This is a genomic window from Pseudomonas sp. G166, assembly GCF_037027455.2.
Classification (GTDB): Bacteria; Pseudomonadota; Gammaproteobacteria; order Pseudomonadales; family Pseudomonadaceae; genus Aquipseudomonas.
Window position 1 is genome coordinate 6475143 of record NZ_CP146985.1, and the last position, 57671, is coordinate 6532813.

The following is a 57671-nucleotide window of genomic DNA, read 5'->3' on the forward strand; positions in this document are numbered from 1 at the left end:
GCTCAAAAAACTATCACTTGAAGCATACCGGCCCTCAGCAACTAGCGATAAAGCTTCAAGGGGCCTTACAGCCAAAGGATTCGATTTCTTAGGCTGCTTCGTCTCGGCAGGACTGGTCCAGCCATCTACAACTACCAGGGAGCGATTCAAGGAGCGGATCAAATCCGATTTAGACGCATCTATACGCATGATGAAATTCAGTATTGAAGCTGGAGATATATCCCCAAAAGGATCCTATTCTGGGGCGTTACAGAATATCGACCGAGTAATCCTGGGTTGGGGAAAGGCCTTTTCCTTTTGCAGTAATGGCCAGTGGGTAAAAGGTTTGGATGACTACATCACAGCTGCATTGACGCAGTATGAGATGGAGAAAGCGAATCTCTTCCAAAAAGCAAATGGCACGGCCCAGCGTAGGATGTTGGGGGTAAGGCTGCTTGCAGCGGTCCACTCGGAGACTAGAGAAACAGAGTGAACGCTTGTGGCCGATTTCTGCCTTTCGCGAAGGGCCGCAGCCGACGCGAAGCTGCCTCTTGATTTTGATATTGGTCATGCTTTCCCTACCGTGGACAATCGAAGCGGCATCATGCGTGCGTCCTGTGGGTACAACAACCGGTGTGCCTGCTCAGTCGTCACTATGCCGTCTTGCGCAGCTTTATATGTCATCTTCCTACTATTGCGTCATTATCGCTTCCTATGATATTCATGCGGTCTAAGCCTTTGATCTTTTATGTATTATTTAAGTATTAAAATAAAATATATTGGAGGTAGCTAGAACATGAGTAACGATGATGGAGCGACTTACTACAAGTATCGTGGGTGCTTCAATAGGACTTGGGACATAATTACCAATCGGGAATTGTATTTCTCGCTACCTCAGAACCTGAACGATCCTCTAGATGCATCTATTGATATTCAGTCTGAATATGAGCGCGCGAAATTACATGTCTATGAGACAGATACGCATCCCGAAGGGCGTCGATCATTTCTAGTTACTATGCTTGACAGTATTAGAAAGGGGGTGGATGAGAATGGCAAGGATATATATTTAAACCGAGCCCTCTATCTATTCATGCAGACTATAGGTGTACTTTCACTGTCGAAAACTTCCCATGATGCGCTGCTTTGGTCCCATTACGCAGACGGCCATCGAGGAGTATGCCTCGGATTCAATTCGGAAATTCTGCAGATCGATGGTGTCACTGGTATGGGGGACGTGAAGTACCTAGCTAATCCGCCCTATATGGAAAAATTTTTGGAGCTAACTGATGAGTTCGGTGAGTTCTGCCGGCCTTGGGACGGATTGCATTTTACTGAGGAGCAAGGGAAGAAATTTTATAACAAACAGGTTGACGCAATGCTTGAGATAGGACTGTACACAAAATCCGAGGATTGGAGGTATGAGAAAGAGTTTAGGTTGACGTCGGCCCCCGGAAACCGCTCATTTCCGAGCACCGCATTAGTGGAGATTATTATTGGCGCTAAAACATCGCAGGCTGACGAGGGGAAAGTTAGAGAGCTACTTTCCAGCCCTGACTACGCTCATGTGAGGCTGAAGAAAGCCTTTAACATCCCCGGCACGTTTAGTTTTGGCTCTCGGTTGATAGATTTACAGGAACTGGAAAATCAAAAATAGTATTTGTTTATTTTTTGTAGGTGACTGTAGTAAAAGGCAAGGGTACTGGTTTGCGATGGCGATGGCGATGCCGCTGTATGCGCTGCTGACGTGTCTGAAAGCGAAGCACCGAAGCTTGCTAGCACCACCGCCTGATTGAACGAGGGATATGGGAAGCCACTGCTTCCTTCAGCGCTATGAGTGTCCGCTTTTGGCCGATTGTGTTGAAAAAGTCGGTCCTTCCAGACTGCCCGCATACTGACTGCTGAAAACGCCTTTTTTGCACGCAGCTATGCGAAATCTGAGCCCGGAATCCTCTGCTCAAAGTAAAGATTTCAATCTCAAGCGCGTACTTTTCTGCCGTGGAAACCATGGCCGACTTTTTCAACAGAATCGGCCGTTTTCTGCCCCTTACCCGCCATACTTAGATTCGATCATCTAATCTAGGTGCTAACCGGCCCCACGGATGGCGAACTCTCATGGGTGGTAAAGCCCCAAAACGGTAAACGCACTCTGTACAGTAGAGTCACATCAGCCGTTTACGACGGTTGCGCCACCGAGCGGGAGCAAGCTCTCTCGCCACAAACTGCGAGGCTTGGGCACTGAGCCCAGCCCTGATGCTAAAAAAAACCCATAAAAAAGGGCACCCGACTCCATCGGCGTGCCCTTTCTTATTACCACTTCTCCCCCAACCGAGGGACGCGCAGCAATTACGGATTAACGCTGTCCTTCAACGACTTGCCCGGTTTGAAGGCAACGGTGTTGCTGGCCTTGATTTTCACAGGCTCACCGGTTTGTGGGTTTTTGCCGGTGCGGGCGCCGCGGTGGCGCTGCAGGAAGGTGCCGAAGCCGACCAGGGTGACGCTGTCCTTGCGGTGCAGGGCGCCGGTGATTTCTTCGAGAACGGCGTTGAGGACGCGGTTGGCTTGTTCTTTGGTGAGGTCTGCTTTTTCCGCGATGGCGGCGGCGAGGTCTGGTTTACGCATGAATGAAGCCCCTTTTGACGGTTTTTTTGTTGTTATGTCTGAGCTGTTCTCTTCGGAACAGCCCCTAAGGCGCCGCAGGCTCTACTCTGCGGCAGACGGGAGTGAGGATGGCACGGGGCCGCAAGCGGCGCCAGTGTCCGGGCGACCTTTGAGGCACCAAAAGTAGGGTTTTTGCGACAGAACGACCAGTATTTATGCCAGCAGGGCCGGAAGCTCTTTGTTCAGCGCCAGTTTTTCCATCACCGCTGCACCGGTCAGGGCGTAGCCCAGCAGGTTGCCTTGGGCGTCGCGACACAGCGCCTTGATGTCGGCGCCCTGCCCTTCGACGCTCCACACGCCTTCGCGGCCGCGTGGCGGTGGCGAGACCACCAGTGGACACACCGGGGTTTTCACGGTGATCGGCATGGCGCCATAGCTCACGGTGGTCGGGTTGCCGGCCAGGGTTTGCGCCAGGGCGCGGGCGCAGCTCATCAGGGGCATGACGTAGAGCAGGTTCAAGCCGTCGACCTCGGCGCAATCGCCCAAGGCGTAGATGTTGGCATGGGAGGTTTTCAGCTGGCGGTCGACTACCACACCGCGATTGACCACCAGGCCGGCAGCAGCGGCCAGATCAATGCGCGGGCGCAGGCCGATGGCCGAGACCACCAGGTCGCAAGCGATCACTTGGCCGTCGGACAGGTGCGCCTCCAACCCGTCGGCCACCCGTTGCAGGCGGTTGAGCACCGGCCCCAGGTGGAACCGCGCGCCGAGGCTTTCCAGCCCGGCCTGCACGGCAGCGGCCGCCGCCGGGTGCAGCAGCGTCGGCATGACTTGCTCGCATGGCGCTACCAGTTGCACTTCGTAGCCGCCCAGGATCAGGTCGTTGGCGAATTCGCAGCCAATCAGGCCGGCGCCGAGCAGCAACACCCGGCGCTTACCGGCGGCCGCTGCGCGAAAGCGTGCGTAGTCTTCCAGGTCGTTGATGGGGAAAACCAGGTCCGAGGCATCGCCCTGCACCGGCACGCGCACGGTTTCAGCGCCCCAGGCCAGGATCAGGTCGCGGTAGTTCACCGTTTCTTCGCCGATCCACAAGCGCTTGTGGCCCGGGTCGATGCCGCTGATGCGGGTGTGGGTGCGCACTTCGGCCTTCAGTTGCTCGGCCATGGCCCCGGGCTCGGCCATGCTCAGGCCGTCGGCGTCCTTGTTTTTGCCAAAGCCTGTGGAGAGCATGGGTTTGGAGTATGAGCGGCCATCATCGGCGCTGATCAGCAGCAACGGGGTTTCGCTGTCGAGTTTGCGAAACTCCCGGGCCAGGTTGTAACCGGCCAGCCCGGTCCCGACGATGACGACAGGTGCGCTCATGCTGCTCTCCATAGGGTGCTCTCCATGCAGGTAGGAAACGATCAGTTGATTTCGATCATTTCGAAATCCATTTTGCCGACGCCGCAGTCCGGGCACAGCCAGTCTGCCGGTACGTCTTCCCAGCGGGTGCCAGGTGCGATGCCATCATCCGGCCAACCATCGGCTTCGTTGTAGATCAGCCCGCAGACGATACATTGCCACTTCTTCATTCAGGTACTTCCTCAGGGGTCAGGCATTTGCCGGTATGCTCGGCTCGCTCAAGGCGCTTTTCCGGCTCAGGGCGTTTTGTACTGATCGGTCGTCGCAGATGCAAGCATGATCGCGCGTGCCAGCGGCCAGGGCCGTTAAAATCGACGACCGACATGGTAAGCTCGCGGCCTCATTTGCTGCCAATCAAGACCTCTGTGCCGCATACAAATTCGATATTTCCTACACTCCAATGGCTGCCTCAGCCCCTGCTGTCGCCCCGCCCCGATGCCTGTGCGCTCGACTGGCTGTTCGACGAAGGTTCGTTGACTCGGCGCCTGACGCGCCTGTCGAACGATCACTTCAGCGTGACGCCGTTGTTCGAAGGCTGGCAGCCGTTGCGCGCCGACGAATGCACCGCGCTGGACCTGGCCGAGGGCAGCGAGGGCTGGGTTCGCGAAGTGTATTTGCGCGGCCACGGCCAGCCTTGGGTGTTCGCCCGCAGTGTGGCGGCGCGCAGTGCGTTGCAAGGCGATGGCTTGCAGATGGATGAATTGGGTAGCCGCTCCCTGGGGGAGCTGCTGTTTTGCGACCAGGCGTTCCAACGCCGGGCTATCGAGGTTTGCCATTACCCCGAGGCATGGCTGCCGGCAGACGTACGCGCCCGTGAGCTGTGGGGTCGCCGTTCGCGCTTCGATCGCGGTGCGTTGAGCGTGCTGGTGGCGGAAGTTTTCCTACCCCGTCTGTGGTCCGTCGCCCGCGCCTATTCGGAGAATTGCTGATGTACGTGCAACTGCTCAAATCCTTGAACCGCCTGAACCCGCGGGCCTGGGACTTCGTGCAACTGACTCGCATGGATAAGCCCATCGGCATTTACCTGCTGCTGTGGCCGACCCTGTGGGCCTTGTGGATTGCCGGTGAAGGTTCGCCGTCTGTCGCCAACGTGGTGATTTTCGTCCTCGGCGTGGTGCTGACTCGCGCTGGCGGTTGTGTGATCAACGACTGGGCCGATCGCAAGGTGGATGGCCACGTCAAACGCACCGAACAGCGCCCGCTGGTAAGCGGCAAGATCAGTTCGAAAGAGGCACTGGTGTTCTTCGCCGTGCTGATGAGCGTGAGTTTCCTGTTGGTGCTGTGCACCAACGCGCCGACCATCCTGCTGTCTCTCGGCGGGCTGGCGCTGGCGTTCAGTTACCCGTTCATGAAGCGCTACACCTACTACCCGCAAGTGGTGCTGGGGGCGGCGTTTTCCTGGGGGATGCCGATGGCGTTCACCGCCGAGACCGGCCATTTGCCGGCGGCTGCGTGGCTGCTGTACATCGCCAACCTGCTGTGGACGGTAGGCTACGACACTTATTACGCAATGACCGACCGGGACGATGACTTGCGGATCGGGGTGAAGTCCACGGCGATCCTGTTTGGCGATGCCGACCGGGTGATCATCCTGACGCTGCAAGGCCTGGCCCTGGCTTGCCTGCTATTGGCCGGGTCGAAATTCCACCTGGGCGGCTGGTTCCACCTGGGGCTGGTGGCCGCTGCCGCGTGCTTCGCCTGGGAGTTCTGGTACACCCGTGGCCGCGACCGGATGCGCTGCTTCCAGGCGTTTTTGCACAACCATTGGGCCGGTTTGGCGATTTTTGTGGGGATTGTGCTGGATTACGCGTTGCGCTGAGGCCCATCGGTCTCCAAGCCGCTACTTTGTGGCGAGGGGATTTATCCCCTCGCCACAGAGGATCTGTCGCTTAACGTGGTGAAAACCTGTTAATCAGGCTTGGCGACCTTCCAGGCGCCGCCCATCAAGCCGTCACCGTTCTTTTCTCCGGCTTTTGTGTCCTTCACAAAGGTGTATAGCGGCTTGCCATCGTAAGCCCACTGCTTCGTACCGTCGTCACGGTTGATCACCGTCCATTCGTCCATCGGCTTGTCGCCGCTTTCAGCCTTGAGCGGTGGCCAGTTGGCTGCGCATTTGTCGTTGCACATCGACTTGCCGCCCGAGTCTTTGCCAAACGTATACAGCGTCATGCCTTTGTGATCGGTGAACATACCGTCTTTTACCATTGCAGGCTCAGCAGCGAATGCCGACGCCGGTAGCGCCAAGGCAACGGCAATTCCCAGAACCTTGATGGATTGGGTGAAGTAATTCATGGAAACCTTCTTTTGTGGTTGTCAGGATTCGGACTAAAAAGCGTAGCCTAGGATCCCCTTCACTGCCGGGCGATGAAATAACTGTCACACGACTGCAATAATTCCGTTATCTAATGCGGCGCAAGACAGTTAAATGACAAGAGGATTACCCCATGGTTGGCAGGAGCATTCTGATCGTCGACGACGAGGCGCCCATCCGCGAGATGATTGCCGTCGCGTTGGAGATGGCCGGCTATGACTGCATGGAAGCAGAGAACTCTCAACAGGCCCACGCCATCATTGTCGACCGCAAGCCCGACCTGATTCTGCTGGACTGGATGCTGCCTGGCACCTCGGGCATCGAACTGGCGCGGCGCCTCAAGCGCGATGAGCTGACCGGGGATATTCCGATCATCATGCTCACCGCCAAGGGCGAAGAGGACAACAAGATCCAGGGCCTGGAAGTGGGCGCGGATGACTACATCACCAAGCCGTTTTCTCCCCGCGAACTGGTTGCGCGCCTGAAGGCCGTGCTGCGCCGCGCCGGGCCAACCGATGGCGAAGCGCCGATTGAAGTCGGTGGCCTGCTGCTGGACCCCATCAGCCACCGCGTGACCATCGACGGCAAACCCGCCGAGATGGGCCCGACCGAATACCGCCTGCTGCAATTTTTCATGACCCACCAGGAGCGCGCCTACACTCGCGGGCAACTGCTGGATCAGGTCTGGGGCGGCAACGTCTATGTCGAGGAGCGCACCGTGGATGTGCACATCCGCCGCCTGCGCAAGGCCCTCGGCGATGCCTACGAGAATCTGGTACAAACCGTGCGCGGCACCGGCTATCGTTTCTCCACCAAGGCCTGACCCGAGCCCTTACCGCCCGACAAGCTGACAAGGACGCGTGTTCAATTGAATCAAAACTGGCATGGCACCCTGATTCGCCACATGTTGCTGCTGGTGACCGGCTGTCTGGTGATCGGCTTGATCAGCGGCTATTACGGCTGGAGCCTGGCCGCAGGGCTGGGGCTTTACCTGGCCTGGACCCTCAAGCAATTGCTGCGCCTGCACGAATGGCTACGCCTGCACCAACCCGATGAAGCGCCGCCCGACGGCTATGGCCTGTGGGGTGAGGTGTTCGACAGCATCTACCACCTGCAACGACGCGACCAGCGCGTTCGCGGGCGCCTGCAAGCGGTAATCGACCGGGTCCAGGAATCCACGGCTGCGCTGAAAGACGCCGTGATCATGCTCGACAGCGATGGCAACCTGGAATGGTGGAACCGCGCCGCCGAGACCCTGCTGGGCCTCAAGACGCCACAGGACAGCGGCCAGCCGGTGACGAACCTGGTGCGCCATCCGCGCTTCAAGGAATATTTCGAACAGGGTAATTACGCCGAGCCGCTGGAGATTCCCTCCCCGACCAATGATCGGCTGCGCATCCAGCTGTACATCACGCGCTATGGCAACAATGAACACTTGATGCTGGTGCGGGACGTGACGCGTATCCATCAACTGGAACAGATGCGCAAGGACTTCATCGCCAACGTTTCCCACGAACTGCGCACGCCATTGACGGTGATCTGCGGTTACCTGGAAACCCTGCTCGACAACGTCGAGGAGGTGAACCCGCGCTGGACCCGGGCCTTGCAGCAAATGCACCAGCAAAGCGGGCGCATGCAGACCTTGCTCAACGACTTGCTGCTGCTGGCGAAGCTGGAAGCCACCGATTACCCGTCGGACAACCAACCGGTGCCCATCGACGATCTGCTGCAAACCATCACCGAAGATGCCCAGGAACTGTCCGGCCCCAAGCAACAGACCATCACGCTGGAAGCCGACCCATCCGTGCAGCTCAAAGGCAGCGAGGCGGAACTGCGCAGTGCGTTTTCCAACCTGGTGTTCAACGCGGTCAAGTACACGCCGGAGAAAGGCCAGATCCGCGTTCGCTGGTGGGGCGATGAGCAAGGCGCGCATTTGAGCGTGCAGGATTCAGGCATCGGCATCGACAGCAAACACCTGCCGCGCCTGACCGAACGCTTCTACCGCGTCGACTCCAGCCGCAACTCCAACACTGGCGGTACCGGTTTGGGCCTGGCGATCGTGAAGCACGTTTTGTTACGTCACCGCGGACGCATGGAAATCAGCAGCGTGCCTGGCCACGGCAGCACGTTTACCTGCCATTTCGCCCCGGCGCAGGTGGTTCGCGCACGCCTGGCCAGCCCCGCCGATTGATACCGGCTGGCACTCCCCCCTAGGCAACCGCCGAGTCAGCCGCTACATTGGCTGACTTGTGCCTGCCTTTTCAGGTACTCATTTCTAACCTTTACGAATATACGGAACCCGCAAAACTCCATCATGGACCCTTCCCCTGGCTTGTCCCTCGTTACACTCTTCGCCGAATTCGGCATGATTCTTTTTGCTCTGATCCTGGTTTTGCTCAACGGTTTTTTCGTTGCGGCCGAATTCGCCATGGTCAAGCTGCGCTCGACCCGGGTCGAGGCCATCGCTGAGAAAAACGGCTGGCGCGGGCACATCCTGCGCACCGTTCACAGCCAGCTCGACGCTTACCTGTCGGCCTGCCAGCTGGGTATCACGCTCGCCTCCCTGGGCCTGGGCTGGGTCGGTGAACCGGCGTTCGCCCACATCCTCGAACCGCTGTTGGGCGCAGTCGGCGTCCAATCGCCGGAAGTGATCAAGGGCGTGTCGTTCTTCACCGCGTTCTTCATCATTTCGTACCTGCACATCGTGGTCGGTGAGCTGGCGCCCAAATCCTGGGCAATCCGCAAACCCGAGCTGCTGTCGCTGTGGACCGCCGTGCCGCTGTATCTGTTCTACTGGGCCATGTACCCGGCGATCTACCTGCTCAACGCCAGCGCCAACGCCATCCTGCGCATCGCCGGCCAGGGCGAGCCCGGCCCGCATCACGAGCATCATTACAGCCGTGAAGAACTGAAGCTGATCCTGCACTCCAGCCGTGGCCAGGACCCCAGCGACCAAGGCATGCGCGTGCTGGCCTCGGCCGTGGAGATGGGCGAGCTGGAAGTGGTGGACTGGGCCAATTCCCGGGAAGACCTGGTGACGCTGGAGTTCAATGCGCCGCTCAAGGAGATCCTGGCGATGTTCCGTCGCCACAAGTTCAGCCGTTATCCGGTGTATGACAGCGAGCGCCAGGAGTTCGTCGGCCTGTTGCACATCAAGGACCTGCTGCTGGAGCTGGCGGCCCTGGATCACATTCCCGAGTCGTTCAACCTGGCCGAACTGACCCGGCCGCTGGAGCGCGTGTCGCGGCACATGCCGCTGTCGCAGTTGCTGGAGCAGTTCCGCAAGGGCGGTTCGCACTTCGCCCTCGTCGAGGAAGCCGACGGCAACATCATCGGTTACCTGACCATGGAAGACGTGCTGGAAGTGCTGGTGGGCGACATCCAGGACGAACACCGCAAGGCCGAGCGCGGCATCCTGGCCTACCAACCGGGCAAGCTGCTGGTACGCGGCGACACGCCGCTGTTCAAGGTCGAGCGCCTGCTGGGTATCGACCTGGACCATGTCGAAGCCGAGACCCTCGCCGGGCTGGTCTATGAAACCCTCAAGCGGGTGCCGGAAGAGGAAGAAGTGCTGGAAGTCGAAGGCCTGCGGATCATCATCAAGAAGATGAAAGGGCCGAAGATTATTCTGGCGAAGGTGTTGATGCTCGATTGAGGCGTTGATTCCAGATCAGCGTCGCTCCCACAAGCGTGGTACGTCGACCACACTCGTTATGTGCTTCGGCGCAAATCAATGTGGGAGCGAGCTTGCTCGCGATGGCGTCAGCCCAAACAACACTTTACTGCTTGCCCAACGCAAAGTTGGGCAACTCCCCCACCGGTTGATTGAACTGGTAGGGAATCGACACCAGCCCCAACCCGGTATTGCGCTGCACCACAAAATGCAGGTGCGGGCCGGAACTGTTGCCGGTATTGCCCGACAACGCCAGCGGCGTGCCCACCACTACCCTTTGTCCTTCGCGCACACTCACCGAGCCTTTCTGCAAGTGCAGGTAGACGCCCATGGTCCCGTCATCGTGCAGCACCCGCACGAAGTTGCCCGAGGGGTCATCCCCACGGCCGGTCTGCGCATTTTCGGTCTTGATCACCACGCCGCCGCGCGCCGCGATGATCGGCGTGCCTTCGGGCATGGCGATGTCCATGGCGTAGCGGTTTTTCGGCCCGTAGTGGCTGTACTGGCCGTTGGCACCCTGGCTCAGGCGGAACGGCCCTCCTTGCCATGGCAGCGGGTAACGATAGGCCTGTGCCGAGCCTGCAGGGTCGCCCAGGGAGTATTCGAACCTCGGGGTGTATACCAGCGGCCTGCCGGGCTGCGTGGCCGTGAGCAGCGCCAGGCGCAGATTGCTGCGCGCCGGCAGTACCCGACGAATCGGCCGGCTTGGCGCGCCGCTCACATTACGCAGCCCGGCAAAACTCAACTCGATCTCCACCGGCGCGTACAGGTCGTTGCGCACGAACACCGCGTCCGCGCCCTTTTGCTTCTTGATATCGAGAAAGACCTGCCGCTCCAGGCGCTCGACCATGCGGTCGCGGAACACGAACACCTGGGCGCCCCGACTGGGACGGTCACTGTAGGACACCACGCCATTGGCGTCGGTGGATTTATAGATCGTCATGGCCATGGCCGAAGTGGAGGCCAGGACCAGACCGCAGGCGAACAGCAGGGGCGCGAGCATGGGCAAAGGTTCTGTCGAAAAGTGAAGGCCTGCACAGCAGCCTAGCAGCTGGGATGGACCAGCGTAGTCGACGGATGTTTCAAAATGGGTGGGCAGATGGTGCTTTGCTGGGGCTGCTGGCCCCATCGCGAGCCAGCTAGCTCCCACATTTGATCGGCGTGAACCCTGAATTCAGGTTCGACTCAGATCCCCTGTGGGAGCGAGCTTGCTCGCGATAGCGGACTGGCAGGCGCCGCCGTATCAGGCACCCGGTACGAAGTGTTTCTGCGCCGTGCCGCGGGCGATCAGGCGGGAGATGTAGTCGAGTTTCTGCGGGTCTTTGTCGACGAAGCGGAACGTCAGTTGCAGCCATTCGCTGTCGGGCGTCTGCTCGTGGGCGACGATGGCGTGCAGGTAGCCATTGAGACGGGCGGTTTCGGCGTTGTCGCCCTGTTCCATGTCCAGCACTGCGCCTTCGAGCACTTGTGGCAAGGTATCGGTGCGCTTGACCACCAGCAGCGCTTCCTTGAGGCTCAGGGCCTTGATCACGCATTGCTGGGTGCCGCTGGACAGGCGCAATTGGCCCTGGCCACGGTTGGCGGCTGGTGCGGAGGCAGCCGGAGCCTTGACGGGCGGGCTGTTGAGCAAGCCACGGGCCGGGGCCGCAGCGGCGGGTGCAGGCGCTGCGGCAGCGGCCGGCTTGGCGAAGGGGTTCGCCGCAGGTGCCGAAGCGACAGCGGCAACCGGAGCCGCCTTACCACCGGTCAAGGCGCTGAGGGAATCATTGCCGAACGCCGAATTCATTTTGGTCGGGGCACTGTTCATCAAGGTGTCGAGCTTGCCAACCTTGTGCAGCGCCTGCTTGACCTTGCCCAGCAACTGTTCGTTGGTGAACGGTTTGCTGACATAGCCGGAAACGCCGGCCTGAATCGCCTGGACAACGTTTTCCTTGTCGCCGCGGCTGGTGACCATCACGAACGGCATGCCCTTGAGGGAGTCTTGCTGGCGGCACCAGGTCAGCAGTTCCAGGCCAGACATTTCCGGCATTTCCCAATCGCACAGCACCAGGTCGAAAGCTTCACGGGCCAGTATGGACTGGGCTTTCTTGCCATTCACGGCATCTTCGATGCGGATGCCCGGGAAGTAGTTGCGCAGGCACTTCTTCACCAGGTCACGAATGAACGAAGCATCGTCCACGACCAACACACTGACCTTACTCATCCAGATACACCTCTAAAAAATCCCGGCAAGCATACCGCTTTTGCTGATGGCATATTGCCAAAAACCTTCAGTCACGCCGGTACTTTTCGTTCGCGGGGTGCTGCTGTCGATTAAAAAAAATCCAAAAAAAAGCCCGACCAGAAGGCCGGGCGCTTTTCTTGGCAATCTTACTTATCGTCAGTTTCGCCCGGAACATTAGCAGTTTCGGACAGGGTGCCCTCAACTTCTTCCTTCATGCGCTTGAGCCCCAAGTGCCGCACATCGGTGCCGCGCACCAGATAGATCACAAGTTCCGAGATGTTGCGCGCATGATCGCCGATACGCTCCAGGGAACGCAGCACCCAGATGATGCTCAGTACCCGGGAAATAGACCGCGGGTCTTCCATCATGTAGGTCGCCAGCTCGCGCAGGGCGGTCTTGTATTCGCGGTCGATGATCTTGTCGTACTGGGCCACCGACAACGCCAGGTCGGCGTCGAAACGAGCAAAGGCGTCCAGCGCATCGCGCACCATGTTGCGCACCTGGTCGCCAATGTGGCGAACTTCGACGTAACCGCGCGGCGCTTCACCCTCTTCGCACAACTGGATGGCCCGGCGGGCGATTTTGGTGGCTTCGTCGCCGATCCGCTCCAGGTCGATCACCGACTTGGAGATGCTGATGATCAGGCGCAGGTCGGAGGCGGCCGGCTGACGACGGGCCAGGATGCGCAGGCATTCCTCGTCGATGTTGCGCTCCATCTGGTTGATCTGGTCGTCGATCTCGCGCACTTGCTGCGCCAGGCCAGAATCGGCCTCGATCAGCGCGGTCACCGCATCGTTGACCTGCTTTTCCACCAGCCCGCCCATGGCCAGCAGGTGACTACGCACCTCCTCCAGCTCGGCGTTGAACTGGGCGGAAATGTGGTGAGTAAGGCCTTCCTTCGAAATCATCTTGTTCGCTCCGCGAAAGTTGCAAGCTTCAAGCTGCAAGCTTCAAGCAGTTAAATGTTGATCCGGATCGCACCGCCTCTGTCTTGCGGCTTGCAGCGACCTCGACTAGCCGTAGCGACCGGTGATGTAATCCTCGGTCTGTTTCTTGGCCGGATTGGTGAACAGGGTATCGGTGTCGCCGAACTCCACCAGTTTGCCCATGTACATGAACGCGGTGTAGTCCGAAACCCGCGCCGCCTGTTGCATGTTGTGGGTCACGATGACGATGGTGAACTTGGACTTGAGCTCGTAGATCAGCTCTTCGACTTTCAGCGTCGAGATCGGGTCCAGAGCTGAGCAAGGTTCGTCGAGCAGCAATACTTCCGGCTCCACGGCGATGGTGCGGGCGATCACCAGACGCTGCTGCTGACCACCGGACAAGCCCAGTGCCGATTCATGCAGGCGATCCTTGACTTCGTCCCACAGCGCCGCGCCCTTGAGGGCCCACTCCACCGCTTCGTCGAGGATGCGCTTCTTGTTGATGCCCTGGATGCGCAGGCCGTAGACCACGTTCTCGTAAATGGTTTTCGGGAACGGGTTGGGCTTCTGGAACACCATGCCCACGCGACGACGCAGCTCGGCCACGTCTTCGCCCTTGCGGTAGATGTTGTTGCCGTAGAGGTTGATTTCACCCTCGACGCGGCAGCCGTCCACCAAGTCGTTCATGCGGTTGAACGTGCGCAACAAGGTCGACTTGCCGCAACCCGACGGGCCGATGAATGCGGTAACGCGCTGCTTCGGGATGTTCAGGCTGACGTCATACAGCGCCTGCTTCTGGCCATAGAACAGACTCAGGCCAGGCACTTCGATGGCGACAGTTTCCTGGGCCAGGTCCAGGCTCTGCTTGTCGCGGCCCAGGGCCGACATATTGATGCCGCGTGCTTGTACTTCGTGTTGCATGGGAGGCTCCCTGTGCTAACAAATTCGGTTCGGAACGCCTTTGTGGCTGCTCCATAAAATTCCAGTGAACATCGATCAGTGTGGGAGCCAGCGTGCTCGCGAAGGGGGCATCAAGGCCGCCAAAAAGCTTCGCGAGCAAGCTCGCTCCCACAGGATCCGGACCATCAGCTATCCAGTGCCTTGTACTTCTCGCGCAGGTGGTTGCGAATCCACACCGCCGACAGGTTCAGCGTAGCGATCACCAGCACCAGTAGCAGCGCCGTGGCATACACCAGCGGTCGCGCCGCTTCGACGTTCGGGCTCTGGAAGCCCACGTCATAGATGTGGAAGCCCAAGTGCATGATCTTCTGGTCCAGGTGCAGGTACGGGTAGTTGCCGTCCAGCGGCAGCGACGGGGCCAGTTTCACCACGCCCACCAGCATCAGCGGCGCCACTTCACCCGCAGCGCGGGCCACGGCGAGGATCATGCCGGTCATCATCGCCGGGCTCGCCATGGGCAGCACGATTTTCCACAACGTCTCGGCCTTGGTCGCGCCCAAGGCCAGGGAGCCTTCACGCACGGTCCGCGGGATCCGCGCCAGGCCTTCTTCGGTGGCCACGATCACCACCGGCACCGCCAGCAGCGCCAAGGTCAGGGAGGCCCAGAGCAGGCCCGGGGTACCGAAGGTCGGCGCCGGTAGGGCTTCGGGGAAGAACAGGCGATCCACCGAACCACCCAGCACATAGACGAAGAAGCCCAGGCCGAACACGCCGTAAACAATGGCCGGTACGCCTGCCAGGTTGTTCACCGCAATGCGGATCAGGCGGGTCATCGGCCCTTGGCGGGCGTACTCACGCAGGTACACCGCCGCCAGCACGCCGAATGGCGTCACGATCATCGCCATGATCAGGGTCATCATCACCGTACCGAAAATTGCCGGGAAGATCCCGCCTTCGGTGTTGGCTTCACGGGGATCGTCGCTGAGAAATTCCCAGACCTTGCTGAAATAGAAACCGAGCTTGGTAAAGGTGCCCATGCTGTTCGGCTGGAAGGCGTGCACCACTTTGCCGATGCCGATTTCCACTTCCTTGCCGTTGGCATCGCGAGCGGTCAGGCTGTCGCGGTTGAACTGCGCGTGCAAGTCAGACAGGCGCGCTTCGATGTCTTTGTAACGGGCATTGAGCTCGGCGCGTTCGCTTTCCAGGTCGGCTTGGGCGGCGGCATCGAGCTTGCCGTCCAGCTCCAGCTTGCGACCGTGCAGGCGAATGCGCTCCAAGCCGGCGTTGATGGCGCCGATATCGACTTTTTCCAGAGTCTTGAGCTCGGCGGCCAACTGGTTGACGCGCTGTACGCGAGCCTGCAGTTGCGGCCAGGCGGCCTCGCCCTCGGCGATGACCTTGCCGTCTTCCTTGACGTTGACCAGGTAGCCGTAGAAGTTGCCCCACTCACGACGCTCGATGGCCATCAGTTCCGGCGGCGTGGTCTGATTGGTCAGCCAGTCGCCGACGATCCAGGTGAAGTCAGTCCCGTTCAAGTCCCGGTTGCCAACCTTGACCAGCTCGCGGGTCATGAACTCCGGACCTTCATCCGGCACCGGCAGGCCAGCACTTTTCAGGCGCTCGCGAGGCACTTCTTCTTTCTGCACCACTTCGCCGACCACCAGGTGCGCAGGCATGCCTGGCACGTTGTAGCTGGCGTGGATCAGGTCCGCCGGCCAGAAGTGGCCCAGGCCGCGCACGGCAATTACTGCCAGCAGGCCAATGGTCATGATGACCGCGATGGACACTGCGCCACCGCTGATCCAGACGCCGGGGGCGCCGCTCTTGAACCATCCTTTCAGGGAGTTCTGTTTCACAGACTTCTACCTTTCTTAAAGCGCCGAATATTTCTTGCGCAGACGCTGACGGATCAGCTCGGCGAGGGTGTTCATGACGAAGGTGAACAACAGCAGCACCAGCGCCGACAGGAACAGCACGCGGTAATGGCTGCCGCCGACTTCCGATTCGGGCATTTCCACCGCCACGTTGGCCGCCAGGGTGCGCAGGCCTTCGAACAGGTTCATTTCCATGACCGGCGTGTTACCGGTGGCCATCAGCACGATCATAGTCTCGCCCACCGCACGGCCCATGCCGATCATCAGCGCCGAGAAGATGCCCGGACTGGCGGTAAGGATCACCACGCGGGTCATGGTCTGCCATGGCGTGGCACCGAGGGCCAGAGAACCCAGGGTCAGGCCGCGTGGCACGCTGAACACGGCGTCTTCGGCAATGGAGTAGATGTTCGGGATGACCGCGAAGCCCATCGCCAGGCCGACCACCAGGGCGTTGCGCTGGTCGTAGGTGATGCCCAGGTCATGGGAGATCCACATGCGCATGTCACCGCCGAAGAACCAGGCTTCCATGTACGGGCTCATGTACAGCGAGAGCCAGCCGACGAACAGGATCACCGGGATCAGCATCGCGCTTTCCCAACCTTCCGGCACCTTGAGGCGGATGGATTCAGGCAGGCGGCTGAAGACGAAACCGGCTACCAGGATGCCAATCGGCAGCAACATCAACAGGCTGAAGATGCCCGGCAAGTGCCCTTCGACATAGGGCGCCAGGAACAGGCCGGCGAAGAAACCGAGGATCACCGTCGGCATCGCCTCCATCAGCTCGATCACTGGCTTGACCTTGCGGCGCATGCCCGGGGCCATGAAGTAGGCGGTGTAGATCGCTGCGGCAACCGCCAGCGGTGCAGCCAGCAGCATTGCGTAGAACGCCGCTTTCAAGGTACCGAAGGTCAGCGGCGAAAGGCTCAGCTTGGGTTCGAAATCGGTGTTGGCGGCGGTCGATTGCCAGACGTATTTAGGCTCGTCGTAGTTTTCGTACCAGACCTTGCTCCACAACGCGCTCCACGAGACTTCCGGGTGCGGGTTGTCCAGCGTCAGCGGTTGCAGCTTGCCGCCCTGCTCCACGATCAGGCGGTTGGCCCGGGGCGACATGCCGAACAGGCCCTGGCCATCGACCACTTGATCCACCAACAAGGTGCGGTGCGCAGTGCTGTGGAACACGCCGAGCTTGCCGGCGGCATCGAGGGCAACGAAACCTTTGCGACGTTCTTCGGCAGTGATCTCAACGATTGGCGTGGTGCCCATCTGGAAAGTACGAATCTGTTTGAAGCGCAGCTCGCCGTCCGGATCGCGGGCCATGAACCACTGGGCCAGGCCGCCCTTGGAGTCGCCGATGATCAGCGAGATCCCGCCCACCAACTGGGTGGCGGCGGTGACTTGGGCTTCGGCGTTTTCCAGCAATTTGTAACGACCGTTGAGGCTCTTGTCCCGCAGGCTGAACACGTCGGCCTGGGCACGTCCGTTGACCACGTACAGCCATTGCTGGCGCGGGTCGACGAAGATGTTTTTCACCGGCTCGGTCATCTGCGGCAGCTCAATGCGCGTCTGCTCGCTGGTGACTTCACCGGTCATCATGTTTTCTTCGCTGGTGAGCGACAGTACTTGCAACTGCGCACCGCTGGAACCGGCCAGCAGCAGGGTTGAATCGGTGGCGTTGAGGCTGACATGCTCCAAGGCGGCGCCTTGCTCGTTCAACGCGATCGGCGCTTCGCCATAAGGATATTCGACGGCAGGCGAGATGGTTTTCTTGCCATCCGGGTAGCTGACTTTATAGGTATGACGGAATATCAGGGCCTGGCCATTGGACAGACCGATCGCCACCAGCGGGCTGCCGGGCTGATCTTCGCCAATGGCGGTCACACTGGCGCCGGCTGGAATCGGCAGGTCGACTCGGCGCAGTTCGGCACCACTGGTGATGTCGAAAAACAGCGCCTGCCCCTTGTCGGAAACCCGCATGGCAACCTGGTTCTGCTCTTCGATGGCAATCATCAGCGGCTTGCCGGCGTCTTGCATCCAGGCCGGGCTGATCGGGTCCTTGGCGGTCAAGTCCGCGCCTTGGAACAGCGGTAGCACCACATAAGCCAGGAAGAAGAAAATCAACGTAATGGCGGCCAGGACGGCCAGACCGCCGATCAAGACGTACCAACGGGTCAGGCGATCCTTGAGCGCACGAATACGGCGCTTGCGTTGAAGCTCAGGCGTATTGAAGTCAATGCGCTTGGGAGGGGAAGTCGTAGTCATTGTGGAGTTGGCCAGATCATTCATGCGCACACCCTAGCGATCCTGTATGACAGAAAGATGACAATGCAGTGACGCAACAAATCCGCCGCCGGAGGGAACCGGCAGCGGACAGGAATTTGGGACTGTGGGACGGCTTACTCGCGAAGTCAGTCAACAACCCTGTTGAATGCACTGACCTCTTCGCGAGCAAGCCCGCTCCACAGGAGTCCGGACTTCGGCCCGGGCTCAGGTATTACTTCTTGACGACGCTGCCGCCTTCTTGCAGACCCAGGTCAGCCAGTGCCTTGGCGGCCACCTTGGCTGGCAGTGGGATGTAACCGTCCTTGACTACAACTTCCTGGCCTTGCTTGGACAGGACCAGCTTCACGAACTCAGCTTCCAGCGGGGCCAGAGGCTTGTTCGGCGCCTTGTTGACATAAACGTAGAGGAAGCGCGACAGCGGGTACTTGCCGTTCAGGGCGTTTTCTTCGGTGTCTTCGATGAATTCAGTGCTGCCTTTCTTGGCCAGGGCCACGGTCTTCACGCTGGCGGTCTTGTAGCCGATGCCCGAATAACCGATACCGTTCAGCGAAGAGCTGATCGACTGCACGACCGAAGCCGAGCCTGGTTGTTCGTTGACGTTTGGCTTGTAGTCGCCTTTGCACAGGGCTTCTTCCTTGAAGTAGCCGTAGGTGCCGGATACCGAGTTACGACCGAACAGTTGAACCGGCTTGTTGGCCAGATCGCCGGTCACACCCAGGTCGCCCCAGGTTTTCACATCGGCTTTAGCGCCGCACAGACGAGTCGACGAGAAGATCGCATCGACCTGTTCCATGGTCAGGTGCTGGATCGGGTTGTCTTTGTGCACGAATACCGCCAGGGCGTCCACGGCCACCGGGATAGCCGTTGGCTTGTAGCCATACTTCTGTTCGAAGGCTTGCAGCTCGTTGTCCTTCATCTTGCGGCTCATCGGGCCCAGGTTAGAGGTACCTTCGGTGAGCGCAGGTGGCGCGGTGGAAGAACCGGCAGCCTGAATCTGGATGTTTACGTTCGGGTATTCTTTCTTGTAGTTCTCGGCCCACAAGGTCATCAGGTTGGCCAGGGTATCGGAGCCGACGCTGGAGAGGTTGCCCGAAACACCAGTGGTCTTGGTGTAGCTCGGGATCGCAGGGTCAACAGCGGCAACCGCGTTGGCAGTCGCAACGCCAGCAGCGACAAAAGTCATTGCCGCCATCAAACGCTTCAGTTTCATGCCTTACTCCTAGCAGATAGGGTGTGTTAAGTCGGCCAAGTATCGGTAAGCCGTGTGAACACTCTATTGCTGAAATATGACAATTGGATGAAAGGCCAGCATTGAGTTTTGCAAGATGATTCATGCGGACCCAATCGCGAGCAAGCTCGCTCCCACAGGGGATTCGCGGTGAACGCAACATCCATGTGGGAGCGTGCCTGCTCGCGATGAAGCCAGTGCAGTCAGTAAAAGATTCGGACCTAGCGCCCCTTCTTCCAGAGATAACCACCCACCGCAATCCCGATGCCGCAGATCACTGCCACGTAATATGCCGGCCCCAGTGAGCTTTCCTTGAGCAGCAGAGTGACGATCATCGGGGTCAGGCCGCCGAAGATCGCATACGCCAGGTTGTAGGAGAATGACAGGCCGCTGAAGCGCACCACTGCCGGGAATGCCTTGACCATGACATAAGGCACCGCGCCGATGGTGCCCACCAGCAGCCCACTCAGGGCATAGAGCGGGAACAGCCATTCGGGGTGGTCGAACAGGCTGTGGTAGAACGTCCAGGAGGTGATCAGCAGCAAGGTGCTGCCAAACACGAAGACCCGCCCGGCACCGAAACGGTCCGCCAGTACGCCGGAACCGATGCAGCCAAAGCTCAGGAACACGATCGCCAGGCTGTTGGCCTGTAATGCCGTGGTCGGGCTGAAGTGATACACCGTCTGCAGCACCGTCGGGGTCATCAGGATGATCACGATGATGCCGGCCGACAGCAACCAGGTCAGCAGCATCGAAATGGCGATGGCGCCGCGATGATCACGCAGCACGGCCCGCAGTGGCACTTCTTCAGCCAGGGCCTTGCGCAGTTGCAACTCGGCGAACACCGGGGTTTCGTGCAGCCAGCGGCGCAGGTACACCGAGAACAGCCCGAACACACCGCCCAGCAGGAACGGAATCCGCCAGGCGTAATCCGCTACTTCCACCGGTGTATAAATGCTGTTGATCGCGGTCGCTACCAGTGAGCCCAACAGGATCCCTGCCGTCAGGCCACAGGTAAGGGTGCCGCAGGCGTAGCCGATGTGGCGCGCCGGAACATGTTCGGAAACGAATACCCAGGCCCCCGGCACTTCACCGCCAATGGCCGCCCCCTGGATCACCCGCATCAGCAACAGCAGGATCGGCGCCCACATGCCGATCTGTGCATAGGTCGGCAGCAGGCCCATGATCAGGGTCGGCACGGCCATCATGAAAATGCTCAAAGTGAACATTTTCTTACGCCCCAACAGGTCGCCGAAGTGGGCCATGATGATCCCGCCCAGTGGCCGGGCCAGGTAACCGGCGGCAAAAATACCGAACGTCTGCATCAAGCGCAGCCATTCGGGCATCTCGGCAGGGAAGAATAATTTGCCGACCACGGTGGCAAAGAACACAAAAATGATGAAATCGTAGAATTCCAGCGCACCGCCCAGCGCAGACAGTGACAAGGTCTTGTAATCGTTGCGGGTCAGCGGACGGGCCGGTTGTGCAGGCGTCGCTGTGCTCGAAGGCGCAGTGGTCATGGCAAGGGCTTCTCTTATTGGTCAGTTCTGCGCAACCCGACAGCGCGGGTTGGGGCCTGCGGCCTGTGTGGCGAGTCCGGCACGATAGCAAATTGTTCGAAAAAACACATAGAGGCGCGTAATTGACCGTCGAAATCAGAACCGAGTGGTCGTCTCGACGTCTATCGCCCGATATACTCGCAACTTTGCAACACTCTGTAGGGGGTTGCTGTGCGAAAACGTCGTTGGTGGCGTAGTACCAGAACCAGCCGGTTTCGCAGAGTTTCCCTTTGGCACGCCTTTACGAAAAACGTGACGAACGTAGCATGTTCGGGCTGAATCGTTTTTTACAAAGACGGCTATTCACCTGAAGCACAAGACAGCGTTACGGGTCAGAGGCACCCCCGGCATGATAGAGCTCGAACAAGAAGATCCAATCCCGCAAGGCGACCTGGCCCTGCAAATCACCGCGCTCCCTCGCGAGACCAATGGCTTTGGCGATATTTTCGGCGGCTGGCTGGTGTCCCAGATGGACCTGGCTGGCACCGCAATGGCCAGCAAAGTGGCTGGCGGACGCGTGGCCACCGTGGCGATCGATCGCATGGCGTTCCTGGTACCGGTGGCGGTGGGTGCGCAGTTGTCCTTTTATACCCAGGCGCTGGAAATCGGCCGCAGCTCGATCCAGATGATGGTCGAGGTCTGGAGCGACGACCCGCTGTCCAGTGAGTGGCGCAAAGTGACCGAGGCGGTATTTGTCTTCGTCGCCATCGACGGCAGCGGTCGCACCCGCTCGGTTCCGCCGCGCGCTCGTTAAACACGCCGGCCGTTTTGCGGTCCATTGCAGTCCCTGTTCCCGAGCGAGATTTGCAAGATGCCTACGCCCAACGTCGAAGCCGTCAAACTGGATGAACTGAACGCTTGGCGTATCCGCCACGGTCAGGCCGAGTTGCTGGTGGCCCAGCAAGGCGCGCACATCCTCAGCTATCAAGTGGACGGCCAGCCGCCGCTGATCTGGCTCAACGACCAGGCCACATTCAAGGCCGGCAAGAGCATCCGCGCCGGCGTGCCGGTGTGCTGGCCGTGGTTCGGCAATCTGACGCGCAACCCCGACAGCGTACAAGCCATGCGCGTGACCAACGACCCGGCCACGGCCCACGGGTTGGTTCGAGCGATGGATTGGGAGTTGAAGGGCATCGAAGCCGAAGGCGAAAGCCTCAAGGTGGAGTTCGTGCTGCCCTATCCTGAAAACGGCCTCTCGGGCTGGCCCCATCAGGTGGACCTGACGCTGACCATCGTCATGGACGCGCAGTTGCACATCAGCCTCACCAGCCATAACCGCGGCAGCGAAAGCGTCAGCCTCAGCCAGGCGCTGCACAGCTATTTCGCCGTCAGCGATGTGCGCAATGTGCATGTCGAAGGGGTGGATGGCTTGAGCTACGTCGAGACCCTGGACGACTGGAAAACCGTCACCCAGGCCGGCGACCTGCACTTTACCGGCGAAACCGACCGCATCTATCTCAATACCCCGCCGCGACTGAGCATCGTCGACCCGCAGTGGGAACGACGGATCGAACTGACCAGCAGCGGCTCGCGCTCGGCGGTGATCTGGAACCCCTGGACCGAGCGTGCCAAGGCCTTCAGCGACATGGCCGACGATGGCTGGCAGCGCATGCTGTGCATCGAGACAGCGAATGTGATGGACGATGTGGTGACGCTGCTGCCGCAGGCCAGTCATACCTTGGGTGTGAGCATCGGCAGCAAGCCGCTCTAACACTGCACAATCCATGTGGGAGCGAGCTTGCTCGCGATAGCGGACTGACCGTCAACATCAGCTTCGACTGATACACCGCCATCGCGAGCAAGCTCGCTCCCACATTGGGATTTGTGTCAAGCCAACCGGCCTATTACAAATCCGCCTCCTGCACCACCCTCACTTTCTCCGCCTCCAGCGCATATGCCGCGCTGGCCAGGTCGTTGTCGACCTTTTCGATCTTCAGCGTGCCAGTCACCCAAAGCGGTGTGTAGATGTCGTCCAGCTTCAGGCCTTTGGGATAGCGCACCAGCACCAGTTGATTCGGTGGCGGTGGCGGGACGTGGATGCAGGCGCCAGGGTAAGGCACCAGGAAGAACAGCGTGCTACGGCCCTTGGCATCGCTTTCAAGGGGCACGGGGTAACCGCCGATGCGAATGTGCTTGTCGTTCATCGACGCCACGGTCTTGGTCGAATACATCACCGCAGGCAAACCCTTGCTTTGCTTCAGGCCGCCTTTCTCGGTGAAGGTGCCATTGGCTTCGGGGGAATTGTGGTCGATCTCGGGCATGGCCTCGAGGGCTTTCTGGTCCGACTTGGGCATCAGTTCGAGCCAGTCGGTTTCCGGCAGCTCGGCGGCGTGGGCCAGGCCACTGCCCAGCAAAAGAAGGGTCAACATTAGACGGCGCATGAAAGGGCTCGGCAATGAGTAGGAAGTGCAACGCCGGGCATTCTAGCCCCCTCTGCGCGCCACGCAGAGAGGGCTTTGTCGCATTTGAATCAGTTTCTTTTGATCAGGCCGTAGATCACCAGCAACACCACCGCACCCACCAGTGCACCGATGAAGCCAGCGCCTTGGCCAGCCTGGTAGATGCCCAGGGCCTGGCCGCCGTAAGTGGCTGCCAACGAACCGCCGATACCGAGCAGGATGGTCATGATCCAGCCCATGCTGTCATCGCCCGGTTTCAGGAAGCGCGCCAGCAGGCCGACGATCAGGCCGATAAAGATGGTTCCAATGATTCCCATGGCATTTCCCTCTGGTTGAATAACTAGGGCCAAATCCAGTCGGATTTGGCGCCTAGCTAATCAGAGAAGTTGGCCGACGAATGGTTCCACCGATATTCCAGACTATTACTCGGCGATCAACGTCTCGACCTTGATGATCTGCTGGGCCAGCGTGGCCCGGTCAGCGCAACGCAGGTTGGCGTGACCGACCTTGCGCCCGGCCTTGAACGCCTTGCCATAGTGATGCAAATGGCAGTCGGCAATCGCCAGGACTTTCTCGCTGTCCGGGACCCTGCCGATGAAGTTGAGCATCGCGCTTTCACCGACCTTGGCGGTCGACCCCAGCGGCAGCCCGGCCACCGCCCGCAGGTGGTTTTCGAACTGGCTGCACTCGGCGCCTTCGGTGGTCCAATGCCCGGAGTTGTGCACCCGAGGCGCGATTTCGTTGGCCTTGAGGCCGCCGTCCACTTCGAAGAACTCGAACGCCATCACGCCGACATAGTCGAGCTGCTTGAGCACCCGGCTGGAATAGTCCTCGGCCAGGGCCTGCAACGGATGATCGGTGCTGGCGACGGACAGTTTGAGAATGCCGTCCTTGTGGGTGTTGTGCACCAGCGGGTAGAAACGGATTTCACCATCGCGGGCCCGTACGGCGATCAGCGAGACTTCGCCGGTGAACGGCACGAAACCTTCCAGCAGGCAGGCCACGCTTCCGAGCTCGGCAAACGTGCCAACCACGTCTTCAGGGCTGCGCAAGACCTTCTGGCCCTTGCCGTCGTAACCCAGGGTGCGGGTCTTGAGCACGGCCGGCAAACCGATGGATGCGACAGCGGCGTCCAGGTCAGCCTGGGACTGGATGTCCGCAAAGGCCGGCGTGGGAATACCCAGGTCCTTGAACATGTTCTTTTCGAACCAACGGTCACGGGCGATGCGCAAGGCTTCGGCACTCGGGTAGACCGGGACGAACTGGGACAGGAAGGCAACGGTTTCAGCCGGGACGCTTTCGAACTCGAAGGTCACCAGATCGACTTCATCGGCCAATTGGCGCAGGTGGTCCTGGTCGCCGTAGTCGGCTCGCAGGTGTTCACCCAGCGCCGCAGCGCAGGCGTCCGGCGCCGGGTCCAGGAAAGCGAAGCTCATCCCCAGCGGCGTACCCGCCAGGGCCAACATGCGACCCAACTGGCCGCCACCGATTACACCGATCTTCATTCGTCAACAACCTCAGGCAATGCGTGGGTCTGGATTGTCCAGGACGCTGTCTGTCTGTTCAGCGCGGAATTTTTTCAGCACGGTATGAAATTGTGGATGCTTGGCACCCAGGATGCTCGCCGAGAGCAGGGCCGCGTTGATCGCACCGGCCTTGCCGATGGCCAGGGTCGCAACCGGGATGCCAGCCGGCATCTGCACGATCGACAGCAGCGAATCGACGCCCGACAGCATCGACGACTGTACCGGCACGCCCAGTACCGGCAGGTGGGTCTTGGCCGCACACATGCCTGGCAGATGGGCCGCGCCCCCGGCACCGGCGATGATCACCTCGATGCCACGGGACTCAGCCTCTTCGGCGTACTGGAATAGCAGGTCCGGGGTACGGTGGGCGGAGACCACTTTCACCTCATAAGGGATGCCGAGCTTTTCCAGCATATCGGCGGTGTGGCTAAGGGTGGACCAATCGGACTTGGAGCCCATGATCACGCCAACCAGTGCACTCATCGTCGTGCCTCTTCTCTCTGGGCGCCCGCAGGCGCGTCAAAAAACAACAAGCCACGCAGGAAACCGGCGTGGCTTGTTGTACGAATTATGGCCGGGCAAGCCGACCGAAGGCCGGGCAGTATACCGAAAATGGTGCGTTAAACGCACTTTCGCCGACCGTCTGTCGTTTGAGGGGAAGTGGCGACTTTATTGACTCTCGGGTCAGCGAAATAGCAACACAAATCCCCCTGTGGGAGCGAGCTTGCTCGCGATGGCGATGTGTCAGTCAACTCCGATGTTGAAGGTCAGTCCGCTGTCGCGAGCAAGCTCGCCCCCACAGGGTTTTGAGTGCTATCAAGATCCCGCGGCGCCCTGCGCTGCGCCGCCCTCAAGCTTGCGCCACAACAAGCGCACATTGGCCTTGCGCACCAAGGCGCAGCGGTACAGGCGAATCTCGAGAGGTACGTGCCACTGCGTGCCGCCGCAGACCACCAGTTCGCCCCGGGCCAGTTCGGCACGTACGCTCAGGTGCGGCACCCAGGCAATGCCCAGGCCTTCCAGGGCCATGCTTTTCAGACTGTCGGCCATGGCCGTCTCGTAGACCGTGGTGAAACGCAGCGCCCGCTGGCGCAACAACTGGTTAACCGAGCGGCCGAGAAACGCTCCGGCGCTGTAGGCCAACAGCGGCACGCTGGCTTCGCCTTCGAGATCGAACAAGGGCTTACCACCGGCATCGGCGGCACACACCGGGAGCATTTCGGTCTGGCCCAAGTGCAGCGACGGAAAGATCTCCGGGTCCATCTGCATCGCCGAATCCGGATCGTAGAAGGCCAGCATCAGGTCGCAACCGCCTTCACGCAATGCATGGACCGCATCGCCGACGTTGGTCGCCACTAGCCGCGTGGCGATGTTCATCCCTTCGTTACGCAACTGGGCGATCCAGCGCGGGAAGAAACCCAGCGCCAGGGAATGGGCGGCCGCCACCTGGATGACTTCGCCCTGCCCGCCTTCCAGATGATGCAGATGACGCAGCACTTCACCCAACTGCTCGACCACCGTACGGGCCGTCACCAAGAAGAGTTGCCCCGCCGCCGTCAGTTCGACCGGCGTACGAGAGCGGTTGACCAGGGTCAGCCCGAGCGCCGCCTCGAGGCTGCGGATTCGCCGGCTGAAGGCCGGCTGTGTCACGAAGCGTCGTTCAGCGGCCTGGGAGAAACTGCGGGTAGCGGCCAGGGCACTGAAGTCCTCGAGCCATTTGCTTTCAAGATTCATCATGTCCTCCCGTTACACGCACCAAAACAGGTCACACGTTCGCCGCACAGCCGACGTCACACCCGCATTATGCCGAATATGCATAGGCCAGTGTTTAACAGCATTGGCCCTAATTTTTCCGAGAGCCTAGGATCCACAGCGTTCCGGCTTAGCCCGGGTCCTTATCGAGATGATTTCAATCATGTCCTCCGCTGCATCATTCCGCACAGAAAAAGACCTGCTTGGTGTACTTGAAGTACCGGCGCAAGCGTATTACGGCATCCAGACCCTACGAGCGGTAAACAACTTCCGTCTCTCCGGTGTTCCGATCTCGCACTACCCAAAGCTGGTGGTCGGTCTGGCAATGGTCAAACAGGCCGCCGCTGACGCCAACCGCGAACTGGGACAGCTCAGCGAAGCCAAGCACGCCGCCATCAGCGAAGCCTGTGCACGATTGATCCGCGGCGACTTCCACGAAGAGTTCGTGGTGGACATGATCCAGGGCGGCGCCGGCACGTCGACCAACATGAATGCCAACGAAGTGATCGCCAACATCGCTCTGGAGGCCATGGGCCACCAGAAAGGCGAATACCAGTACCTGCACCCGAACAACGACGTGAACATGGCGCAGTCCACCAACGACGCCTACCCGACCGCGATCCGCCTGGGTCTGCTGCTGGGCCACGATGCGTTGCTGGCCAGCCTCGACAGCCTGATCCAGGCGTTCGCGGCCAAAGGTGAAGAATTCAGCCACGTCCTGAAAATGGGTCGCACCCAGCTGCAAGACGCTGTGCCGATGACCCTCGGCCAGGAATTCCGTGCCTTCGCCACCACCCTGAGCGAAGACCTGGCGCGCCTGAAAACCCTGGCGCCCGAACTGCTCACCGAAGTGAACCTGGGCGGCACCGCCATCGGCACCGGTATCAACGCTGACCCGCGCTACCAGGCCCTGGCCGTGCAGCGCCTGGCAACCATCAGCGGCCAGCCGCTGGTTCCGGCCGCCGACCTGATCGAAGCCACCTCCGACATGGGCGCCTTCGTACTGTTCTCCGGCATGCTCAAGCGCACCGCAGTCAAGCTGTCGAAGATCTGCAACGACCTGCGCCTGCTGTCCAGCGGCCCACGCACTGGCATCAACGAAATCAACCTGCCGGCCCGCCAGCCAGGTAGTTCGATCATGCCCGGCAAGGTCAACCCGGTTATCCCCGAAGCGGTCAACCAGGTAGCGTTCCAGATCATCGGCAACGACCTGGCCCTGACCATCGCGGCCGAAGGCGGTCAACTGCAACTGAACGTGATGGAGCCGCTGATCGCCTTCAAGATCTTCGACTCGATCCGCCTGCTGCAACGCGCCATGGACATGCTGCGCGAACACTGCATCGTCGGCATTACCGCCAACGAAGCGCGCTGCCGTGAACTGGTCGAGCACTCGATCGGCCTGGTCACCGCCCTGAACCCGTACATCGGCTATGAAAACGCCACCCGCATCGCCCGCGTTGCCCTGGAAAGCGGCCGCGGCGTGCTGGAACTGGTGCGCGAAGAAGGCTTGCTCGACGACGCCATGCTCGACGACATCCTGCGCCCGGAAAACATGATTGCACCGCGTCTGGTTCCGCTCAAAGCGTGATCACCGCTGCTAACGCTCACCAGGTCGAGGGACTAGACACCTCTCACCTTTTGAGGGCTTGGGGATTTTTCCCCAAGCCCTTTTTTTAATTTGACAGAGACAAGGATGACCGAACTGTAGGAACGAATCTTCTCGCGATAAACGATGACGCGCTGCCGTTGTAAACCGCGTCACCAGCCATTGCGAGCGGGCTCGCCTCCACAAAAACCTGACCGGATGGCCAGGTGAAATGAAGGGTCCGCTTCGTCGGACGCACCACAATCGTGCAGACGGGCACCGCACTGATAGGTATAGTGCCGCCCCTCTTCGCGTGAGCGGTCGTCAGTAGAGAGACCCTAAAACATGCGAAAACCGAACTAATAACAAACCCGCGAAAATGGACCGGGACGAAACATCGCCTCACCTGTTGGGCCGCGCGCCGACCGATGTAACGCGATATTTCCAAATGGCCAGCATTTGCTTAAACAAAAAACAGCGAGGAATACTCATGCTTGAAGTCATCAACGACTTCCTTTCAGGGAAAGTGCTGATCGTGCTCATTGTCGGGCTCGGGAGCTACTTCACGATCCGCTCGCGTTTCGTCCAGTTCCGCCATTTCTTTCATATGTTCGCGGTGTTCCGTGACAGCCTGAAAAGCAGCACTGACCAGCTCAGCTCCTTCCAGGCCCTGATGCTCAGCCTGGCCGGTCGTGTCGGCGCAGGCAACATCGCCGGTGTCGGCATCGCCGTGACCCTCGGTGGTCCTGGCGCAGTGTTCTGGATGTGGGTGACCGCGCTGGTCGGCATGTCCAGCAGCTTCTTCGAGTGCTCCCTCGGCCAGCTCTACAAGCGCTGCGACTCCGAAGGCCAATACCGTGGCGGCCCGTCCTACTACATCCAGCACGGCCTGCAGAAACGCTGGCTGGGCATGATCATGGCATTCCTGCTGCTGGTCACCTTCGGCTTCGCCTTCAACGGCCTGCAAGCCCACGCCGTCACCCACTCCCTGAACAACGCCTTCGGCTTCGACACCACCTACACCGGTCTGGGCCTGGCGGTGCTGCTGGGCCTGGTGTTCATCGGCGGGATCAAGCGCATCGCCAAGGTGGCCGACCTGCTGGTACCGGTCAAGACCCTGGCGTACATCGCCGTGACCATCTATGTGATCGTGCTGCAGTTCGACCACGTACCGGCCATGCTGGCGACCATCGTCAAGAGCGCCTTCGGTCTGGATCAGGCCTTTGGCGGCCTGATCGGCAGCGCCATCGTCATGGGCGTCAAGCGTGGCGTGTTCGCCAACGAAGCCGGCCTGGGCAGTGCGCCTAACGTGGCCGCTGTCGCGTCGGTCGAGCACCCGGTGGCCCAGGGCGTGGTACAGGCGTTCAGCGTGTTCCTCGACACCTTCGTGATCTGCACCTGCACCGCACTGCTGATCCTGCTGTCGGGCTTCTACACCCCGGGTTTCGAAGGCGACGGCATTGCCCTGACCCAGAACTCCCTGGCTGCCGTGGTCGGTGACTGGGGCCGCATGTTCATTTCCGTAGCCCTGGCGTTGTTCGTCTTCACCTCGATCCTCTACAACTACTATCTGGGTGAGAACAACCTGCGCTTTATGCTCGGGGAAAACCGCAAGGCGCTGATCGCCTACCGCGCGCTGGTCCTGGTCCTGATTTTCTGGGGCGCCATCGAAAACCTCAGTACCGTCTTCGCCTTCGCCGACATCACCATGACCCTGCTGGCGTTCGTGAACCTGATCGCGCTGTTCCTGCTGTTCAAGGTCGGCATGCGCATCCTGCGCGACTACGACGACCAGCGTTCGGCCGGTATCAAGACCCCAGTCTTCGACTCCAGCAAGTTCCTGGACCTGGATCTGGACCGCAAGGCTTGGCCTGCCAACCCATCGGCGCCGGTTGCCAAACCTGACGCCGCTGTTGCTGGCACGACCGCAGCGCAACGCTGATCGGTAATAAGCTGTTAGGAAAAACCGGGCGCATCCCCTGCGCCCGGCGTGACACAGCCTAAGGTCGGCGTCATGCTCGACCTTATGTTGTGGCAGCGACTAAATGACGCTGCCGCTTTCGCCCTCGGAGAACCCTCATGAATTCCTCGACCTACCCTGCCGCCCAGCACGTCATGGTGCTCTACACCGGCGGCACTATCGGCATGCAGGCCAGCGCCCATGGCCTGGCCCCGGCATCCGGTTTCGAAGCGCGGATGCGCGATTACCTGCACAGCCAACCCGAACTCGTCATCCCGCAATGGCGCTTCCGGGAAATGTCTCCGCTGATCGACAGCGCCAACATGACCCCGGCCTATTGGCAACAACTGCGCGAAGCGGTGGTCGATGCCGTGGATGTGCAGGGCTGCGACAGCGTACTGATCCTGCACGGCACCGACACGCTGGCCTACAGTGCGGCCGCGATGAGCTTTCAATTGCTCGGTCTGCATGCCCGGGTCTGCTTCACCGGTTCCATGCTGCCCGCCGGCGTGACCGACAGCGACGCCTGGGAAAACCTCAGCGGTGCGCTGGTCGCCCTCGGCCAGGGTCTGGCGCCGGGGGTGCATCTGTATTTCCACGGTGAGCTGCTGGAACCCACCCGTTGCGCCAAGGTGCGCAGTTGCGGGCGTCATCCATTCAAGCGTCTGGAGCGTCAGGGTGGCGGTACCAAAGCCGCTTCGCTGCCGGCACCGTTGAATTACAACCAGCCCAAGCAATTGGCGAATATCGCGGTGCTGCCGCTGTTTCCCGGCATCAGCGCCGAGATCCTCGACGGCCTGCTCTGCAGCGGGATCCAGGGCCTGGTGCTGGAGTGCTACGGCAGCGGCACCGGGCCGAGCGACAACCCAGCCTTCCTCGCCAGCCTCGAGCGGGCGCGGGACAGCGGCGTGGTGGTGGTGGCGGTGACCCAATGCCATGAAGGCGGCGTGGAGCTGGATGTGTACGAGGCCGGCAGTCGCTTGCGTGGCGTTGGCGTGCTGTCTGGCGGCGGCATGACCCGCGAGGCCGCGTTCGGTAAGTTGCAGGCGTTGATTGGCGCGGGGTTGCCAGTGGAGGAGATTCGGCGGCTGGTTGAGCTGGATCTGTGTGGCGAGTTGAGCTGACACCCGGCAAAACCTGTGGGAGCGAGCTTGCTCGCGATGGCTGACTTTCATTCAGCATCAATATTGAATGTTCCACCGCTATCGCGAGCAAGCTCGCTCCCACAGGGGTTCGCTCAAGCCTGGCAATCTTCGCCCGGCATACAACTTGCTCCATTTCCAGCTTGCCCAGGCTGGAACCCAATATGCTTCATTCCCACCTCACCACCCTCAATGCCGTCTCCCTGGTGCTCAGCACCTTCAAGCATGAAGGGCTGTCCAGCGACGCCTTGTTGGCCGGCAGCGGCATCAGCGCGGCGGATCTGAGCCGGGCCGACACGCGCATCACCACCAACCAGGAGATGCAGGTCTGCGCCAACGCCGTGGCCCTCAAGCGCGACATCGGCCTGGAACTGGGTCTGCGCATGCACGTTTCGTCCTATGGCATGCTCGGTTATGCCCTGCTCACCAGTGCCACCTTAGGTGACGCTTTGCGCCTGGCGCTGCGCTATCCGGCGCTATTGGGAACACTCTTCGAGCTGAATCTGGAAGAAAGCCAGGAGACGGTCTGGCTCAGCGCCAGCGATTATCGGGAGAACCCGACCCTGGCAGTGTTCAACGCCGAGTTCTGCATGGTCTCGCTGAAAGTCATCTGCAACGACCTGCTCGGCCATGCGCTGCCATTGCGCGCGGCGCGCTTCGAACATCCGGCGCCCGATTACCAGGCGCGCTATGCAGCGCTGTTCAATTGCCCGGTGCGCTTCGACAGCCTCGATAACGCATTCGCCTTCGACCGCCACTGGCTCGAACAGCCCCTGCCCCTGGCCGACCCCATCACCCATCACGCCATGGCCGAACGCTGCCGCCGACAGAACACCGAGTTCACCGGACGCCAGGCCTGGCTGGGGCGGATTCGCCAATTGCTCAGCGCACAACTGGACGCCGCCCCCGGCCTGGAAGGCCTGGCCGCGCAAATGAACTGCTCGGCGCGCACCTTGCGCCGACACCTCAAGGATCTGGGTTGCAGCTATCAAGAATTGCTGGACGAACTGCGCTTCGAGCGGGCCAAGCAAATGCTCTGCGAAGACCAACTGCCGATCTATCGGATCGCCGAAATACTCGGCTTCAGCGAAACCGCCAGTTTTCGGCATGCCTTCGTGCGCTGGAGTGGGGTGGCGCCGAGTCAGTTCAGGCCCTGAACCTTCGGTAATCGCCGCTTTCACGCACAACACCTGCCCCCTGTGGGAGCTTGCTCGCGATGGCGTCCGCTCAGACACATCCAGCGCCCTAAAGGCGGACGCCAGGTTGACCGCAACAACCGGTCTACGACGGTAGCGCCGCCGAGCGGGAGCAAGCTCCCTCGCCACAAATCACCGCGTCGCCATCGAAGCCGCCCTTATGCCCCGAACCCGCGCACACCTGCGCCAACAAGGGGCGATTTACGGTCAAACCTTTTGGCCATTTTGATCCCCTTTTGGCCTCTCCTGCCGTTCTCCAAACCCCCGCGCGCCGCAAGACTGTGAGCAACCGGATCAGCCTTGCGGAGAACAAAAATGCTGACGATCTACTCAGACGATCACCACCTGCACCACGGACGTTGCGAGTTGATGGACGGGCAATTGATGCCCTGCTTCGAAATGCCCTCCCGGGCCGATCATGTGCTGGAGCGGGTCAAGACCCAGGCGCTGGGCCCGGTCGAAGCGCCCCATGATTTCGGCCTGGGGCCGATCCAGCGCATCCACAGCACGGCGTACCTGGAATTTTTCAAAGGTGCCTGGGATCGCTGGGCTGAGTTCGAGCGCGACGGCGATTTGCTGCCTTTCACCTGGCCGGCGCGGACCTTGCGCACGGTCATTCCGACAAGCCTGCACGGCCAGCTCGGCTATTACAGCTTCGACGGCGGCGCGCCGATTACCGCGGGCACTTGGCAGGCAGCCTACAGCGCCGCCCAGGTCGCCCTCACCGCCCAGGCCGAGATCCAGCGCGGCGCTCGCAGTGCCTTCGCCCTGTGCCGCCCGCCGGGACACCACGCCGCCAGTGATTTGATGGGCGGCTATTGCTATCTCAACAACGCCGCCATCGCCGCCCAGGCCTTTCTCGACCAAGGGCATAAGAAGGTCGCGATCCTCGATGTCGATTACCACCACGGTAACGGCACCCAGTCGATTTTCTACGAACGCAACGACGTGCTGTTCGCTTCGATCCACGGCCACCCGGAAGCCGAGTTTCCGTTCTTCCTCGGCTACGCCGACGAGTACGGGGAAGGTGCCGGTGAGGGCTTCAACTTCAACTATCCTCTGCCGGCCGGCTCAGGCTGGGACACCTGGAGCGCCGCGCTGGAGCAGGCTTGCGGCGAAATCCAAGGCTACGACGCCGATGTCATCGTCGTGTCCCTGGGTGTGGACACCTTCAAGGACGACCCGATCTCGCAGTTCAAGCTCGACAGCCCGGATTACCTGGCGATGGGCAAGCGCATCGCCGCGCTCGGCAAACCGACCCTGTTCGTGATGGAAGGCGGCTATGCGGTAGCAGAAATCGGCATCAATGCCGTGAACGTTCTCGAAGGTTTTCAAAGCGCCCAATGAGGAAATAACAGTATGAACAGACTCAAGCGTTTGATGGTTCCCAGCCTGTGCGCCGCGCTGCTGTGCGGCGCTGCCCAGGCCGAAGAGCGCACCCTGCGTGTCTACAACTGGTTCGACTACATCACGCCCAAGGCCCTGGACGATTTCAAGGCGCAGAACAGCCAGGTCAAACTGGTCTACGACATCTTCGACACCAACGAGGCCTTGGAGGCCAAGTTGCTGACCGGTAATTCCGGCTACGATGTGGTGGTACCATCCAACGTGTTCCTGGCCAAGCAGATCGAGGCCGGTGTGTTCCAGCCCCTGGACCGCAGCAAACTGCCGAATTGGAACCACCTCGATCCCAAGCTGATGAAGCTGATCGAAGCCAACGACCCGGGCAACAAATTCGCCGTGCCCTACATGTACGGCACCATCCTGATCGGCTTCAACCCGGACAAGGTCAAGGCCGCCCTGGGTGACAACGCACCGGTGGACAGCTGGGACCTGATTTTCAAGGAAGAGAACATCAGCAAACTCAAGCAATGCGGCGTGGCACTGCTCGACTCACCGTCGGAAATCCTGCCCCTGGCCTTGCAGCACCTGGGCCTGGACCCTAACAGCAAGAAGCCGGCGGACTACGCCAAGGCCGAAGCATTGTTGATGAAGATCCGCCCACACATCACTTACTTCCACTCATCCAAGTACATGGCCGACATCGCCAACGGCGACATCTGCGTGGCCGTCGGTTACTCCGGCAGCTTCTCCCAGGCGGCCAACCGCGCCAAGGAAGCCAAGAACGGCGTGACCGTGGACATGCGCCTGCCCAAGGAAGGCGCGCCGATCTGGTTCGACATGCTCGCCATCCCCAAAGGCGCGAAGAACCCGGACGACGCCTACACCTTCATCAACTACTTGTTGCAACCGAAGGTGATCGCACCGGTCAGCGATTTTGTCGGCTATCCAAACCCGAACAAGGACGCCACGGACATGGTCGACCCGGCGATCCGCAACAATCCCAACCTGTACCCGACCGAGGCGGCGATGGCCACGCTGTATACCCTGCAGCCCTTGCCCCGGGATGCCGAGCGAGCGCGGACACGGGCCTGGACCCGGATCAAATCCGGGCAGTAGCCTGTAGCGAGGAGAACGTTATCAGGGCTGCTTCGCAGCCCCAGCGGGGCGGTGCGACGTTTCGTTAAATCCCCTCGCCACAAGGTTTACTTGGCATATACATAGTTACCACCTTCCCTGTCTTGTACCTCCCTAGCATGGAATCCCCGAAGCATTCAGCGGCGGGGATTCCACCTATCGCAAGACAGGGAGCGTCAGATGAAAAAAACCTCTACGACCACGAACACTACACCAGAAGCCAGCCTCAAGAATGCTGTGCTCAACCAGCTACTCGCAGGCCCCACCTCCCCGGAAGTTGCCGCCGTGCTCCTGCGCAGGGCCCTCAAGAAAATGTATCCGACACTGGACCTCGATCCGCTCAACACAGTCGTTGGCGAGCCTCGCTGGGACATTGTCGACAGCGAAATCCTGGAACTGCCCACCCGTTACGAAACCCTCAGCGATATGGTGGCCGAACGAGTAGGCGCGAGCGATTCGACCATGCTGATCGAAGGCGTGCACTTTCTGACCCAGCTGCCGATCAGCACCCCTGAGGTGCATCTGCCGGTGCGTATCGAGCAGATCGGAGCCCTGATCAACGAACTGGAGCCCGTCATGTTGTCCGCTTGCCAGGAACAACAACTGGCGTACTGGAACGCTCCAGTGGGCACATCCGGCCCACGCTGGCATGAACTCTCCAGAACCCTGCGCAAGATCTGGGACGTGCAAGAGGTCAATGGCTGGACCGCGACTGAATGCGACATGGCCAGGCAATTGTTCCTTTACCCCAACCTGGAGGACCGCAAGCAACATGATCGCTACGACACTCACGCGTACCTGATCGACATCGATGAAGTTGACGGGACCAACGTCAGTCGCCTGAACGAAAACTCACTGGTGGTACTGATCGGAACCATCGCCAGCAAAGAGGTCATCCTTACGTACTCGCTGCGCGACAGCTATAAAAAATTCGATTCACAGCAAGCGCTGGGGCAATTTCTCCCGACGCAACTGGACACCACGTACCGCAAGAAAATCCAGTGGCGGCTGTATGAGCCCACCGGCAACATCTTCGACCACAAGGCCTGCGGGCTGATCGCCATGCAGGTCAAGATCCTCGGTTCCCCCAGCTTCCTGAAAAAAGTTTCGTCCATCGAGGACGACCAGCCCGTGACCAGCGGGCTGGACGCAGAAAAAGGTATTGGCGCGACCTGGTTCGATAAAAAGATACCCGACTGGCTGCTGGCAGCGTCGATATCCGATCAGATTCTGTTCGCCCAGCACATGAAAAACCTTTCGGCGCTGAGCAGTTCCCATGCCGGCAAGACCTACCTGGACGCTATTGCTCCTATCAAAGAGTTTGCGTTGAACGCCCTCAAGAAACAGATGCAAGCGGACCATGCCGACGCTGCGACACTCGATCCGGAAAAAATCGAGATCCAGATTCGCAGCCTCGTGGCCTGGGGTTCTTTTATCGTTCCGGGCAAATTCGAGACCACCCGGTTCAATCTCGTTGAGCTGGCCTTGCAAAACCTGATTGCACTGCCCCTGGGCAACAAGACCGTCAGGTCCCTCAACGGCAAGGTGTTGCCCACCTGGATGACGACTGACTACATCGAAAGCCTCATCACCAAAATCGACATCGGTCGCGTCTATCCCGATCTGGTGAAGAGCAAACTGCTCGACGATCCAACCGAATCAGCCCGCCGCGAAGAGTTGTACACCTCCCAGTTGCGCATTCAACTGCCCATGCTTGCGCTGGAGGGGAAGATCCGAGGGCGTGGGAACATCGACGAACGGGGCTACCGTTATGTCGCCGCACTGATGGAGCCGGAGGAAGCCGATCGCAAGGTCGACGGACAACCCATCGTCCTGCGCAGGCTGGCCTTCATATCCGAACAGAAACTGATCCCCTCGGAAGACATCGTGACCAATATGTTCGTGATCGGTCCGAAGAATCCAGGCGCCGGGCCCTGCCTGCTTTATCGACCGTTGCTTGAACCGCAGTTGTGCCAGTACCCCTCGTCCAGCAATCTGTTGTATGCGATCAGGCAAATCCCTGAATTGCGCCAATCGGTCCTGGCCTGGCTGCCCGATGAGGTGCGCAGCAATTACAGCCGATACATTTTCTCGGGCCCCCTGCCCTCACCCTGGGTCATCGTTGAGTTTGCGACGGACCCTTTTACCTCATGGCTCGATAGCGCCCCCGTCGGTTTGAGCGAAAAAACCCTGGGCCCCGATTTCCTGCCACTGTTGTTCAAGGCCAATGCCAATGCCCTGGTCGAGCTTGCAGATCGGCAATCGGTCTCCAACAGCGAAACCCGCTGGAGTACGTTCAAGCAGGCCGGCTGGCTGATTTTCAACCTGGCCCTGCCTTACCTGGGCGCTGCCGTGGGCACCGCCGTCTGGCTCTGGCAAATTCTGGATGACATTGAAACGCTGATGCAGGACAGCGAACACGCCAACGACCAGGCCACATGGGAGGCATTCGTCGACCTGTTGCTGAACCTGGCCATGGCGATCACCACGCACGCTATCGACCATGCCAGAGAAGGCACACGCAGTCGCAGGGCAGCGGCACCGGAGGTGATAGAGGAGCCGGTCAAGCTGGTCAGACCCAAGCTTGTCATCGAAAAACTCACGCCTTCCACCGGCAAGGAACTGCACCCTGAGCACTATGAGTCCATCCATTCCAGCGGTGCCCTGACGGGCAAATCGGGAGAGGGCGCCAAGCTCCTTGAGACGTTCAGTGTCGACGCGCCCGAAACACCAGGGCAGGCCCATATCGATGGCATGTTCAAAGGGCTCTATCACCGACAGGGGCTGTGGTACGCCAAAGTGGCAGAAAAATGGTTCAACGTGATGATGGTGGGCGATAAGGTCTGCGTCGTCGACGCGAAGAACCCCTCGCGCCTGGGCCCTCCCCTGAGGCTCGATATACACGGCAATTGGCATATCGACATCCGTCTGCGCCTGCGCGGCAGCGGATCAAAAGGTGCGATGGAAAAAGTCATCGCCGACACTCACCGCCGCAGCGTTCAACTGCTGGCCGAACTGAATCGCTTCGAAGAAAAAAAACCGGAGCACCAGGCGCTGCTGACAATGAACGCGCAAGAGCTGAACAACGCCTCGGGCTCCACCAAGGAGACCAAGCGCAACGTTTACTTGAGTACCTTGAAAACCCAGCGCGAAAGCTATGAAGAAGCGTTGAACATCCTGACGCAATGGCCCGTCTTCCAATCAAGGCCCGACGCGCCCAAAGCCAGGCTGGGCTACCTGAACGCACAAATCAACTTCACGTTCGAAGAGATAGACGCGCTGAAAGAGCGGTTTACCCCGGCCCTGAGAACAGCCATGGACATGGCCACCACCGGCGTCGCGGTCGTGGAGCAGCAGCACGTCGATGCAGCCGAGAGCATGATCCGGGTCGGCGAGGACATGAACGAGCGCCTGGATTACATGGAGACACGTTTTTCCAGGCTCAAGGTACTGGGGCGTGAAGGTTTTGAATTTATCCGGCAGCACCGAGGAAGAATGCCGACCTACAAGAGCGACGGTATCCGTCTTATCCAGTTAGACATGTATCGGCACCTCTGCCTGACGCTCGATAGCGTCAATACCATGCCCGAAGGTTGGGCAGTCATTAACCAACTGGTTGATAGCGCCACGATTGCCTTTCAAAGCCTGCACGATGCCATCGAGGAACGCAGCGTGATCCGACTGGACGAGCAAATCGATGCATTCGGCAGCCTTACGGAGCAGTTCACCGCCCTTGAAGAACAACTCGAATACGTGGGCACCGAGTACAAGGAGAGCGCCCGCCCGGCCGAACTCAATCGGCTGAGCAAGCAGATCAGCAGCCTGAAAAAACGGGCATTGCAACATTTGGCCCAGGCCCTCGATGAGAGAAGCAACCGGCGCAGCATGGGCAACCCTTATGAGCCACGCCCCAGGTTCAGGAAGAAGTTCATCAGGGCACGTTTCTGGGGCCTGGTCAGCGGCGAACCTCGGTTGACGAAAATGCACGAAGAAACCGATTGGGTCGATGTGAAGAACCCGGTCACAGACAAGATCATCGCCACCTTCCACCGCAAGGGAACGGGTGAGTGGGTGCCCCATGCGCTCACCGATACGCCGCAGATCGTTCCGCCACTGGCAACCAGCCTCGCCAAGGGCCAGGCCCTGATCGATGGACTGGAGGCGTTCCGAGCGCAGGTCGAGGAGCACATGAATGCGCCAGGCCGATCACCCACCGGTATCGGGATGATTCTGAACGCTCATGCAAACAGGATGGAAAAAGTCGGCATTGCAATCAAAAAGGCCGTGGACAGTGCCTCGAACGAAACCGTTGAAGTGTCAGTAAAACAAAAGCGTACGGCCGAAGCCCTGCGCATGGAACTCAAGACACAAGCGAAGGCCCTTTATGAGGAAGCCTTCGATGCCGTACTGAATGTCATCAAACATCGTCCCCCGACCATGGATGGCGTCATATGGCTTAAAAGCCGCAATCGCATTTCCATCACCAAACTGAAGAACCGACAAAAAAACAAAGGCCCGCTTCACGGCTATCTCGACCGGTACGAGATCAGGGACGTGAAGGAAAACAAAACGCTTTGGTTTGCGGATTTCCGTTACTCCACCGACTGGGTCCCCGCCCACGCCTACCTTTCCGGTCGCTTGAAAACACCGGAACAAGTCAACAAGGGAGCACGCGCCGACGCCACCCAGGACCTCACCCAGCGTCAACTGATCGATCTTTACCGCAGCGAAATTGCGGTGGACCAGGCCAAGGAAGTGTTCTTTCCAAAGCAGCCTTCATAACGGTCAGGAGCTGAACCTGTGGGAGCGGGCGTGCTCGCGAAAGCGGTGAATCAGCCAGCCGCCATGTTGGATGCGCCCACGTCTTCGCGAGCAGGCTCGCTCCCACAGGGCTTGTGCCAGGCGCTCAGCCTCCTGTTCTCCAGGCCTTTGCCAGGCTCGCCAGCGCGGTGCCAATCGCCGCTGGCGGCACGGCTGCAAACCCCAGTACCAGCCCGGCTCGCACTGGCGTCGTCGTGGTGGGCAACCAATAGCCACTCAAGCCATTGATTTCGATCCCGGCCTGAGTTGCTTGCGCGATCAACTGCTGCTCACGCTCGACGCTGTCCACCGGCACGGTGACATGCAGCCCGGCCACCACCGTGGGCATGGTGCCGACACCGGCAACCGCCTTCGGCCAGCCGGCCAGCAGCGCGTCACGCCGGGCCAGGGCGGCCCGGCGCATGCGCCTGATGTGCCGCTGAAAATGCCCCGCGGCCATGAATTCGGCCATCACCGCTTGAGTACTGACTTCAGAGTGGCGCACATCCACGGCGCGGCGGCGGGCGAAGGCGCTCACCAGGCCAGGCGGCAAAACCAGATAACCCAGGCGCAGGGCCGGGAAAGCCACTTTGCCAAAGGTGCCAACGTAAAGAACACGGCCCTGGCGATCCAGCGCGGCCAAGGGTGCCAACGGCGCGCCGCTGTAGCGGTATTCGCCGTCGTAGTCGTCCTCGACGATCCAGCCGTCGTTGCGCTCGGCCCAGGCGAGCAGTTCCAAGCGCCGTGCCAGGCTCATGACCACCCCGGTCGGATACTGATGGGACGGCGTGACATAGGCCAGCCGACAGTGGCTCAACGTACCCAATGCCGTGCAATCGAGGCCATCGCTATCAACCGATACGCCTCTCACCTCGGCACCGGCCACGGCAAACGCATGCCCGGCGGCGCGATAGCCGGGGTTTTCCACAGCGACGACGTCGCCCGGGTCCACCAACAGCTGTGCACAAAGGCTGATGCCCTGCTGGGCACCGCTGGTGATCACAATTTGTTCAGCGGTGCAGTGCAGGCCTCGGGAGCTGCGCAGGTACGCCGCGATCAGGCCGCGCAAGCGTGCATCACCTTGGGAATCGCCATAACACAGCTGTTGCAGATCCGGCTTGCGCCAGAAAGCCGCATTCAGCTTGGCCCACACGTCAAAAGGAAACAGATCGAAGGCAGGAATACCGACTCGAAACGCCCTCGGCGGGCCGCTGGGCGGCTGGACCAAATGATGCTTTTCAACCCGCTCCAAGGCGTCGCTGTGGATAACTTGGCTGGATGAAACCACAGGTAAATCCAGCCAATCTGTGGATAAGGCTGTGGGTAAGCCTGTTGAAAACCCTGTGGACACTTTTGTGGATATGTTTTTGAGCGGTAGCGCCGTCGCAGACAGCTTTGCCACATAAGTACCGTCACCGACCCGCCCCTCAATGAAGCCTTCGGCGTAGAGCTGATCGTAGGCCCGTACCACGCTGTTGCGGGAAATCGACAAGGCCGCCGCCAGATCGCGACTGGCCGGCAGGCGCGTGCCGCTGGCCAACCGCCCGTCCAGCACCCGGGCACGTAACGCTTGGTACAGCTGACGACTGAGCCCCTGACGCCGGTCCAGTTCGATGCCGGCGGGGTTGAATGACAGTGGCGGTACGATGTTGATCATGACGACACCTTGAAAATGGACCTATCAAATTGGTCATAAGTGGCTCTTACAACAGACCAATAGCCTGCCTAGGATGCTCGCATTCGCCAAGGAAAATCGTCATGTACAACCCTAAAGCCTTTGCCGTCGAAGACCTGCCCCAACTGCAACAGATGATGGGTGACTGCCGCCTGGCCGTATTGATCACTCATGGTGAACACGGCTTGCAAGCCAGTCACTTGCCGCTGTTGCTGGACACGCAACAGGGCCCTAACGGCAGCCTTTACGGGCACATGGCTCGGGCCAATCCCCAGTGGCGCGACCTGGAAGCCGGCGCCGAAGCCTTGGTGATCTTCGCCGGGGCCGACGCCTACGTCAGCCCAAGTTTCTACCCTGGCAAGGCCGAACACGGCAAAGTCGTACCGACCTGGAACTACCAGGCCGTACACGCCTACGGCACCGCCGAGGTGTTCAGCGATCCTGAGCGCCTGCGTAACCTGGTCGGCGCCCTCACCGACCGCCACGAAAGCGGCCGCGCCTTGCCCTGGAGCATCGACGATGCTCCGGCCGAGTACATCGACAGCATGCTCAGGGCCATCGTTGGCTTCGCCCTGCCCATCCAGCGCTTGGAAGGCAAACGCAAGCTCAGCCAGAACCGCAGCCTGGTGGATGCCGCCGGGGTACGCAACGGGCTCGCCGCCAGCCCTGATCCGCAAGACCAGGCGCTTGCGTGCCTGATGCCTGAACAATCGTCGAAGGAGTGAACATGAGCCAACCTGAGATCCGCCTCGTCAGCGCTGACGATCACGCCGCCTGGCTGCCGTTGTGGCAAGCCTACCTGCGCTTCTACAACACCGAACTGCCGGACGCGGTCAGCCAAAGCACCTGGCAACGCTTGCTCGATGACCGCGAGCCGACCCACGGGGCCCTCGCCTGGCACGGCGACACGGCGGTGGGCCTGGTGCATTTCATTTATCACCGATCGAACTGGAGCATTGAAAACTCCTGCTACCTGCAAGACCTGCTGGTAACGGAACGATGCCGCGGCACTGGCGTCGGTCGCCAACTTATCGAATTCGTCTACCGCACTGCCAAAGCCGACGGTTGCTGCAAAGTGCACTGGTTGACCCACGAAACCAACGCGACCGCGATCCAGCTCTACGAGCGCATCGCCGAACGCCCGGGTTACATTCAATTTCGCAAAGCCCTGTAAGGAGCGCAGCATGTCGACTTCACTCGCCGATTGGAAAGGTGTCCCGGCACCCTCTACGCAGTTGATCGAAGGGCGTTTCATACGCCTGGAAAAACTCGATCCGGCGCGTCACGCCGACGGTCTGTGGCAAGCGCTGGAAGGTCCCGGGGCCGACCCGAAACTCTGGGATTACTTGCCTTACGGGCCCTTCAAGGATCGTGGCGCTTTCGATGCCTGGCTGGAGAATCATGCGGCCAATGTCGACCCGTATTTCTTCAGCGTGATCGACCGCGCCAGTGGCGATGTACAGGGCATCCTCAGCCTGATGTCCATCGTGCCGGCCCAGGGCCGTATCGAGATCGGCCACGTGACCTTCGGCGCACCGATGCAGCGCTCGCCGAAAAGCACCGAGGCAATTTATCTGCTGGCCAAGGAATCTTTCGCCCTGGGTTATCGTCGTCTGGAGTGGAAATGCAACAACGCCAATGCCCGCTCCAAATACGCCGCCGAACGGCTGGGCTTCACGTTTGAAGGGGTGTTTCGCCAGCACATGGTGGTCAAGGGGCAGAATCGTGACACCGCGTGGTACTCGATGCTGGATTCGGAATGGCCGGCGATCGCCGCGGGCTTCGAGCGCTGGTTGAGTGAAGAGAACCAGAGCGCGGATGGGCAGGTGCTTGGGTTGGTGGAGTGTCGCCCGTAGGTTATCGGTGATTGGTCGTCCGCTATCGCGAGCAAGCTCGCTCCCACAGGGGGCCAGGGGCGGCTGCAAGATCTGCGTTCGCCGCCAACCCCTTGTGGGGCCGGGCTTGCTCGCGATGGCTATTGGGCAGGCGACACATTCGTCGCCTGCCAACTGTCCAATCACTCCAATTTCGGCTTCATCTCACCAAACTGCTTGAGCGAGTCAGGGGTCACGCCCCGCCGTGCGTACTGCCAGGCCCAGCCCGGTATTTGCAGATGACTTTCCAGGTACACGGCAAAATCCAGACGACTATGCCCCAGACGATTGGTTGGGAAGTCAAAGCTGTACAGGTATAGCTGGGCCCGACGTTGGCTGATGGAAAGCAGGTTTTGAACAATCCGATTCGCACGGGCTTCTTCCGCTCCCAGGCTGTCCCTCAGTGCCAATCCAAAATCCAGTCCAGTACGCAGCGACCCCGGTCGTCCAAGCGCCTGCCGAATAGTCGCATCGCTAAAGTGCGGCCCAATCAGGTCAAGCCAGATCTGCATGGCGTACTCGGAGGACAGACGCATAAGGTTCCCCAATAAACCCGGGGTGTTGAACAGGAGGGCTACCCGGACATTGGAAGGCAACTGCCCTGGAGGGCTGAACAGCTTTGCGACGGCAGGCACGTCTATGCTCTCGATGTTCTTCCGCGCCCCGCCCAGGAACCGCATGAACGCCGTCAGATTATCTTGATAAGTGATGATGCTTTGCAGGTTCCGATCATCGAACACCTGCATCCAGTCGAGGTCGATGCGCCCCGTACGCTCCAGTTCGCCATAACGGCTGTTTGCATACGCGGCGATGAGTTCAAAGCGCCTGTCGGTGAGCGCCGGATTACGGATCAACCTCGCAACCTCACTCACGGGCAACATGCCACCGAGGTTGTGAATGATGACGGGGGATCTCAGGATAATGTCGACCCGCCGCCGCAGAACAGGGAAGCGCCCAAGGGCCGTTCTGAGTAAATCAACGGTCCGCTCGACCATATCGGCATACATGAACTCTTCGAACAGCTCAGCATCGTCATCGACGAACTTGTCCCGATCACGCATCAACAACTCTTTTACGTCATCCAGATCATTGCGATCCACTAGATGAGCACCGTCCAGCAACTCTTCAAGCTCAGCCGCGTCCAGATGATCGTGCAGCGCCTCCTCATGCCTGACATAGCCCAGGCTATTGCGGGGGTGATGACCGAGCAACTGCCGGGCGGTGACCCCATACTCCAGCATGATATGGGCCACGTCTCTGGAAACCAGCAGGTACTTGTTGTCGAGCAGCCGGAGAATGTTCTGGTCATCGACAGGCCTCAGCAGGATGTCCTCGAACAGTCGCTGCATGGTGACTTTTTCCTGCGCGGAAAAAGGGGCGCTGGTGTTCGCCATCAGATTGGCCGGGGACCGGGGCGACACCAGGCGGCCAACTTCCTGCAGGATCTCGGGGGGTAACTTAGTCCCTGGCGCCTCAGTGATTGCCGCCCGAATAGTCCTTTTTACCTGCAGGTCCAGGTAATCCAAGGTCGGTTGGAACAAGCGATGCGGGTTGGGCGTGCCGTAAATGATCCGGGTAAGATCGAACACCGCCGAATTGTCCAGGAGATTGACCAGCGACGGCGCACTCTCGAAGAGGGCTTGCTGGATGTCGGAGACTTGGGGCGCCACATATTGACTCAACTCCGGATGCTGATCGATATGATCGGCTGCCGCATCGCGCAGCCCCTGCATCGTGAACGTCTGCTGAGACCGCCCTTCATTCAACCCCGCCGCCAAGCCATTGAATAAGCAATCGCCATCGGCATTGATCTCCACCACGCGCTCACCCAAGACCAAACTGTAATGGTCATGACTGGTTCGTCTCAAAACGACATCTGTGTCAGCTCTATCCGGATGCTCGGCCACCGGATAAATCGTTTCATGTTGCCCGGGGGTAAAACGCACCGACCAGGCACGTTCCGCGGATATTTCATCAATGATCAGCAAGCTGCGGTTTTGTGGCCAGATCGCCAGACGCGTCATGATTGACGGCACCAGGTCCATGATCCGATTGTTCCAAGTGCCCGGCGTGCGTATCGAATTGGAAACAGCGGAAACCGATAGGGCAGGCTTCTTTGAAGGCCCCGGTTGGGCAGGCGTATCCGCCGGGCGTTTGCCGCCGCCCCGGCCAAATCCTACGGCGCGCCACTCGCCATTGGACATCCGCGCCACCGTACTTCTCATCACCCCGCTGGAGACGATGTTCACTCCTGAAACAGGGTCTACCAAGGTGGCTTCGGTTGCGTTCAACCTCGTATGGTCATGCACCCGGAACACGGTGCCATCGGGTTGTCGCACATAGACCGGGCGAGCAATAACCCTGCCGGTGGCCGTATCGCTGACTGTCGCGCGATAAAAGCCGCGTGCGTCCGCTGTCAGCCCTTGTATCACCGAAGTATCCGAAACGGCATAGGATCGGTAGACCGCCGCCTCCAACGGCAGCCCGGTCAGTGCCTCGTCCTGGGTTTGGCGAGCCGTCAGCGTCCGGAAAGAGGATTGGCCTCGTGGCGCAAGCGTCACGTTTCGGACCAGGTGCCAGCCTCCGTGGTTGGCCACCGTGTGCACGAATGCCAGGGTTTTCAGGTTCAGCGGGATAGAACCGGTCCTGGATATCAACAGGCCGGTCTTGATGATGCTCTTGAGCATCTGGAAACCGGGGGCCAGGAACATCGTCGCCAGTTCCAGGGCAATCTCGACCGCCACCTGTCCAAACCTGCCGAGCGTTTGATAATGAACATCCAGGTTGCTAGTGGAGCGATGGTCGGCATGCGCACTGTGGAAGTTGACGTGCGCCCGGTGAAGGGCCTCCAGCAGATCGCCGCTGATCAACGCGCCACGAATCAGCGGGCGGCCGCCTCGCTGCCCCAGGGTACGTTTGATCTCTTCAGGATCGCTGGTGGCAATGCGCGAACGGAAATACGCCTGCCATTCCTCTCGTGGCAATAGCCCTGCCACGCCATCGCTCAGGTCGGCAAACTCATGGAAGTCGTCGCCCTCGGGGCTGTCTGGAAAATAAACGCCAACCGTTCCCTTGATGTTCGGCCCTTCCTGATCGGAAAAGATCAGCGGGCCATCGATGCTGAGCGCATTGCTCATCCTTCCCTGCTGCCCTCCAGCGCCTACGCTCCCCCCAAGCAGAAGACCATGGACGTGCACACGTCGCCCCAAGACCAAGGGGCGTGTCTGTGCCGTCGGCGAACGCAGGACCGCATCCAGCCAGAGCGCGAGGCGCTTGCACGGTTTCGGTGGGTTGAAGGCCGTATCGAGCACGGTGCTCTTGAACACTTCATTGCCCCTGAGCGCGGCTTCGTGACCTTTGAATTTCATATTGGCCAGATATGCCGCTTGCCAGGCCTTCTTGTAGTCCGGCTTGTTCATCTCCTTGCTGAGCAGGGTTTGGTAGCTTGCTCCGGCATCGATGCTCGTCACCATCCGGGCCAGTTCGCGCCCGGTCAACGTGACGAAATAACCGTTGGCCGGGTGCCGGATACGTTGGCCATCCTGATCGGCGACATAGACCGCCTGCACTTCGCGCATTGCATTGGGGTACTGAGTCGGACGCAGGTTATCGAGCATCAACTGAGTCAAGCTGGAGATACGGGACTGCCTTAGGCTGGCACTTTTCCCGAAAGAAAACGTGACCAGGCACTTGTCCGGGTCGGGATCGATGCCGGGGTGCACCGTTTGTTGAAGGTAGTGCTTGACCTTCTGGCGGGTGAACTGCCACAGCGTCTGGATATCGCGGGCACCCAGTTCATAGGCCGCTTCCAGGACCTGTTTTTCCAAGTTGCGATAGGTCGATTGCTCCGAACCTGTTGCGCTCTTGTAAAAGTCCGGGCGGTTGTTTTCAACCAGGACTTCCTGACGGACAGTCAGCGGTCCGGTAAGCGACAACATGGGTAAATCCAGCGCATCTTCAACATTCAGCGCAAAGGCCGCCAAAGCGACCGTCTCGTTTTGCGGAGCATTCAGATACGTTTCCAGAGCGGTGTCTTGGATCTGCAGCAGGTCATCTGCCGCCACTTCAAAAACATGCCCGGACAATTCAGAGGATATATCCCGGATCGTGCGTTTCTGCCCGTCGTAGGTAGGGCTTACTTGATTGACCAACGCCTGGAAAGAATGGAAGCGCTGTATGCCCCCTTCCAGGGAGTAGAGAAACAATGAAGGTTGATCCGTGCGTTTGATCACCATTGCAGCGGGCCATTTCTGCGCGGTCGTGCTGCCCATATCGAGCATGACGGCGTAGACATGGGGGATGGGGGCTCGCAGCAGCCGGCTTCTGTCCGCCATGCCCGGATGGGTCGTGATGAGGTCCAACAGGCGATCTTCTTCACCCTGCTGGCTTCGTTCACTTTGGGTCAACGCAATGCCTGAATCCCGATCGGCCTTGTACAGGTCGAAAAGGTGCAGGAATCGTCGGGACAACAAATGAGCGAGGGCCGCTTCAGCGGTAGACGGGGTTGAGGTCTCGAGCGAGTCGCCCCACTGCTTGTTACGGCGAAAGGCGTTGAAATCGTCACGGAACTGACGTTTCAGGCTGTCATTGGTTGTGGGTTGGGCGATATAGAAGACCGCCTCCATGGCCGCCAGGATGTTCCTGTCCACCGGGTTGGCAAATACGCTGTCCGCCTCTTCCAAGGCATCCGGACGAGTGAAGAATCCCACGCCACCGACCGAGTAAGTGGGCGGTGTGTCCGTCGCCAGACAGCTCAATAGAACATCGGTAAAACTCTGCGAAGCGATCAATGAACGTCCGCCGACGGAATCGACGCTGAAGTGGTTCACATACCAATGATCCGGATCGATATCCTCCAGCAGTGCCGGGCGAAATCGGGTCTCGGGGATCTTTATCTTGATCCTGCCGATCAGCAGGCTCTTGAGCACCGAGTCGAACGTGGGCAGGCCGGCGAACAAACGCGCCAGTTTCACCTGATTGCTGTCCAGCAGTGCCAACTGCCGGACTTGTTCTTTGCCACGGACACTGAGCAGATTGCCTTGGGCATCCACCTCGGTGACAACGGGCTGGCCCGTGCCCTGGTAGCCGGGGGCAATGCCCGTTTGCAACTGCTGCAAGATGTCTGGCGAAAGGGCTTTACCGTTGACCCGCAGCGACGAGAAGTCCAGAGACATATGGCTTCGATGTGGATAAATCCAGCCCTCACGCGGCGAATGGCCGGAGGGATAGACCCGGCTTTGGTGGGCGATCAAAAAGCCTTGTGTCACGGCGTCACGCAACGGCACCGATGTGCGCTGACTGATCGCGGCCGACTCTTCGGTTTCGACCTCTTGATAAGTGACCATCACTGGCGCGTCGCCGACGAGGCCCCACTGGCCCAGCCATTGATCGGCAAAGGCATGCGGCTGAAATCGAAGACCGTTGGATAACAGGGTGAGGGGTTTCAAGGGCGCGACAGGAGGCGCGCCATGTTCATGTTCAGAGAAGACAGTCATTTAAGTGTCCCGGTTGTGATCAGGGCTGGGACCCTATCGCGCCGTTCGAGCTCAAATGACATACATATGTATAGGGGTGGCTAGAGGGCTTGGGGAAAAGCGTAAGCCAATATGTTCTGCAAAAATATGTAACCTGGTTGATCGTTCCCACGCTCCTGCGTGGGAATGTCGCCAGGGACGCTCCGCGTTCCGCTTCTGGGAGGTGACGCAGAGCGTCACGGGATGCATTCCCCACGCAGGAGCGTGGGAACGATCAATTACGGCGAGCCAGGTTCAGATCAGCTTTTGCGCCAACACCGCAATATGCTCCGGCCCGATCCCGCAGCAGCCACCCAGATGACTGGCCCCGCGCTTGCGCCAATCCGCCGCCCACTGCAGGTACCCCGGTGGGTCGAGGTCTTCGCGCAGTGGGTCCAGGCCGTCGTTGGCCGTCGCTTCCTTCGGTTGCGGCGGGAAGGCGTTGGCGTAGGCACCGATGTGGATCTTCACCCCCAGCCGCTCGAAGGTTTCCCGCGCAGCATCAATCGCCGCGCCGATCACTTCTGGCTGGCTGCAGTTGAACAGCAGCACTTCGACACCCAGCTCGGCCGCGACCGCCGCAGCGTCCGCCACCGGTTCGCCGGAACGCAGGCGTGGCACTTCATCGGTGTCTTCATCTTTCAGGGTAAACGACAGCCAGAACGGCTTGCCGTCCTTGGGCAGCCCGGCGTGAATCGCCCGCGCTTCGACCGTCGAGCTTTGGGTTTCGGCCAGCCACAGGTCGATATGGGGCGCCAGGCCGGTCACCAACGGCGTCAGCAGTTCACTGGCGCGGGATGCGTCGAACAGATCGGGCCGATAGGAACCGAACAACGGTGGCAGCGACCCGGCGACCCGTACCGCTTTGCCTGAAGCTTGCACTGCTCGCTGCGCCAACTCCCCGGCCAGCGCGGCCAGGGCCTGGCCTTCGGCGGCAAAACGCTCTTCACCGATGTGAAACGGCACTACCGCGTAGCTGTTGCTGGTGATTACATTGGCGCCGCTGGCAATGTAGGCCGCGTGCACCGCTTCTACCGCCTGGGGCGCTTCGCTCAAGGCCAGGGCCGACCACTCGGGTTGGCGGAACGGCGCGCCACGGCGTTGCAGTTCGCGGCCCATGCCGCCATCGAGAATGACTGTCGTTGCTGAGCCCATATGCGATTCACTCATAAGCTTATGAAAAATACTCACTACCGGAGTTGTTCTTATAACTATTTAATACGCAGCAATCGGTTAACTACAACTTATTTTTCTACCCAGGGACTTCACGTGAAACTACAACCATTGCTGGCCCTGGGCCTGACTCTGCTGGCCGCCTCGTCGCAAGCCTTCGCCGGCGCCACCCTGGATCGCATCGAACAGAAAAAAGAACTGGTCGGTGTGTTGATGGAAAGCTACCCGCCCTTCTCGTTCCTGAACGATCAGAACCAGCTCGACGGTTTTGACGTCGACGTGGCCAAGGCCGTGGCGCAAAAGCTGGGCGTGAAGCTGCGCCTGGAAACCCCTTCCTGGGACGTGATCGCGGCCGGGCACTGGAGCGGGCGTTATGACATCTGCATCTGCTCCATGACGCCGAGCAAGGCACGCGCCGAAGTGTTCGATTTCCCGGTGCAGTATTACGCCTCGCCAGCGGTGATCGTGGTCAACGCCAAGGACAACAGCATCCATGGCGCCAAGGACCTGAGCGGCAAGAAAGTCGGCCTCACCAGCGCGTCCAGCTACGAGAGCTACCTGAACAAGAACCTGGTGATCGAAGGCGCCGAAGACACCCGCTTGAGCTACCCCTTCGAGAACGTGCAGATCGCTCCGTACGACACCGACAACGTGGCGTTCCAGGACCTCGGCCTGGGCACCGGCGTACGCCTGGACGCGGTGCTGACCAACCTGGTGACCGCGCAGCCGCGCCTGACCGAAGACAAACGCTTCAAGCTGGCTGGCGAGCCGCTTTATTCCGAACCGAACTCGGTGGCCATCGAGAAAGGCGACGCCCAGTGGGACAGCAAGGTGCGTGAAGTCTTTGCCCAGTTGAAACAGGACGGCACCTTGAGCAAACTCTCGCAGAAATGGATCGGCGCCGACATCACCCAATGACCTCTTTTCCGTCCCCTTCTCGGCCACCGCAACCGGTGGCCGAGTCGCGCCTGCAAAAAATCTTCGGCTTTCGCACCCGGCTGTACCTGACCTGGGCGGCGATGCTGGTGCTGTTCGCGAGTTTTTTCCTGAGCTTCGACCTGAAGTTCTCCATCATCCTCGACAAACTGCCGAACCTGCTCGGCGTGCACCTGGCACCCAACGGCTTTGTGCAAGGCGCGGTGCTGACGCTGTTTCTGTGCCTGTGTTCAATCGTCGCTTCGTCATTGCTGGGCTTCATCACCGCCCTGGCGCGGCTGTCCAGCAGCGCGGTGGCGTTCGGCATCGCCAGTTTCTACGCGTCGTTCTTTCGCGGCACGCCATTGCTGATCCAGATTTTGCTGATCTACCTGGGCCTGCCACAACTGGGCGTGGTCCCCGGCGCCATCGCCGCCGGGATAATCGCCCTGTCGCTGAACTACGGCGCCTACCTGAGCGAAATCTTCCGCGCCGGCATCCTCGGCGTCCCCCACGGCCAGCGCGAAGCCTCACTTGCACTGGGCCTGAGCGAAACCGTGATCTTCTGGCGCGTCACCCTGCCCCAGGCCATGCGCACCATCATCCCGCCGACCACCAACCAGTTCATCTCCATGCTCAAGGACTCCTCCCTGATCTCGGTGATGGGCGTCTGGGAAGTGATGTTCCTGGCGCAATCCTACGGTCGTTCCAGCTATCGCTATATCGAGATGCTGACTACGGCGGCGATCATCTACTGGTTGATGTCCATTGCGCTGGAGCTGATTCAGGCGCGGATGGAGCGGCATTATGGGAAGGCATATCTCAAGCGCAGCTGACAGGACAGATCCGAAGAAGTTGTAGGGCGACGCTTCAGGTCGTGGAAGCCAACGCGACGATGCCTGGATCGCAACACGACCAGCCTACAGATTTCATCTGCTGTGTCTTGCCCAAGGCGTGGCGTTAGCTGGCATCGTGGCCAGGGGTGGAATTTTTAAAGTGCGGACTCCTTTCAAAAGAGCCCGCATTCGATGTCTATTCAACACTTTTACCCACCCCAACACCTTGCCCTGGCCGTCGCCTTGGCGCTTGGTTGCGTCGATGTTTCGATGGCTCAGCAACCAGCCGAGATCTCCACAACCGCCGAGCAACAAGAGCGCCTCAAGGCCTTCTCCGACGCTGCGGACACCAAGCAGCAAAATGCCAACACCTCCCGCAAAGGCGACGCGAAATGGACTGGCAAAAATGACTTGGTCATCATCAGCGGAAATGGAAAGTTCCCCGGAATCATTGATGGCGGCGGTGGAAAAAACGTTCTGCGACTTGATGCCGCCAAACATCCAATATTGGCTGAAACCCGCAACTTCATGGCTTTGCAGGTTGCCAAAGGCGAATGGCAGCACACCGGGAATTTCGCTGGCTGGGGAGTGATCGAGCCGAACACCACGTTGATCAACATTGGCCGAATCGACGGACAACTGGGCGTGCTTGGCAAGCTCGATAACAAGGGAGTGGTGGCCAATCGTGTGACTGTCGAGCCAGGCGCCCACATGATGAACTCAGGAGTGGCCGGTCATGTGGAAGTGCGTGAGAAAGCCAGCTTCATCGGCAATGGAACAGTGGAATTCTTGAGTGTCGCGGGCCAGTTGGAAGTCGGCCCCGAAATGGGCGCACCCTCCATTACCAAGGATTTCTCGTTGGCGCAGACTGCCGAGCTGATCTACGGGGTTAATGCAGATGGCGATAGCTCCACGATCAACGTTGAAGGCACCGCGTTCCTGAACAACGCGACGCTGACAGTTGCCGGCGTGCCAGGTGAATACATTGAGTCGCGCGAGCACACCATCATCCGCGCGCGGACGATCGAAGGAGCGTTCGGCACAGTCTCCAGTAAGCTGGCATTCATGACGGCGACGCTGACCCCCACCGATACGCAAGTCAGACTGACTTATGCCCGCAACGATGTCCCACTCAAGGAAGCAGCCACTTCCGATAAAGGGCGAGCATTTGCGGCCAGTATCGAAGAGTCGCAACCGGTCAAACCAGCCGAACCCATTGACGTCCCCACCGTCGCACAGGCACCCGCAGCCAACCCAAAAACCGAGGCCCCAACAAACAAGCCGGCTGAACCGCCAGAAATCACCAGTGCCGTCTCAAAACCCGTAGGCCATTTGCACGCCGCCAAGCCAGAAGCAAAACCCAACAAAGCCATCAACGCCCTGCTCGGCAGCGATATGACTACCGCCGCCGACGCCAGCAAAACGAAGGTCGTAGACACCTCACACAAATCCGCCGAGCCGCCAGAAACCCCCAGTGCCACATCAAAACCCGTAGGCCAATTGCAAGCCTCCAAGCCAGCCGCGAAGCCTAACAAAGCCATCAACGCCCTGCTCGGCACCAACATGGCGACCGCCGCCGACGCCATCGACCAACTAAGCGGCTACAACACGGCGGACCTGGGCAATGCCACCTTGAGCAGCGTCACGCCAATCGGCACCGGCATGCTCTCAGCCATGGGCCAGAAAAACCCGGAGAACGAACATACTGACGGCCAAGTCTGGGTGCAGGCCATCGGCAACAGCGGGCGCATCGGGAAGCAATTGGGCAGCTATGCCCTGAAGCATTCGACCAAAGGTCTGATGCTGGGGACCGATTGGGCTGTCAGCCCTGATTGGCGTCTGGGGATAATCGGCAGCAAGACCCAGACGCGGCTGGACAGTCACCGCTTCGATGGCCGACTCGACAGTTGGCATGTGGGCGCCTACGCCGTGCGCCAGGACGGACCGCTGGCGCTGCGCCTGGGCGCCGTTCACGGCAATCATGACGGCAGTACCAAGCGCCACGTGGCCTTTAACGGTTTCAGCGATCGTCTCAAGGGGCGGTACGACGCCAACACGCAGCAGGTCTTTGGGCAAGTCGGCTACAACCTGGACGTCGGGTATTTCGGGGTCGAGCCTTATCTGCAACTGGGCTATCAACGCTATCAACGTGATCGCTACACAGAGAAAGGTGGCGACGCGGCGCTGCGATTCAACGGCCAAACCCAGGACAATTACAACAGCAACGCGGGCCTTCGCCTCGCCCGATCCCTCCCCCTTGACCAAGGTATGCAACTGACGCCCCGCTTGAATCTCGGTTGGAAACACTTATACGGCGAGACCCGGGGCACTTCCCGCCAGCGCCTGGCGAGCACAGGCAACACGTATACCGTCGAAGGCGTCGAACTGGACCGTGACAGCCTGCTCTTTGAAGCAGCGCTGGACCTGGCTGTTTCGTCTCGGCATACGTTGGGGGTGAGCTATAAGGGTGAAACCGGTCAGGACAACCGCAACAGTGCGTTGATGGGTCAATGGCGAATGATGTTCTGAGCATTTCGCGGGCAAAAAAAAAGGGGAGCACATGCCCCCCCGAGGTTAAAAGGTTGTATCGAGGCTGTTAACTCAGCCTTCGATCTCGATCAGGATCTCGCCCGGATTGACCCGGTCGCCCTTGGCCACATGAATAGCGGTAACCTTGCCGGCGATGGCCGCCTGCACTTCGGTTTCCATCTTCATGGCTTCGGTGATCAGCACCGCTTGGCCGGCCTTGACCACGTCGCCCTCCTTGACCAGCACATCAACGATGTTGCCCGGCATGGTGGTGCTCACGTGGCCTGGCGCAGTGGCCTGTTTGCGCTTGCTGCTGCCGCCGCCGACAAATTCATTGAGCGGCTCGAAAACGACCTCTTCGGGCATGCCATCGATGGACAGGTAGAAGTGACGCTTGCCTTCGGCCTTGACGCCGACCCCGGTGATGTCAACGCGGTAGGTTTCGCCGTGAACGTCGATGACGAACTCGGTCGGTACACCTTCGCCGCCCGCCGAGCTCACACTGCCCGCCTCAGGGATTGGCAACAGCACTTCTGGTGTCAGGGTGCCGGCTTCGCGTTCCTCGAGGAACTTGCGCCCGATGTCCGGGAACATGGCGTAGGTCAGTACGTCTTCTTCGGATTTGGCCAGCGCGCCGATTTCGCCACGCAACTTGGTCATTTCCGGCTTGAGCAGGTCGGCCGGACGCACGTCGATCACGTCTTCGCTGCCGATGGCCTGACGACGCAGCTTCTCATTGACCAAACCCGGCGCCTTGCCGTAGCCGCCCTGCAAGTAGAGCTTCACTTCGTTGGTGATGGTCTTGTAGCGCTCGCCGGCCAACACGTTGAAAAACGCCTGGGTACCGACGATCTGCGAGGTCGGGGTCACCAACGGCGGGAAGCCGAGGTCTTCGCGCACTCGTGGGATTTCCGCCAGTACTTCATTCATCCGGTTCAGCGCGCCCTGCTCTTTCAACTGGTTGGCCAGGTTGGAAATCATTCCGCCTGGTACCTGGTTGACTTGGACTCGGGTGTCCACCGCCGTGAACTCGCTTTCGAACTGGTGGTATTTTTTGCGCACGGCGTAGAAGTACAGGCCGATTTCCTGCAACAACTCCAGGTCCAGGCCCGTGTCGAACTCACTGCCTTTAAGAGCCGCGACCATCGACTCAGTACCCGGATGGCTAGTGCCCCAGGCGAAACTGGAGATCGCGGTGTCGATGTGATCGGCACCGTTCTCGATCGCCTTGAGCTGGCACATCGCGGCCAGGCCGGCGGTGTCGTGGGAATGGATGAACACCGGCAAGGATTGCTCGGCCTTCAGCGCTTTCACCAGCTCGCCAGTGGCGTACGGGGTCAGCAGGCCGGCCATGTCCTTGATCGCCACCGAGTCGCAACCCATGGCTTCCATCTGTTTGGCCTGGGCCACGAAGGCTTCAATGGTGTGCACCGGGCTGGTGGTGTAGGCGATGGTGCCCTGGGCGTGCTTGCCGGCGGCCTTCACCGCCTCGATGGCGACCCGCAGGTTACGCACGTCGTTCATCGCATCGAAAATACGGAACACATCGATGCCGTTGACCGCGGCCTTGGCCACGAACGCCCTGACCACGTCATCGCTGTAATGGCGATAACCCAACAGGTTCTGGCCGCGCAGCAGCATTTGCAGACGGGTGTTAGGCAGCGCCGCGCGCAGTTGGCGCAGGCGTTCCCACGGGTCTTCCTTCAAGAAGCGCACGCAGGCATCGAACGTCGCGCCGCCCCAGACTTCCAGCGACCAATAACCGACTTTGTCGAGCTTGTCGCAGATCGGCAGCATGTCTTCGGTGCGCATGCGGGTGGCAAGCAGCGATTGGTGGGCGTCGCGCAGGATTGTGTCGGTAACAAAGATCTTCTTGGACATGGTGATGGTTCCTTACAGGCCTGCGTGGGCGGCAATGGCGGCGGCGATAGCCAGGGCCAGCTCTTCGGGTTTGCGCTTGATCGAGTAGTTGGTCAGTTCAGGGTGGCTTTCGACGAAGCTGGTATTGAACTGGCCACTGCGGAATTCCGGGTTACGCAGGATTTCCTGGTAATACGCGGCAGTGGTCTTGACCCCCTGCAGGCGCATGTCGTCCAGGGCTCGCAAGCCACGGTCCATCGCTTCTTCCCAAGTCAACGCCCAGACCACCAGTTTCAGGCACATCGAATCGTAGAACGGTGGAATGGTGTAGCCGGTGTAGATCGCCGTATCGGTGCGCACGCCCGGGCCGCCAGGGGCGTAGTAGCGGGTGATCTTGCCGAAGCTGGGCAGGAAGTTGTTTTTCGGGTCCTCGGCGTTGATCCGAAATTGCAACGCAAAACCACGGTGCAGAATGTCTTCCTGCTTGACCGACAGCGGCAGCCCGGAGGCGATACGGATCTGTTCGCGAACAATGTCGATACCGGTGATTTCTTCGGTGATGGTGTGTTCCACCTGCACCCTGGTGTTCATTTCCATGAAGTACACCTCGCCCTCGGCGAGCAGGAACTCCACGGTGCCGGCGTTCTCGTAGCCCACCGCCTTGGCGGCGCGCACCGACAAATCGCCGATGTAGGCGCGTTGCTCGGGTGTCAGTTGCGGGCTGGGGGCGATTTCGATCAGCTTCTGGTTGCGCCGCTGGATCGAGCAGTCACGCTCGAACAGATGCACCACGTTGCCGAAGCTGTCCCCGAGGATCTGCGCCTCAATGTGCTTGGGATTGACGATGCATTTTTCCAGGAACACTTCCGCCGAACCGAACGCCTTGGTGGCTTCAGAGATGACCCGTGGGAAGGCCTGTTCGAGTTCTTCACGGCTGTTGCAGCGACGGATACCACGACCGCCGCCACCGGAGGTGGCCTTGAGCATCACCGGATAACCGATGCGGTCGCCTTCGGTCAGGGCTTCTTCGATGCCCGACACGTTGCCTTCGGTGCCCGGCGTGACCGGCACACCGGCCTTGATCATGCTGCGGCGTGCTTCGGTCTTGTCGCCCATGCGGCGAATGACTTCCGCCGACGGGCCAATGAATTTGATTCCGCGTTCGGCACAGATGTCTGCCAGCTCGGCGTTTTCCGAAAGGAAGCCGTAACCGGGGTGCAATGCATCGCAGCCGGTTTCCACCGCCAGGTTCACCAGCTTTCGCGGGTTGAGATAGCCGGCCAGCGGATCGGCGCCGATGCTGTGGGCCTCGTCCGCACGCTTGACATGCAAGGCATGGCGGTCAGCGTCGGAATAGACCGCGACCGAGCGAATGCCCATCTCGGCGCACGCGCGCACGATTCGAACGGCAATCTCACCACGGTTGGCGATCAGGATCTTTGTTATCAATTGGAGGTTCCCTTGAGCCGGTGGTACCACGACCTGGTGTCCAGGCCGACGCGTGA

Annotated in this window: 45 protein-coding genes (1 of these 45 only partly in view); 22 read left to right on the forward strand and 23 right to left on the reverse strand. The window is 60.0% G+C overall.

Annotated features, from left to right (window positions below; translation table 11 throughout):
* Together SGN16_RS28840 and SGN16_RS28845 are read left to right on the forward strand one after the other, a co-directional pair.
* On the forward strand, positions 1–472 hold the end of the coding sequence (locus SGN16_RS28840; RefSeq protein WP_335944950.1) for a reverse transcriptase domain-containing protein. 782 nt of this gene lie to the left of the window's left edge; 472 of the gene's 1254 nt are visible here — the last part of the coding sequence; its start codon lies off the left edge, out of view; its stop codon occupies positions 470–472.
* A gap of 303 nt (positions 473–775) precedes the next feature.
* Positions 776–1633 carry a DUF2971 domain-containing protein gene (locus SGN16_RS28845; RefSeq protein WP_335944951.1) on the forward strand — a complete coding sequence of 286 codons (858 nt, stop codon included), beginning with the start codon at positions 776–778 and terminating at the stop codon, positions 1631–1633.
* A gap of 689 nt (positions 1634–2322) precedes the next feature.
* Here the strand turns inward: SGN16_RS28845 and SGN16_RS28850 are convergent.
* The 3 genes from SGN16_RS28850 to SGN16_RS28860 all read right to left on the reverse strand — a co-directional run bounded on the left by SGN16_RS28850 (position 2323) and on the right by SGN16_RS28860 (position 4148).
* Positions 2323–2598, reverse strand: coding sequence for an HU family DNA-binding protein (locus tag SGN16_RS28850; RefSeq protein ID WP_003195589.1), 276 nt, complete (start codon positions 2596–2598; stop codon positions 2323–2325).
* A 192-nt stretch (positions 2599–2790) separates the two neighbouring features.
* A complete protein-coding gene (locus SGN16_RS28855) occupies positions 2791–3939 on the reverse strand; it encodes an FAD-dependent oxidoreductase (RefSeq protein WP_210642067.1) in 1149 nt (382 codons plus the stop codon).
* 41 nt (positions 3940–3980) lie between these two features.
* Entirely contained in the window at positions 3981–4148 is a 168-nt protein-coding gene (locus SGN16_RS28860; RefSeq protein ID WP_003177199.1) for a rubredoxin, read from the reverse strand.
* Between the two features lie 195 nt (positions 4149–4343).
* On the opposite strand from SGN16_RS28860, the gene SGN16_RS28865 reads away from it, so the two are divergent.
* Together SGN16_RS28865 and ubiA are read left to right on the forward strand one after the other, a co-directional pair.
* The gene (locus SGN16_RS28865) at positions 4344–4907 is read left to right on the forward strand and encodes a chorismate lyase (protein ID WP_335944952.1); all 564 of its coding nucleotides are present in this window, start codon (positions 4344–4346) and stop codon (positions 4905–4907) included.
* Positions 4907–5797, forward strand: a complete 891-nt coding sequence (gene ubiA / locus SGN16_RS28870) for a 4-hydroxybenzoate octaprenyltransferase (protein WP_210642069.1) — start codon at positions 4907–4909, stop codon at positions 5795–5797. The genes SGN16_RS28865 and ubiA overlap by 1 nt, the downstream gene beginning before the upstream one ends.
* A gap of 89 nt (positions 5798–5886) precedes the next feature.
* On the opposite strand, the gene SGN16_RS28875 is transcribed toward ubiA, so the two are convergent.
* A complete protein-coding gene (locus SGN16_RS28875) occupies positions 5887–6270 on the reverse strand; it encodes a hypothetical protein (RefSeq protein ID WP_335944953.1) in 384 nt (127 codons plus the stop codon).
* Positions 6271–6422: 152 nt separating this feature from the next.
* Between SGN16_RS28875 and phoB the strand changes: the two genes are divergently transcribed.
* From phoB to SGN16_RS28890, 3 genes are all read left to right on the forward strand, one after another.
* The gene (gene phoB / locus SGN16_RS28880) at positions 6423–7112 is read left to right on the forward strand and encodes a phosphate regulon transcriptional regulator PhoB (protein ID WP_003177195.1); all 690 of its coding nucleotides are present in this window, start codon (positions 6423–6425) and stop codon (positions 7110–7112) included.
* Between the two features lie 81 nt (positions 7113–7193).
* Entirely contained in the window at positions 7194–8480 is a 1287-nt protein-coding gene (gene phoR / locus SGN16_RS28885) for a phosphate regulon sensor histidine kinase PhoR (RefSeq protein WP_335945058.1), read from the forward strand.
* A gap of 123 nt (positions 8481–8603) precedes the next feature.
* Entirely contained in the window at positions 8604–9944 is a 1341-nt protein-coding gene (locus SGN16_RS28890) for a hemolysin family protein (protein WP_210642072.1), read from the forward strand.
* A gap of 124 nt (positions 9945–10068) precedes the next feature.
* Here SGN16_RS28890 and SGN16_RS28895 read toward each other — a convergent pair whose 3' ends face one another.
* The 8 genes from SGN16_RS28895 to SGN16_RS28930 all read right to left on the reverse strand — a co-directional run bounded on the left by SGN16_RS28895 (position 10069) and on the right by SGN16_RS28930 (position 20914).
* Positions 10069–10965 carry a M23 family metallopeptidase gene (locus SGN16_RS28895; RefSeq protein ID WP_210642073.1) on the reverse strand — a complete coding sequence of 299 codons (897 nt, stop codon included), beginning with the start codon at positions 10963–10965 and terminating at the stop codon, positions 10069–10071.
* Between the two features lie 240 nt (positions 10966–11205).
* Positions 11206–12165 carry a response regulator gene (locus SGN16_RS28900; protein ID WP_210642074.1) on the reverse strand — a complete coding sequence of 320 codons (960 nt, stop codon included), beginning with the start codon at positions 12163–12165 and terminating at the stop codon, positions 11206–11208.
* Between the two features lie 167 nt (positions 12166–12332).
* Positions 12333–13094 (reverse strand): phosphate signaling complex protein PhoU, encoded by a 762-nt coding sequence (gene phoU, locus SGN16_RS28905; protein ID WP_025216204.1) that lies wholly within the window; start codon positions 13092–13094, stop codon positions 12333–12335.
* A gap of 105 nt (positions 13095–13199) precedes the next feature.
* Positions 13200–14033, reverse strand: coding sequence for a phosphate ABC transporter ATP-binding protein PstB (gene pstB, locus SGN16_RS28910; protein ID WP_003177189.1), 834 nt, complete (start codon positions 14031–14033; stop codon positions 13200–13202).
* Positions 14034–14197: 164 nt separating this feature from the next.
* Positions 14198–15868: a phosphate ABC transporter permease PstA gene (pstA, locus tag SGN16_RS28915; protein ID WP_210642075.1), complete on the reverse strand. Its 1671-nt coding sequence runs from the start codon at positions 15866–15868 to the stop codon at positions 14198–14200.
* A 15-nt stretch (positions 15869–15883) separates the two neighbouring features.
* Positions 15884–18169 (reverse strand): ABC transporter permease subunit, encoded by a 2286-nt coding sequence (locus SGN16_RS28920; RefSeq protein WP_210642076.1) that lies wholly within the window; start codon positions 18167–18169, stop codon positions 15884–15886.
* A gap of 208 nt (positions 18170–18377) precedes the next feature.
* Positions 18378–19376: a phosphate ABC transporter substrate-binding protein PstS gene (locus SGN16_RS28925; protein WP_335944954.1), complete on the reverse strand. Its 999-nt coding sequence runs from the start codon at positions 19374–19376 to the stop codon at positions 18378–18380.
* A gap of 239 nt (positions 19377–19615) precedes the next feature.
* Positions 19616–20914 (reverse strand): MFS transporter, encoded by a 1299-nt coding sequence (locus SGN16_RS28930; protein WP_335944955.1) that lies wholly within the window; start codon positions 20912–20914, stop codon positions 19616–19618.
* A gap of 388 nt (positions 20915–21302) precedes the next feature.
* Here SGN16_RS28930 and SGN16_RS28935 point away from each other — a divergent pair, with 388 nt between their 5' ends.
* Both SGN16_RS28935 and SGN16_RS28940 read left to right on the forward strand, forming a co-directional pair.
* Positions 21303–21707, forward strand: a complete 405-nt coding sequence (locus SGN16_RS28935; protein WP_003177184.1) for an acyl-CoA thioesterase — start codon at positions 21303–21305, stop codon at positions 21705–21707.
* 57 nt (positions 21708–21764) lie between these two features.
* Complete coding sequence (locus tag SGN16_RS28940; protein ID WP_210642079.1) at positions 21765–22664, forward strand: D-hexose-6-phosphate mutarotase; 900 nt, start codon at positions 21765–21767, stop codon at positions 22662–22664.
* Positions 22665–22797: 133 nt separating this feature from the next.
* On the opposite strand, the gene SGN16_RS28945 is transcribed toward SGN16_RS28940, so the two are convergent.
* The 5 genes from SGN16_RS28945 to SGN16_RS28965 all read right to left on the reverse strand — a co-directional run bounded on the left by SGN16_RS28945 (position 22798) and on the right by SGN16_RS28965 (position 26612).
* A complete protein-coding gene (locus SGN16_RS28945) occupies positions 22798–23334 on the reverse strand; it encodes a DUF3299 domain-containing protein (protein ID WP_210642080.1) in 537 nt (178 codons plus the stop codon).
* An 89-nt stretch (positions 23335–23423) separates the two neighbouring features.
* Positions 23424–23669: a GlsB/YeaQ/YmgE family stress response membrane protein gene (locus SGN16_RS28950; RefSeq protein WP_003196372.1), complete on the reverse strand. Its 246-nt coding sequence runs from the start codon at positions 23667–23669 to the stop codon at positions 23424–23426.
* 105 nt (positions 23670–23774) lie between these two features.
* Entirely contained in the window at positions 23775–24857 is a 1083-nt protein-coding gene (locus SGN16_RS28955) for a 5-(carboxyamino)imidazole ribonucleotide synthase (RefSeq protein WP_335944956.1), read from the reverse strand.
* Positions 24858–24869: 12 nt separating this feature from the next.
* Positions 24870–25361, reverse strand: coding sequence for a 5-(carboxyamino)imidazole ribonucleotide mutase (gene purE / locus SGN16_RS28960; protein WP_003187060.1), 492 nt, complete (start codon positions 25359–25361; stop codon positions 24870–24872).
* 333 nt (positions 25362–25694) lie between these two features.
* Positions 25695–26612 (reverse strand): LysR substrate-binding domain-containing protein, encoded by a 918-nt coding sequence (locus SGN16_RS28965; protein WP_210642082.1) that lies wholly within the window; start codon positions 26610–26612, stop codon positions 25695–25697.
* A 181-nt stretch (positions 26613–26793) separates the two neighbouring features.
* On the opposite strand from SGN16_RS28965, the gene aspA reads away from it, so the two are divergent.
* The 7 genes from aspA (at position 26794) to SGN16_RS29000 (ending at position 39773) form a co-directional block, all read left to right on the forward strand.
* Complete coding sequence (gene aspA / locus SGN16_RS28970; RefSeq protein WP_003196363.1) at positions 26794–28218, forward strand: aspartate ammonia-lyase; 1425 nt, start codon at positions 26794–26796, stop codon at positions 28216–28218.
* Between the two features lie 487 nt (positions 28219–28705).
* The gene (locus SGN16_RS28975; protein ID WP_210642083.1) at positions 28706–30157 is read left to right on the forward strand and encodes an alanine/glycine:cation symporter family protein; all 1452 of its coding nucleotides are present in this window, start codon (positions 28706–28708) and stop codon (positions 30155–30157) included.
* Positions 30158–30294: 137 nt separating this feature from the next.
* Positions 30295–31299, forward strand: coding sequence for an asparaginase (locus SGN16_RS28980; RefSeq protein ID WP_335944957.1), 1005 nt, complete (start codon positions 30295–30297; stop codon positions 31297–31299).
* A 182-nt stretch (positions 31300–31481) separates the two neighbouring features.
* The gene (locus SGN16_RS28985) at positions 31482–32474 is read left to right on the forward strand and encodes an AraC family transcriptional regulator (protein ID WP_335944958.1); all 993 of its coding nucleotides are present in this window, start codon (positions 31482–31484) and stop codon (positions 32472–32474) included.
* 354 nt (positions 32475–32828) lie between these two features.
* On the forward strand, positions 32829–33860 hold the full coding sequence (locus tag SGN16_RS28990) for a histone deacetylase family protein (RefSeq protein WP_335944959.1): 1032 nt from the start codon (positions 32829–32831) through the stop codon (positions 33858–33860).
* Between the two features lie 12 nt (positions 33861–33872).
* Complete coding sequence (locus tag SGN16_RS28995) at positions 33873–34973, forward strand: polyamine ABC transporter substrate-binding protein (RefSeq protein ID WP_210642088.1); 1101 nt, start codon at positions 33873–33875, stop codon at positions 34971–34973.
* 198 nt (positions 34974–35171) lie between these two features.
* On the forward strand, positions 35172–39773 hold the full coding sequence (locus tag SGN16_RS29000) for a DUF6543 domain-containing protein (protein WP_335944960.1): 4602 nt from the start codon (positions 35172–35174) through the stop codon (positions 39771–39773).
* Positions 39774–39897: 124 nt separating this feature from the next.
* Here the strand turns inward: SGN16_RS29000 and SGN16_RS29005 are convergent, their stop codons facing one another.
* The gene (locus tag SGN16_RS29005) at positions 39898–41448 is read right to left on the reverse strand and encodes a PLP-dependent aminotransferase family protein (RefSeq protein ID WP_335944961.1); all 1551 of its coding nucleotides are present in this window, start codon (positions 41446–41448) and stop codon (positions 39898–39900) included.
* A 101-nt stretch (positions 41449–41549) separates the two neighbouring features.
* Here SGN16_RS29005 and SGN16_RS29010 point away from each other — a divergent pair, with 101 nt between their 5' ends.
* From SGN16_RS29010 to SGN16_RS29020, 3 genes are read left to right on the forward strand one after another with little or no spacing between them, the layout of a single operon-like run.
* Positions 41550–42191, forward strand: coding sequence for an FMN-binding negative transcriptional regulator (locus SGN16_RS29010; protein ID WP_335944962.1), 642 nt, complete (start codon positions 41550–41552; stop codon positions 42189–42191).
* A gap of 2 nt (positions 42192–42193) precedes the next feature.
* Entirely contained in the window at positions 42194–42640 is a 447-nt protein-coding gene (locus SGN16_RS29015; protein ID WP_335944963.1) for a GNAT family N-acetyltransferase, read from the forward strand.
* Between the two features lie 10 nt (positions 42641–42650).
* Entirely contained in the window at positions 42651–43322 is a 672-nt protein-coding gene (locus SGN16_RS29020) for a GNAT family protein (protein ID WP_335944964.1), read from the forward strand.
* A gap of 161 nt (positions 43323–43483) precedes the next feature.
* Here the strand turns inward: SGN16_RS29020 and SGN16_RS29025 are convergent, their stop codons facing one another.
* Together SGN16_RS29025 and SGN16_RS29030 are read right to left on the reverse strand one after the other, a co-directional pair.
* The gene (locus SGN16_RS29025) at positions 43484–48835 is read right to left on the reverse strand and encodes a DUF6543 domain-containing protein (protein ID WP_335944965.1); all 5352 of its coding nucleotides are present in this window, start codon (positions 48833–48835) and stop codon (positions 43484–43486) included.
* 273 nt (positions 48836–49108) lie between these two features.
* Complete coding sequence (locus tag SGN16_RS29030; protein WP_210642094.1) at positions 49109–50008, reverse strand: homocysteine S-methyltransferase family protein; 900 nt, start codon at positions 50006–50008, stop codon at positions 49109–49111.
* A gap of 114 nt (positions 50009–50122) precedes the next feature.
* Here SGN16_RS29030 and SGN16_RS29035 point away from each other — a divergent pair, with 114 nt between their 5' ends.
* Positions 50123–50944: an ABC transporter substrate-binding protein gene (locus tag SGN16_RS29035; RefSeq protein WP_210642095.1), complete on the forward strand. Its 822-nt coding sequence runs from the start codon at positions 50123–50125 to the stop codon at positions 50942–50944.
* On the forward strand, positions 50941–51777 hold the full coding sequence (locus SGN16_RS29040; protein WP_210642096.1) for an amino acid ABC transporter permease: 837 nt from the start codon (positions 50941–50943) through the stop codon (positions 51775–51777). The genes SGN16_RS29035 and SGN16_RS29040 overlap by 4 nt, the downstream gene beginning before the upstream one ends.
* A gap of 93 nt (positions 51778–51870) precedes the next feature.
* On the opposite strand, the gene SGN16_RS29045 is transcribed toward SGN16_RS29040, so the two are convergent.
* A complete protein-coding gene (locus SGN16_RS29045; protein ID WP_335944966.1) occupies positions 51871–52488 on the reverse strand; it encodes a hypothetical protein in 618 nt (205 codons plus the stop codon).
* Here SGN16_RS29045 and SGN16_RS29050 point away from each other — a divergent pair, their 5' ends adjacent.
* Entirely contained in the window at positions 52489–54306 is a 1818-nt protein-coding gene (locus SGN16_RS29050; RefSeq protein WP_335944967.1) for an autotransporter domain-containing protein, read from the forward strand.
* 72 nt (positions 54307–54378) lie between these two features.
* Here SGN16_RS29050 and oadA read toward each other — a convergent pair whose 3' ends face one another.
* On the reverse strand, positions 54379–56187 hold the full coding sequence (gene oadA / locus SGN16_RS29055) for a sodium-extruding oxaloacetate decarboxylase subunit alpha (RefSeq protein ID WP_335944968.1): 1809 nt from the start codon (positions 56185–56187) through the stop codon (positions 54379–54381).
* A gap of 12 nt (positions 56188–56199) precedes the next feature.
* Entirely contained in the window at positions 56200–57615 is a 1416-nt protein-coding gene (locus SGN16_RS29060) for an acetyl-CoA carboxylase biotin carboxylase subunit (RefSeq protein ID WP_025216234.1), read from the reverse strand.
* Positions 57616–57671 lie beyond the last annotated feature (56 nt).

Coding starts and splice junctions, on each gene's coding strand:
- SGN16_RS29015 (WP_335944963.1), top strand. CDS start 42,194: ATGAGCCAACCTGAGATCCGCCTCGTCAGCGCTGACGATCACGCCGCC.
- SGN16_RS28975 (WP_210642083.1), top strand. CDS start 28,706: ATGCTTGAAGTCATCAACGACTTCCTTTCAGGGAAAGTGCTGATCGTG.
- SGN16_RS28955 (WP_335944956.1), bottom strand. CDS start 24,857: ATGAAGATCGGTGTAATCGGTGGCGGCCAGTTGGGTCGCATGTTGGCC.
- SGN16_RS28900 (WP_210642074.1), bottom strand. CDS start 12,165: ATGAGTAAGGTCAGTGTGTTGGTCGTGGACGATGCTTCGTTCATTCGT.
- SGN16_RS28845 (WP_335944951.1), top strand. CDS start 776: ATGAGTAACGATGATGGAGCGACTTACTACAAGTATCGTGGGTGCTTC.
- SGN16_RS28855 (WP_210642067.1), bottom strand. CDS start 3,939: ATGAGCGCACCTGTCGTCATCGTCGGGACCGGGCTGGCCGGTTACAAC.
- SGN16_RS29010 (WP_335944962.1), top strand. CDS start 41,550: ATGTACAACCCTAAAGCCTTTGCCGTCGAAGACCTGCCCCAACTGCAA.
- SGN16_RS29040 (WP_210642096.1), top strand. CDS start 50,941: ATGACCTCTTTTCCGTCCCCTTCTCGGCCACCGCAACCGGTGGCCGAG.
- SGN16_RS28925 (WP_335944954.1), bottom strand. CDS start 19,376: ATGAAACTGAAGCGTTTGATGGCGGCAATGACTTTTGTCGCTGCTGGC.
- SGN16_RS28850 (WP_003195589.1), bottom strand. CDS start 2,598: ATGCGTAAACCAGACCTCGCCGCCGCCATCGCGGAAAAAGCAGACCTC.
- SGN16_RS29020 (WP_335944964.1), top strand. CDS start 42,651: ATGTCGACTTCACTCGCCGATTGGAAAGGTGTCCCGGCACCCTCTACG.
- SGN16_RS28930 (WP_335944955.1), bottom strand. CDS start 20,914: ATGACCACTGCGCCTTCGAGCACAGCGACGCCTGCACAACCGGCCCGT.
- phoB (WP_003177195.1), top strand. CDS start 6,423: ATGGTTGGCAGGAGCATTCTGATCGTCGACGACGAGGCGCCCATCCGC.
- SGN16_RS29005 (WP_335944961.1), bottom strand. CDS start 41,448: ATGATCAACATCGTACCGCCACTGTCATTCAACCCCGCCGGCATCGAA.
- SGN16_RS28945 (WP_210642080.1), bottom strand. CDS start 23,334: ATGCGCCGTCTAATGTTGACCCTTCTTTTGCTGGGCAGTGGCCTGGCC.
- pstB (WP_003177189.1), bottom strand. CDS start 14,033: ATGCAACACGAAGTACAAGCACGCGGCATCAATATGTCGGCCCTGGGC.
- SGN16_RS28940 (WP_210642079.1), top strand. CDS start 21,765: ATGCCTACGCCCAACGTCGAAGCCGTCAAACTGGATGAACTGAACGCT.
- SGN16_RS28995 (WP_210642088.1), top strand. CDS start 33,873: ATGAACAGACTCAAGCGTTTGATGGTTCCCAGCCTGTGCGCCGCGCTG.
- SGN16_RS29030 (WP_210642094.1), bottom strand. CDS start 50,008: ATGGGCTCAGCAACGACAGTCATTCTCGATGGCGGCATGGGCCGCGAA.
- SGN16_RS28950 (WP_003196372.1), bottom strand. CDS start 23,669: ATGGGAATCATTGGAACCATCTTTATCGGCCTGATCGTCGGCCTGCTG.
- phoR (WP_335945058.1), top strand. CDS start 7,194: ATGTTGCTGCTGGTGACCGGCTGTCTGGTGATCGGCTTGATCAGCGGC.
- ubiA (WP_210642069.1), top strand. CDS start 4,907: ATGTACGTGCAACTGCTCAAATCCTTGAACCGCCTGAACCCGCGGGCC.
- SGN16_RS28980 (WP_335944957.1), top strand. CDS start 30,295: ATGAATTCCTCGACCTACCCTGCCGCCCAGCACGTCATGGTGCTCTAC.
- phoU (WP_025216204.1), bottom strand. CDS start 13,094: ATGATTTCGAAGGAAGGCCTTACTCACCACATTTCCGCCCAGTTCAAC.
- SGN16_RS29025 (WP_335944965.1), bottom strand. CDS start 48,835: ATGACTGTCTTCTCTGAACATGAACATGGCGCGCCTCCTGTCGCGCCC.
- SGN16_RS28875 (WP_335944953.1), bottom strand. CDS start 6,270: ATGAATTACTTCACCCAATCCATCAAGGTTCTGGGAATTGCCGTTGCC.
- SGN16_RS28890 (WP_210642072.1), top strand. CDS start 8,604: ATGGACCCTTCCCCTGGCTTGTCCCTCGTTACACTCTTCGCCGAATTC.
- SGN16_RS28985 (WP_335944958.1), top strand. CDS start 31,482: ATGCTTCATTCCCACCTCACCACCCTCAATGCCGTCTCCCTGGTGCTC.
- SGN16_RS28965 (WP_210642082.1), bottom strand. CDS start 26,612: ATGAATCTTGAAAGCAAATGGCTCGAGGACTTCAGTGCCCTGGCCGCT.
- SGN16_RS28990 (WP_335944959.1), top strand. CDS start 32,829: ATGCTGACGATCTACTCAGACGATCACCACCTGCACCACGGACGTTGC.
- aspA (WP_003196363.1), top strand. CDS start 26,794: ATGTCCTCCGCTGCATCATTCCGCACAGAAAAAGACCTGCTTGGTGTA.
- SGN16_RS28920 (WP_210642076.1), bottom strand. CDS start 18,169: ATGAATGATCTGGCCAACTCCACAATGACTACGACTTCCCCTCCCAAG.
- SGN16_RS29050 (WP_335944967.1), top strand. CDS start 52,489: ATGATGAACTCAGGAGTGGCCGGTCATGTGGAAGTGCGTGAGAAAGCC.
- SGN16_RS28860 (WP_003177199.1), bottom strand. CDS start 4,148: ATGAAGAAGTGGCAATGTATCGTCTGCGGGCTGATCTACAACGAAGCC.
- SGN16_RS29000 (WP_335944960.1), top strand. CDS start 35,172: ATGAAAAAAACCTCTACGACCACGAACACTACACCAGAAGCCAGCCTC.
- purE (WP_003187060.1), bottom strand. CDS start 25,361: ATGAGTGCACTGGTTGGCGTGATCATGGGCTCCAAGTCCGATTGGTCC.
- SGN16_RS28895 (WP_210642073.1), bottom strand. CDS start 10,965: ATGCTCGCGCCCCTGCTGTTCGCCTGCGGTCTGGTCCTGGCCTCCACT.
- oadA (WP_335944968.1), bottom strand. CDS start 56,187: ATGTCCAAGAAGATCTTTGTTACCGACACAATCCTGCGCGACGCCCAC.
- SGN16_RS28935 (WP_003177184.1), top strand. CDS start 21,303: ATGATAGAGCTCGAACAAGAAGATCCAATCCCGCAAGGCGACCTGGCC.